42 protein-coding genes and 1 riboswitch (1 of these 43 running past the window's edge) are annotated in these 44,729 nt (G+C 35.8%); of the genes, 19 read left to right on the top strand and 23 right to left on the bottom strand.

From position 1 onward, the window contains the following. Nucleotides 1–289, bottom strand: partial view of an ABC transporter substrate-binding protein gene (locus AEQU1_RS13730; RefSeq protein ID WP_111882073.1) — the beginning only. It extends 1,352 nt beyond the left edge of the window; the window shows 289 of its 1,641 coding nt (coding positions 1–289); it begins with the start codon at nt 287–289; its stop codon lies off the left edge, out of view. Nucleotides 290–350: 61 nt separating this feature from the next. Between AEQU1_RS13730 and mtaB the strand changes: the two genes are divergently transcribed. Continuing rightward, entirely contained in the window at nt 351–1,682 is a 1,332-nt protein-coding gene (mtaB, locus tag AEQU1_RS13735; protein WP_111881994.1) for a tRNA (N(6)-L-threonylcarbamoyladenosine(37)-C(2))-methylthiotransferase MtaB, read from the top strand. 5 nt (nt 1,683–1,687) lie between these two features. On the opposite strand, the gene AEQU1_RS13740 is transcribed toward mtaB, so the two are convergent. Beyond that, nucleotides 1,688–1,987 carry a GNAT family N-acetyltransferase gene (locus tag AEQU1_RS13740; RefSeq protein ID WP_111881996.1) on the bottom strand — a complete coding sequence of 100 codons (300 nt, stop codon included), beginning with the start codon at nt 1,985–1,987 and terminating at the stop codon, nt 1,688–1,690. A 247-nt stretch (nt 1,988–2,234) separates the two neighbouring features. Here AEQU1_RS13740 and AEQU1_RS13745 point away from each other — a divergent pair, with 247 nt between their 5' ends. Next, nucleotides 2,235–2,894, top strand: a complete 660-nt coding sequence (locus tag AEQU1_RS13745; protein WP_111881997.1) for an alpha/beta fold hydrolase — start codon at nt 2,235–2,237, stop codon at nt 2,892–2,894. Nucleotides 2,895–2,953: 59 nt separating this feature from the next. Further along, nucleotides 2,954–3,874 carry a lytic transglycosylase domain-containing protein gene (locus AEQU1_RS13750; RefSeq protein WP_111881999.1) on the top strand — a complete coding sequence of 307 codons (921 nt, stop codon included), beginning with the start codon at nt 2,954–2,956 and terminating at the stop codon, nt 3,872–3,874. Nucleotides 3,875–3,914: 40 nt separating this feature from the next. Here AEQU1_RS13750 and AEQU1_RS13755 read toward each other — a convergent pair whose 3' ends face one another. Both AEQU1_RS13755 and AEQU1_RS13760 read right to left on the bottom strand, forming a co-directional pair. Further along, on the bottom strand, nt 3,915–4,616 hold the full coding sequence (locus AEQU1_RS13755) for a TlpA disulfide reductase family protein (protein WP_111882000.1): 702 nt from the start codon (nt 4,614–4,616) through the stop codon (nt 3,915–3,917). A gap of 117 nt (nt 4,617–4,733) precedes the next feature. After that, nucleotides 4,734–5,300 (bottom strand): DUF2892 domain-containing protein, encoded by a 567-nt coding sequence (locus AEQU1_RS13760; RefSeq protein WP_111882002.1) that lies wholly within the window; start codon nt 5,298–5,300, stop codon nt 4,734–4,736. A gap of 267 nt (nt 5,301–5,567) precedes the next feature. Here AEQU1_RS13760 and rpmH point away from each other — a divergent pair, with 267 nt between their 5' ends. The 3 genes from rpmH to AEQU1_RS13775 all read left to right on the top strand — a co-directional run bounded on the left by rpmH (nt 5,568) and on the right by AEQU1_RS13775 (nt 9,338). Next, nucleotides 5,568–5,729 carry a 50S ribosomal protein L34 gene (gene rpmH / locus AEQU1_RS13765; protein ID WP_111882075.1) on the top strand — a complete coding sequence of 54 codons (162 nt, stop codon included), beginning with the start codon at nt 5,568–5,570 and terminating at the stop codon, nt 5,727–5,729. A 100-nt stretch (nt 5,730–5,829) separates the two neighbouring features. Further along, on the top strand, nt 5,830–8,682 hold the full coding sequence (carB, locus tag AEQU1_RS13770; protein ID WP_111882004.1) for a carbamoyl-phosphate synthase large subunit: 2,853 nt from the start codon (nt 5,830–5,832) through the stop codon (nt 8,680–8,682). Nucleotides 8,683–8,762: 80 nt separating this feature from the next. Next, a complete protein-coding gene (locus AEQU1_RS13775; RefSeq protein WP_111882005.1) occupies nt 8,763–9,338 on the top strand; it encodes a T9SS type A sorting domain-containing protein in 576 nt (191 codons plus the stop codon). A 31-nt stretch (nt 9,339–9,369) separates the two neighbouring features. Here AEQU1_RS13775 and AEQU1_RS13780 read toward each other — a convergent pair whose 3' ends face one another. From AEQU1_RS13780 to AEQU1_RS13800, 5 genes are read right to left on the bottom strand one after another with little or no spacing between them, the layout of a single operon-like run. After that, entirely contained in the window at nt 9,370–9,738 is a 369-nt protein-coding gene (locus tag AEQU1_RS13780) for a 6-phosphogluconate dehydrogenase (RefSeq protein WP_111882007.1), read from the bottom strand. A gap of 2 nt (nt 9,739–9,740) precedes the next feature. Further along, nucleotides 9,741–11,075, bottom strand: a complete 1,335-nt coding sequence (rmuC, locus tag AEQU1_RS13785) for a DNA recombination protein RmuC (protein ID WP_111882009.1) — start codon at nt 11,073–11,075, stop codon at nt 9,741–9,743. 26 nt (nt 11,076–11,101) lie between these two features. After that, nucleotides 11,102–11,896, bottom strand: a complete 795-nt coding sequence (locus AEQU1_RS13790) for an ABC transporter ATP-binding protein (protein WP_111882010.1) — start codon at nt 11,894–11,896, stop codon at nt 11,102–11,104. After that, nucleotides 11,896–12,927, bottom strand: a complete 1,032-nt coding sequence (locus AEQU1_RS13795) for an iron ABC transporter permease (protein WP_111882012.1) — start codon at nt 12,925–12,927, stop codon at nt 11,896–11,898. The genes AEQU1_RS13790 and AEQU1_RS13795 overlap by 1 nt, the downstream gene beginning before the upstream one ends. Continuing rightward, the gene (locus AEQU1_RS13800) at nt 12,927–14,072 is read right to left on the bottom strand and encodes an ABC transporter substrate-binding protein (RefSeq protein WP_111882013.1); all 1,146 of its coding nucleotides are present in this window, start codon (nt 14,070–14,072) and stop codon (nt 12,927–12,929) included. Before AEQU1_RS13800 ends, AEQU1_RS13795 begins: the two co-directional genes overlap by 1 nt. 46 nt (nt 14,073–14,118) lie before the next feature. Beyond that, a riboswitch (cobalamin riboswitch) is annotated at nt 14,119–14,328 on the top strand. A gap of 29 nt (nt 14,329–14,357) precedes the next feature. Here AEQU1_RS13800 and AEQU1_RS13805 point away from each other — a divergent pair. The 4 genes from AEQU1_RS13805 (at nt 14,358) to AEQU1_RS13820 (ending at nt 18,359) form a co-directional block, all read left to right on the top strand. Beyond that, the gene (locus tag AEQU1_RS13805; RefSeq protein WP_111882015.1) at nt 14,358–16,190 is read left to right on the top strand and encodes a TonB-dependent receptor; all 1,833 of its coding nucleotides are present in this window, start codon (nt 14,358–14,360) and stop codon (nt 16,188–16,190) included. A 13-nt stretch (nt 16,191–16,203) separates the two neighbouring features. Further along, a complete protein-coding gene (locus AEQU1_RS13810; protein ID WP_258455303.1) occupies nt 16,204–17,253 on the top strand; it encodes a YncE family protein in 1,050 nt (349 codons plus the stop codon). Nucleotides 17,254–17,412: 159 nt separating this feature from the next. After that, nucleotides 17,413–17,979, top strand: a complete 567-nt coding sequence (locus AEQU1_RS13815) for a PAS domain-containing protein (protein ID WP_111882018.1) — start codon at nt 17,413–17,415, stop codon at nt 17,977–17,979. Further along, nucleotides 17,976–18,359 (top strand): acyl-CoA thioesterase, encoded by a 384-nt coding sequence (locus tag AEQU1_RS13820; RefSeq protein ID WP_111816861.1) that lies wholly within the window; start codon nt 17,976–17,978, stop codon nt 18,357–18,359. Before AEQU1_RS13815 ends, AEQU1_RS13820 begins: the two co-directional genes overlap by 4 nt. A gap of 56 nt (nt 18,360–18,415) precedes the next feature. Here the strand turns inward: AEQU1_RS13820 and AEQU1_RS13825 are convergent, their stop codons facing one another. Then, the gene (locus AEQU1_RS13825) at nt 18,416–19,810 is read right to left on the bottom strand and encodes a S41 family peptidase (RefSeq protein WP_111882020.1); all 1,395 of its coding nucleotides are present in this window, start codon (nt 19,808–19,810) and stop codon (nt 18,416–18,418) included. 343 nt (nt 19,811–20,153) lie between these two features. Here AEQU1_RS13825 and AEQU1_RS13830 point away from each other — a divergent pair, with 343 nt between their 5' ends. The 4 genes from AEQU1_RS13830 (at nt 20,154) to AEQU1_RS13845 (ending at nt 22,283) form a co-directional block, all read left to right on the top strand. Then, nucleotides 20,154–20,660, top strand: a complete 507-nt coding sequence (locus AEQU1_RS13830; protein WP_111816863.1) for an RNA polymerase sigma factor — start codon at nt 20,154–20,156, stop codon at nt 20,658–20,660. Next, nucleotides 20,647–21,084 (top strand): hypothetical protein, encoded by a 438-nt coding sequence (locus tag AEQU1_RS13835; protein ID WP_111882021.1) that lies wholly within the window; start codon nt 20,647–20,649, stop codon nt 21,082–21,084. The genes AEQU1_RS13830 and AEQU1_RS13835 overlap by 14 nt, the downstream gene beginning before the upstream one ends. Nucleotides 21,085–21,201: 117 nt before the next feature. Next, entirely contained in the window at nt 21,202–21,741 is a 540-nt protein-coding gene (locus AEQU1_RS13840) for a DUF4252 domain-containing protein (protein WP_111882023.1), read from the top strand. Nucleotides 21,742–21,743: 2 nt separating this feature from the next. Next, entirely contained in the window at nt 21,744–22,283 is a 540-nt protein-coding gene (locus tag AEQU1_RS13845; RefSeq protein ID WP_111816866.1) for a DUF4252 domain-containing protein, read from the top strand. A gap of 159 nt (nt 22,284–22,442) precedes the next feature. On the opposite strand, the gene purB is transcribed toward AEQU1_RS13845, so the two are convergent. From purB to AEQU1_RS13875, 6 genes are all read right to left on the bottom strand, one after another. Continuing rightward, nucleotides 22,443–23,786: an adenylosuccinate lyase gene (purB, locus tag AEQU1_RS13850; protein WP_111882024.1), complete on the bottom strand. Its 1,344-nt coding sequence runs from the start codon at nt 23,784–23,786 to the stop codon at nt 22,443–22,445. 844 nt (nt 23,787–24,630) lie between these two features. After that, entirely contained in the window at nt 24,631–25,650 is a 1,020-nt protein-coding gene (locus tag AEQU1_RS13855) for an AraC family transcriptional regulator (protein WP_111882026.1), read from the bottom strand. A 741-nt stretch (nt 25,651–26,391) separates the two neighbouring features. Further along, the gene (locus tag AEQU1_RS13860; RefSeq protein ID WP_111882031.1) at nt 26,392–26,790 is read right to left on the bottom strand and encodes a two-component system response regulator; all 399 of its coding nucleotides are present in this window, start codon (nt 26,788–26,790) and stop codon (nt 26,392–26,394) included. 12 nt (nt 26,791–26,802) lie between these two features. Further along, on the bottom strand, nt 26,803–31,755 hold the full coding sequence (locus tag AEQU1_RS13865) for a PAS domain S-box protein (protein WP_111882033.1): 4,953 nt from the start codon (nt 31,753–31,755) through the stop codon (nt 26,803–26,805). 421 nt (nt 31,756–32,176) lie between these two features. Continuing rightward, complete coding sequence (acs, locus tag AEQU1_RS13870; RefSeq protein ID WP_111882034.1) at nt 32,177–34,084, bottom strand: acetate--CoA ligase; 1,908 nt, start codon at nt 34,082–34,084, stop codon at nt 32,177–32,179. A gap of 147 nt (nt 34,085–34,231) precedes the next feature. Continuing rightward, complete coding sequence (locus AEQU1_RS13875; protein ID WP_111882035.1) at nt 34,232–34,990, bottom strand: patatin-like phospholipase family protein; 759 nt, start codon at nt 34,988–34,990, stop codon at nt 34,232–34,234. Nucleotides 34,991–35,234: 244 nt separating this feature from the next. Here AEQU1_RS13875 and AEQU1_RS13880 point away from each other — a divergent pair, with 244 nt between their 5' ends. Next, complete coding sequence (locus AEQU1_RS13880; RefSeq protein ID WP_111882037.1) at nt 35,235–35,621, top strand: hypothetical protein; 387 nt, start codon at nt 35,235–35,237, stop codon at nt 35,619–35,621. Between the two features lie 235 nt (nt 35,622–35,856). Continuing rightward, the gene (locus AEQU1_RS13885) at nt 35,857–36,369 is read left to right on the top strand and encodes a YceI family protein (RefSeq protein WP_220092319.1); all 513 of its coding nucleotides are present in this window, start codon (nt 35,857–35,859) and stop codon (nt 36,367–36,369) included. Between the two features lie 98 nt (nt 36,370–36,467). Here AEQU1_RS13885 and AEQU1_RS13890 read toward each other — a convergent pair whose 3' ends face one another. From AEQU1_RS13890 to AEQU1_RS13905, 4 genes are read right to left on the bottom strand one after another with little or no spacing between them, the layout of a single operon-like run. Continuing rightward, complete coding sequence (locus AEQU1_RS13890; protein ID WP_111882041.1) at nt 36,468–37,094, bottom strand: flavin reductase family protein; 627 nt, start codon at nt 37,092–37,094, stop codon at nt 36,468–36,470. A gap of 20 nt (nt 37,095–37,114) precedes the next feature. After that, the gene (locus AEQU1_RS13895) at nt 37,115–37,399 is read right to left on the bottom strand and encodes a TIGR03643 family protein (RefSeq protein ID WP_111882042.1); all 285 of its coding nucleotides are present in this window, start codon (nt 37,397–37,399) and stop codon (nt 37,115–37,117) included. Next, nucleotides 37,396–37,806: a DUF2452 domain-containing protein gene (locus AEQU1_RS13900; RefSeq protein ID WP_111882044.1), complete on the bottom strand. Its 411-nt coding sequence runs from the start codon at nt 37,804–37,806 to the stop codon at nt 37,396–37,398. The genes AEQU1_RS13895 and AEQU1_RS13900 overlap by 4 nt, the downstream gene beginning before the upstream one ends. Nucleotides 37,807–37,820: 14 nt before the next feature. After that, entirely contained in the window at nt 37,821–37,985 is a 165-nt protein-coding gene (locus AEQU1_RS13905) for a Lacal_2735 family protein (protein WP_111882077.1), read from the bottom strand. Between the two features lie 313 nt (nt 37,986–38,298). Here AEQU1_RS13905 and AEQU1_RS13910 point away from each other — a divergent pair, with 313 nt between their 5' ends. Together AEQU1_RS13910 and AEQU1_RS13915 are read left to right on the top strand one after the other, a co-directional pair. Beyond that, nucleotides 38,299–38,751, top strand: coding sequence for a phage tail protein (locus AEQU1_RS13910; protein WP_111882046.1), 453 nt, complete (start codon nt 38,299–38,301; stop codon nt 38,749–38,751). Between the two features lie 9 nt (nt 38,752–38,760). Beyond that, on the top strand, nt 38,761–39,213 hold the full coding sequence (locus AEQU1_RS13915; protein ID WP_111882048.1) for a phage tail protein: 453 nt from the start codon (nt 38,761–38,763) through the stop codon (nt 39,211–39,213). 169 nt (nt 39,214–39,382) lie between these two features. Here AEQU1_RS13915 and AEQU1_RS13920 read toward each other — a convergent pair whose 3' ends face one another. Further along, the gene (locus tag AEQU1_RS13920; RefSeq protein ID WP_111882049.1) at nt 39,383–39,571 is read right to left on the bottom strand and encodes a hypothetical protein; all 189 of its coding nucleotides are present in this window, start codon (nt 39,569–39,571) and stop codon (nt 39,383–39,385) included. Between the two features lie 209 nt (nt 39,572–39,780). Here AEQU1_RS13920 and AEQU1_RS13925 point away from each other — a divergent pair, with 209 nt between their 5' ends. Beyond that, nucleotides 39,781–40,530: a hypothetical protein gene (locus tag AEQU1_RS13925; protein ID WP_111882051.1), complete on the top strand. Its 750-nt coding sequence runs from the start codon at nt 39,781–39,783 to the stop codon at nt 40,528–40,530. Nucleotides 40,531–40,707: 177 nt separating this feature from the next. Here the strand turns inward: AEQU1_RS13925 and AEQU1_RS13930 are convergent, their stop codons facing one another. Beyond that, nucleotides 40,708–44,406, bottom strand: a complete 3,699-nt coding sequence (locus AEQU1_RS13930) for a hypothetical protein (protein WP_111882052.1) — start codon at nt 44,404–44,406, stop codon at nt 40,708–40,710. After that, nucleotides 44,406–44,729 (bottom strand): hypothetical protein (locus AEQU1_RS13935; RefSeq protein WP_181566785.1); only part of this gene is annotated, 324 nt, incomplete at its 5' end. The genes AEQU1_RS13930 and AEQU1_RS13935, both read right to left, overlap by 1 nt.

The following is a 44,729-nucleotide window of genomic DNA, read 5'->3' on the forward strand; positions in this document are numbered from 1 at the left end:
AAGTGTAGGTATAGGTTGAATCGTTTATGATCCAACTTTTTGCAATATCTGGTATTATATTTAAGGAATCGTCCAACTGAATTAAACCATTATAAAGCTGGTTGTCGGGCCAAATGGCTTGTGGATTTCTTGCAAATGCGGGATCGAGGGTGGGAATGTTTCCGACCTCGTTATAACGGAAAACAAGGTGGTCTTTTTCCGATTCTACATTATTTTCACAAGAGAACAAAATAAGAATGGCGCAACATATTGAAATTCTTTGGATTAGGTTTTTTAAAGGCTCTTGCATGCGTTTTTGGGAACCGAATTTAGTTTGTATTTTTGTGCCCTCGTTTGCCAAAAATACAATAATGAACGCACCAAAAAAAGTCGCTTTCTACACTTTGGGTTGTAAACTCAACTTTAGCGAAACTTCCACAATAGCCAGAAATTTTGAAGGAGAGGGATTTCAGCGTGTTGATTTTTCTGAAAAAGCTGATATTTATGTAATAAACACCTGCAGTGTTACAGAAAATGCGGATAAGCGCTTTAAAACAATTGTAAAACAAGCTCAAAAGGCAAATCCCGAAGCTTTTGTTGCCGCGGTTGGTTGTTATGCCCAATTAAAACCACAAGAATTGGCAGATGTTGACGGTGTGGATTTGGTACTTGGGGCAACTGAGAAATTCAAAATCACAGACTATTTAAACGATCTAACAAAAAATGATTTTGGCGAAGTACATTCCTGTGAAATAGAAGAAGCAGATTTTTACGTAGGTTCCTATTCCATTGGAGATAGAACGCGGGCTTTCCTAAAAGTGCAGGATGGCTGTGATTATAAATGCACGTATTGTACCATTCCCTTGGCACGGGGCATTTCACGAAGTGATACTTTGGAAAATGTTTTGCAGAACGCTTTTGAAATTTCACAACAGGGAATAAAGGAAATCGTTTTAACAGGTGTAAACATTGGCGATTATGGAAAAGGAGAGTTCGGAAATAAAAAACACGAGCACACTTTTCTTGAATTGGTGAAAGCTTTGGATGAAGTTGAAGGTATTGAGAGGCTTCGTATCTCTTCTATAGAGCCAAATCTTCTTAAAAACGAAACTATTGATTTCGTTTCAAAATCGAAAACATTCGTGCCGCATTTTCATATTCCATTGCAAAGTGGAAGCAATCAAATTTTAAAATTGATGCGCCGTCGTTATATGCGCGAACTTTACACAGAAAGGGTAGAGAAAATACGCGAAGTTATGCCGCACGCCTGTATTGGGGTGGATGTTATTGTTGGTTTTCCAGGGGAGACCGAAGAACATTTTTTGGAAACCTATCATTTTTTAAATGAGATGGATATTTCTTATTTGCACGTTTTTACATATTCCGAAAGAGATAACACTCCTGCAGCGGAGATGGAAGGGGTAGTGTCCAAGAAAGTTAGAAACAAACGGAGCAAAATGTTGCGTGGCCTTTCAGCAAAAAAGAGAAGGGCTTTTTATGAAAGCCAGTTGGGTACTGAAAGAACTGTTCTTTTTGAAGGGGAAAACAAAGAAGGATATATTCACGGATTTACTGAAAATTATGTGAAGGTAAAAACTCCGTGGAATCCTGAATTGGTAAATACATTACAGCAAATTACCCTCTCTGAAATTGGCGACGACGGATTGGTTAGATTCGAAATTGCAGCCCCTGTATTACAATAGTATTGCTAAATGTTAATCCCTACGGGAAGTAATTCTTTGTACTTTCTACGGTTTTTTCGCATAAAGCCTGCAATTTCAGGACTAGTGGGTACTAAACTAATGCCTCGTTTTTTTACTTCTTCAAAAACCGCTTTAATAAAAATATCACGAAAACCCTGTTCTTCCAAATCATCCGGCATTTGGTATTTAGTTAGAAATATTTTTCGATCTTGAAGAGCATATTCTATGCACGCCATATTATCACCAATTTCAAGTTCAAACTGTCTTAAAAATTCGTTGTCTGTAATTTCTACATCTTCTATCATTGTGAAGTTGTTTTAAAAATTTGTTAAGCACTTTTACTTTTAGTAATTGAGTGCGTTACTTTAAAATAGTAGTTTTTAATGAAAAACTATTATTTCATATTCAGTATTAAAAAATGTCTGGTTTGGTTTCAAAGTAAATTATCAGTAGGTTTTTCAGTTTTTAAGGAAACTATAGTATAATTTTATCTTTGTACCCGTAAATTTACGAATAATCTTTGGGCTATGCCATTTTCTTCACAAAAGACTTATGAATTCTGAAAAAACACACGTTTATTTTGTTCCCGGAATGGCTGCCGGTAGTGAAATTTTTAGGAACATCAAATTTCCCGAAAACTATAAAATCCATATTTTGGAATGGTTGATTCCAGAGAAAGATGAAAACCTGGAGGCTTACGCTAAAAGAATGGCGATAGAAGTAAAGGAAAAAGATGCAATATTGATTGGAGTTTCCTTTGGGGGCGTTGTTGTTCAAGAAATGAATCATTTTTTAAAATTGAGAAAACTGATAATCATTTCCAGCGTAAAAACACGAAATGAACTGCCGCGGCGCATGAAACTTGCAAGTCTGACCAAAGCTTATAAACTTATTCCCACCAGTTTGGTTTTAAGTGCAGAAGATTTAACCAAGTTTTCCGTTGGTCCAAAATCAAAAAAGAGATTGGCGATGTATCAGGAATATCTTCACGTACGCAACAAACAATATCTAGATTGGGCACTTGAAAAAATGGTGACTTGGAACCAAAAGGAAAAAATTGAAAATATCATTCATATTCACGGCGAAAAAGATATGGTTTTCCCCATAAAATATATTGATGAATGTAAAGTTATTAAAGGGGGAACACATATAATGATTTTGAACAAAGGCAAGGAAATCTCAAAAAAACTGGTAGAAATATTTGAGGAATAATTTTTGCTTTTCTATTGAAAAATAGCATTATTAAGTATCTTTATTAAAAATTAGATTATATGAAGACGATAGGTAAAATAGGCTTGGGAATAGCGGTTTTGACAGTTTGTGCATTAAGCATTCACGCAGTGCAAGATGCTCCAACTGATGAGAATTTTGAAAAGAAATTGGTAAATGATTATAATGTATATGCATTGCCTTTGCCAGAAAAAATGGATTTTGCGGGTGAAGCCGTTCCACTTCAAAATCCAGATATTCGCGAGCGAATGGATAGAGAGTTGTTAGTAAATACCTATTGGCAATCCAATGGACTTTTGCTTTTTAAAAGAGCCAATAAATATTTTCCGCTAATTGAGCCTTTATTGAAAAAATATGGTTTGCCAGACGATTTTAAATATTTGGCGGTAGCTGAAAGCGGTTTGGAATATACCAGCTCTCCTGCAGGAGCCTCTGGCATTTGGCATTTTATGAAGGGTACGGGCTTGGAATACGGCCTTGAAATCAATGATTATGTTGATGAGCGCTACAATCTTGAAAAAGCAACAATGGTTGCGGCAGAATATTTAAAAAGTGCCAAAAACAAATTTGGAAGTTGGACCATGGCAGCCGCATCTTATAATGCAGGAGTAGGGGGAATGAACAAGCAAATAAACAGACAAAAAGAAACCAGTTATTACGATTTACTTTTAAATGATGAAACAAGTCGCTACGTTTTTAGAATAATGGCTTTGAAGGAAATTATGACTCATCCGCAGCAATATGGATTTAATTTTAGAGAAAAGGATCTCTACTCAAGCATCCCTACATTTAAAGTAAAAGTAGATACTCCTGTTGATGATTGGGCTGAGTGGGTAAAACCTTATGGTATTAATTATAAAATCCTCAAACTTCACAATCCTTGGCTTCGCGATACTTTTTTGAAAAATTCTTCTGGGAAAGAATATTTTATAGAAATTCCTGAAAAAGGATACTATAACTAAAACTAAAATATTTATAAAAAAACCCGTAAAATTTTAAATTTTACGGGTTTTGTTTTGATGCAAGATGTTCTTTTTCTTCACCTCCAGAGTTTTTTAGTAACGATATTCCATTTAGGAATGAATTATAGTTCAGCTCAAAAGAAATTTCATATTTTTCGTTGTAGGGATGAAGTACACCGCGCCTTACATCAACAATGCGTTTATTTTCATCAATAAAAAAAGAAGTTGGAAAACCGAGACTGTGTTTCATTATTTCCACAATATGGTCATTGGTGTTTTCCTTTTCATCCACATAAATAATGTTTATTTTGCTGGAGTACTCGCGTGCTGATTTTCGAACATTTTCTTTGGAATCCCAAAAAAGGACAACAAAATCAATGTCTTTATAATACTTTTCAGCAATTTCATTCAAAGCAGGAATTTCACCTACACCCGGTGTACACCAAGAAGCGTAAGTCATTAAAAAAACAGGCTTTTCAAATTTGTAAAGCTCAATTTTTTTTCCTGAAAATTTTCTAACTTTAAAATTGTCGAGATAACTTCCGTTCACCACATTATTTATAAGGGAATCGAATAGAAATTCTGCACGCTCAAAATCTCGATCTGCATATGCATCTTGAGAATTTTTGACGTACTTTTTAATATTTCTACCAATAGCTTCAGAAAAGAAAGAGCTTTGCTCGATCTGTGACTGCGCTGTAATAGTAATAAATAGGAAAAGATAAAGTAGTTTTCTACCCATAAGCATAAGCTTTGGGCAAAGTTAATGTAGTTCTGATTCTTATAATGAGCTATTCGACAAATAGTTATAAAAATCGTTGAAATGCATAATAGGCTAAATGCTTTTCAGGGAATGAGTTTAAAACCTTCTTCCGCCACGGCCACTGCGTCCAAATTGCTGTTTCGGCTGCCCCATTTTTTTCATTTGTTGCTGCATCATTTTTATTTGTTCATCCAGCATACCATGATTATCAAGTTTTTTTGCTTCGGCAAGTAATAAATCAGCCTCTCTTTTACGATTCTTCGTCATTGAAATACCCGCCAAATTCAATTTGGTCATTGCCATATCTGCAGACATATTCAAACCAAGTTTTTCAGCTTTCTTAAAGTATTTTTCTGCCTCAACCATATTGGTTTGAGAAACCATTAAACCATTCAGATAATTGTAATAACCTTCCTGTTTAGGAACTAATGCAGCACTTGGATTGCCAATTTTATCAAGCCATCTTTTGGCTCCAGGAAAATCTTGCTTACGAAGGCGAAGAAAGGCTAGCAATATGATTTCGTTTTTGAAATAGAGAAAAACAAATATCAAAGAAAGCAAAATAAGCATAATACCGTTGCCAATATTTGTTTCTGTGAATTGCCAAACTGCCGCTCCTATTACCAGCGCGGACAAAACTAATTTTATATTTTTATTGAACATGGATCATCTTTAAAATGGCCTGCAAAGGTATAAAAACTAAATCCTTTTTAGTAGATTTTGTATTGTTCTGAAAGAATTATTTTTCTAAAATTGAAACAAACAGAATGAAAGGAGCTATTAAATATTTAAGTATTACTTCATAACGTAAAACTTTGCTTATTTTTTTTCAAAAAAGGTTTGCCTAAGTGAAAACTTGTTGTATTTTTGCACCCGACTTTGAAGAAAGGTCACCAAACAAAGATATTACAGAAGTTAAAGAATAAGAAAATGAGCAAAAGAACATTTCAGCCATCAAAAAGAAAAAGAAGAAACAAACACGGTTTTAGAGAGCGTATGGCTTCTGTAAACGGAAGAAAGGTTTTGGCTGCCCGCAGAGCGAAAGGCAGAAAGAAACTATCTGTATCTACTGAATCCCGTCACAAAAAATAATGTTGATAAATTTTATATAAAAGGTGTTGTTTAACTAAGCAACACCTTTTTTTTATACCCGAACGCGTCGTAATTTTGCAACACCAAAAAAGTAAAAGAAATGCCTAAAAATCTCTCCATTAAATCAGTCTTAATTATTGGCTCTGGGCCTATTGTTATTGGTCAAGCGTGTGAGTTTGATTATGCCGGTTCCCAATCGTTACGCTCATTGCGTGAAGATGGAATTGAAACGGTATTAATTAACAGCAATCCCGCAACAATTATGACCGACCCATCTATGGCCGATCATATTTATCTTTTGCCGCTTACCACAAAATCATTAGTGCAAATTTTAAAGGAGCACCCGCAAATTGATGCAGTTTTGCCAACCATGGGAGGACAGACAGCGCTTAACCTTTGTATTGAAGCCGATGAAAAAGGAATTTGGAAAGATTTTGGCGTAAAATTAATAGGGGTAGATATTGACGCAATAAATATTACCGAAGACCGCGAACAGTTTAGAGGTTTGATGGAAAAGATAGGGGTGGGTATGGCACCACAAGCCACTGCGAATTCCTATCTGCAAGGAAAAGAAATTGCGCAACAATTTGGTTTCCCATTGGTTATTAGGGCTTCCTATACTTTGGGAGGCGCTGGTGCTTCTATAGTTTATAAAGAAGAGGATTTTGACGAACTATTATCATACGGATTGGAAATTTCGCCAATCCATGAAGTGATGATAGATAAGGCAATGATGGGATGGAAGGAATATGAACTTGAACTTCTTCGCGATAAAAATGATAATGTTGTTATTATATGTGCCATAGAAAATATGGACCCGATGGGAATTCATACGGGTGATTCTATAACTGTTGCTCCCGCAATGACACTTAACGACCGAACGTACCAAAAAATGCGTGATATGGCAATCCTTATGATGCGCAGTATTGGTGACTTTGCTGGTGGTTGTAACGTTCAGTTTGCGGTAAGCCCAGATGAAAATGAAGAAATTATTGCCATCGAAATAAATCCTCGAGTATCTCGATCATCAGCTTTGGCTTCAAAGGCAACAGGATATCCTATTGCAAAAATTGCTACAAAATTAGCTATTGGGTATAATTTGGACGAGTTGAAAAACCAAATTACCAAGTCAACTTCGGCACTATTTGAGCCAACTTTAGATTACGTAATCGTAAAAATTCCACGTTGGAATTTTGACAAGTTCGAAGGATCAGACAGAACCTTAGGACTTCAAATGAAATCTGTGGGGGAAGTTATGGGAATTGGCCGTTCGTTTCAGGAAGCGCTTCATAAGGCGACACAATCGCTAGAAATAAAAAGAAATGGAATTGGCGCCGACGGAAAAAGCTATACCAATTACGAACAGATTCTCGATAAACTTAAAAATGCAAGTTGGGACCGTGTTTTCGTAATCTATGATGCAATTCAGATTGGAATTCCTTTAAGTAGAATTCACGAAATCACTAAAATTGATATGTGGTTCCTTCGTCAATACGAAGAACTATATTTATTAGAAAAAGAAATTTCAAAATATACTTTAGATACACTTCCGAGGGAATTGCTTTTAGAGGCTAAACAAAAAGGATACGGCGACAGACAGATTGCACATATGCTGAAATGTTTGGAAAGCCAGATTTATAAAAAACGTGAGGAAATGAATATTCAGCGCGTTTATAAATTGGTTGATACCTGTGCCGCTGAATTCAAAGCGGAAACACCTTATTATTATTCTACTTTTGAAAATGAAATCCAGCTTGAAGGTGAAAAACCCTATTCAGAAAATGATAGCGTTGTAACCGAAAAGAAAAAAATAATCGTACTCGGTTCGGGTCCAAACAGAATAGGGCAGGGCATTGAGTTTGATTACTGCTGTGTGCACGGCGTTTTAGCGGCTGCGGAATGTGGTTACGAAACAATAATGATAAACTGTAACCCTGAGACGGTTTCCACAGATTTTGACGTTGCGGACAAACTTTACTTTGAGCCTGTTTTTTGGGAACATATTTACGACATCATCCGTCACGAAAAACCCGAAGGCGTAATTGTACAGTTAGGTGGACAAACAGCCTTGAAATTGGCAGAAAAACTTGACAGATACGGAATAAAAATTATCGGGACTACCTACAAATCGTTGGATCTAGCCGAAGATCGCGGGAGCTTTTCAAATATTTTAAAAGAAAACAATATTCCCTATCCAGAATTTGGAGTAGCTGAAACAACTGAGGAAGCTCTAGCTTTAGCTGATAAACTAGATTTTCCGTTGTTGATTCGCCCTTCTTATGTTTTGGGTGGACAGGGAATGAAGATTGTAATTAACAAAAAGGAATTGGAAGAACACGTTGTAGATTTGCTTCGAAAAATTCCAAATAACAAGTTATTGCTAGATCACTATCTAGACGGTGCCATTGAGGCTGAAGCAGATGCCATTTGTGATGGTGAAAATGTATATATTATTGGAATAATGGAACACATTGAACCTTGCGGAATCCATTCCGGAGATTCAAATGCAACGTTGCCTCCTTTCAATATTGGTGAGTTTGTGATGCAGCAGATAAAAGACCACACGATTAAAATAGCAAAATCATTAAATACAGTGGGGCTAATAAACGTACAGTTTGCTATAAAGGATGATATCGTATATATTATTGAAGCCAATCCACGGGCTTCGCGTACGGTTCCATTTATAGCAAAAGCTTATGGAGAGCCTTATGTAAACTATGCTACGAAAGTAATGCTGGGCCACAATAAGGTAACTGATTTTGATTTTAATCCGAAGTTAGAAGGTTTTGCAATCAAGCAACCAGTATTTAGTTTCAACAAATTTCCAAACGTTAATAAACAATTGGGACCAGAAATGAAAAGTACGGGTGAAAGCATATTGTTTATTGACAGTTTGAAAGATGATGCTTTTTATGATTTATACGCGAGAAGAAAAATGTATCTAAGCAAATAATTTGACATTTTAATTATTGCTGGATTTTGTGTTAATTTTTTTTCGTAAATTTAAATAACTAACCTACTAACACTTCATTAATGAAAAAAATTACTTTATTCCTTTGTTTTATTGCAATGAACATTCTCTCTGCGCAGAATGTTTTTGAGATTGCATGGGGGCAAGGCATAAATGAATCTGTAGCCAGTCCCACAATTGAAGTGGGCGATACAGTACTTTGGACCTGGATAAATGGGTCGCAAAAAAGTGTTTCAGCACTTCCAAACGGAACTGAAAATTTTGATAGTGGTTCCCTTAAGGGAATCAACAATGAGTTTTCATATACTTTTTCGAAAACTGGAGTTACTGAATATCAAAATGATTCAGATCCATCCATGCGCGGTAAAGTAACTGTTGTTGGCAAACTTTCAACGGAAGATAAGTTTGTGAAAAATCTAAATTTTTATCCCAATCCTGTAAGAAACGATTTGACTATATCTTCACTTTTTAAAATTGACAATTATCAAATCTTTAATGTTTTAGGAACGCTCGTTTCTCAAGGAAAAGGCTCAGGAAATTATACACAAGTGGATATGAGCAGGCTAAACAGCGGTTTGTATTTTGTAAAAGTTACTTCAAACAGTATGCAAACCACTTTAAAAATCGCTAAAAAGTAATTCTTTATATTTCGTATTTGAATGCTCTCTTTTAATTTCTGTTAAAGTGAGGAGAATTTTCTTGTTCCACTTCAGTGATGAAATATTTGGTTTCTCCCCAAATTGCAAAAGATGCAAAACGCTCCACATAAGTAACTTTTACATAGCTACCCTGAAAATCTTTTAGCTTCTCTATTACATCCTTATCTTGGTCTAAAACGGAGAATGAAAAAATCTGTGCACCACTTATACCTTGGCTTATTTCGCCTTCCCAAGTTTTAATGACAACACCGCGATGGCTGAATTTTATGAGTTCCCCAGCACGTGTACCTTCACTATACGGAACGTAATATATAAATGCAAAATAAAGCAGGTAAAGTGCCAAAAGGCTTCCAAGGATAATGAATAGAATTTTTTTCATAGTTAATTTTTTAGAAGCTTCTCATTGTCATTATCGTCTCTTTTAAGTAATTTTTCGTCAATATTTTTACTGGTAATAGCACCTAATTTACGAAGTTTTTCTACTCTTCTTACTAGATTGCCTTTTCCTTCCAATTTTATTAATGCATTGTCAAAAGAGCCTTGAACAGTTCCCAATTGTTTTCTTATTTTATTTAATTCATCTAAAAGCCCAACGAAAGAATCATATAATCTTCCAGCCTCTGTTGCTATTTCGAGTGTATTCTTTTTCTGATTGTCATTTTCCCACAAATTTTCAACCAGACGCAATGCTGCTAAAAGCGTAGATGGTGTTACAATCATTACCTTTCTTTTGAATGCTTCTTGATACAAATTTTTCTGATTAGCGACTGCAATAGCAAAAGCAGGTTCAATGGGAACGAACATAAAAATTGTATCTGGGCTCTCGTTTATGGCGTGATAGTATTTCTTTTCACTTAAAGTAACAATGTGGCGTTTAATAGAGTCAATATGATCTTTTAGATATTTTCTTTTAATATCTTCATTTTCTTCGGAAACGTATCTTTCAAAATCGGTCAAGGAAACTTTACTATCAATTATCATTTTTTTTCCGTCCGGCAAATGAATAATAACGTCTGTTTGCAGTTTACCGCCATCAGGGTTATCGTGACTGTCCTGAATGGTATATTCTCTTCCTTTTTCCAAGCCGGATTCTTCCAAGACTCTGGACAAAATCATTTCTCCCCAATTTCCTTGAATTTTAGAATCTCCTTTTAATGCCTTGGTAAGATTATCGGCTTCTTGGCTTATTTTAATATTCTGCTCGTTCAAAAACTGTAGCTGTTTGCCTAATTCAGCATGTGTTCTAATAAAATCTACATTGTTTTTTCCAACCTTTTCTTCAAACTCCTTGATTTTTTCATTCAAAGGTTTTAATATATTTTCAATATTCTTTTTATTGGAGTCTGTAAATACCTCTGTTTTATCAATCAAAATTTTATTGGCTAGGTTTTCAAATTTATCTTTAAAGTCCTTTTCAAAATTTTGAAATCGTTCTTTTTCCTTTTCAAGTTCGGTATAAAGTGCAGCGTATTCAGCACTTTGCTTTGAAAGTTTCATATTTACCTGTTCTTTTTCTTTTTGCAAAACATCTTTTTCCGATGTTAAAATGACCAACCGTTCAGTAAGTTTTTCTTCCTGTAACAAAGTATTTTGAAGGCGTTCCTCTAATCTACTGGTTTCTGTTTTGTTTTTTAAACGTGCAAACAGATTGCCAATAAAAGCCCCAATCAATAAACAGATAGCAGCAAGTAAAAGGAATAGAAAAGTTTCGTTCATTGCAATAGATTTTAAAGTAAATATAATTATTTCCGAATAGTAAACCTGCCGGTTTTAGAATCAAAGTCGATGGTTTCTTTTGGAAAAAGTGTTTCAAACCTTCCGCTTTCTATCAATTTGCAGGGATCGTCAAAATAGGTTTCATTTTTTGCCATCACCAACATTTTATCTGTAAGTTGAATTGCCAAATCTATTTCGTGGGTTGAAAAAAAGATGGTTTTTCCAGTTTCCTTGGCAAGTTTTTTCAAAAGTTTGAGAATGTAAGCCCGATGATATAAATCTAAATGTGTTGTTGGCTCATCGAGAATAATCAACTGTGTATCCTGCGCCAAAGCACGAGCAATAGCCACTCGCTGCATTTGTCCATCACTAAGCTCAAAGCACTTTCGGTGTTTAAGGGTAGTGGTTTCTGTAGCTTCCAATGCAAAATTAACCGCTTTTTTATCTTCCTCTGAAAGTGATCCAATCCAATTGGTATATGGTTGCCTTCCCAATGAAACCAATTCCAAAACTGAAAGATTTTTAGAGGAAGGCGCTTCTGTCAAAACTACGCTCAAGTGCGTTGCTAGTTGGAAGGATGTATATTCTTTTAAATTCTTTTCATTCAAAAAAACACTTCCTTTCAATGCATTCTGCATTCCCATCAAAGTACGTAAAAGGGTAGACTTTCCAATGCCGTTTGCGCCAACAAGGCTCACTAATTCTCCTTTCGCAATAGAAAAATTGATTCCTTCGGCTATTAAGGAATTACTTTTTTTTCCCGAATAACCAATGCTTAAATCGTGGACTTGTAAAATGATATTTTTTTCTTCCGAAGCCATTAAAAAAAGAGTTTTCGTTTTCGGATTAGTAACCAAATAACAACGGGGGCACCAATTATGGAGGTTATTGCGTTAATTGGCAGTGTGTATTCGCTGAAAGGCAATTGTGCCACGGTATCGCAAATTAGCATCAATAGACTACCGCAAAGTAACACAGCGGGCAAAAGAACCAAATGGTTGGAAGTTTTATAAATTTGTCTAACCAAATGTGGCACAGCCAAGCCTATGAAAGCAATTGGCCCAACAAATGCAGTAATGCTTCCTGCAAGAATGCTGGTGGCAAGAATTATTATAAAAGTGGTCCGTTTTATGTGAAGCCCCATACTTTTTGCATAATTCTCGCCTAAAAGTAATGCATTTAATGATTTAGTACTAAACAGACTTAAAGCCAAACCTATAAAAAAACACACACTTAAAATTAAAACACCTTGCCAAGATTGGTTTCCCAAACTTCCAAAGGACCAAAAAATGTATTGTTGCAATTGTTCCGCATTGCTGAAATAGGAAAGAACTGAAACCACGGCAGTTGTCACGCTACCAAACATCAGCCCGATTATTAAAATTGCCATTGTATCTTTAATTCTGAATGTTACCGCCAAAACTGCCAACAACACCAAAAAGCTGCCCAATGCAGAAGCAATTACTAAACTCCATTGACTCAATAACATTATCCCAAAAAAACCTCCAAAAGCACTTGCTCCCAAAATTAGAATGGCTACGCCTAAACTGGCACCGCTACTCAACCCTAATACAAAAGGACCGGCTAATGGATTTCTAAAAAGTGTTTGCATCAACAATCCTGAAATAGCCAATCCGCCACCGGCAAGTATTGCAGTTATTGCTTTGGGTAATCTATAATCAATTAAAATATATTGCCACGTTTCTTTTGAAGCGCCATTTCCTATAAAAACAGAGATTATTTCTTTTAATGGAATAGAAACCGATCCCATACTCAAATTCACTAAAAAAGCAATGATGAGTACTAAAAAAAGTAGGATGAAATGAACTCTATATTTTTGGGAATGCTGCATTACTGAAGTTTATCAAAAAAGTAAAGTTCGTGACTTTTAAACAAATCTGGGTGTAAAATTGCAATCAGGTCTTTTAAAACCAAATCGGGACGGTTAGGCGCCAATTCAAAATAGAGCACGCCTCCCGTCGCTCCTTTTTTCATACTGTAAGAGTAAACCCTGCCGCCTTTAAAGGCTTTAAACTGGGTGTATGCTTTACTAGCATTCTTTATTTCATCCAAAGCAGTAAATTGTCCCGGTCCAATCCAAACTTCAGCTTCGAATCCTTTTTCTAAAACAGATTCCAAATTTAATGACAAACTGCCCGTACCTTTTGAATCCTTCCAAAGATAATTGCCATTGGCATCTGCTATAAATTGTGCCCCCCAACTGTCACCCTGCGGCATATACCAGACATCCTTATACATCGCTCCACTAATAACGGTAGGGGTTTCTTTTGCTTTGGAAGCTATTTTTTTTGCTGAAAGATATTCGGTTTCAATAGTTCTGAAAATGCTATCTGCTTCTTTTTCTTTGTCGAAAAGAACACCGAAAAATTTGATCCATTCTGCCTTTCCTAAAGGGGAGGTTTCCGTCCAATCTGAATTATAAAGTACAGGAATTCCGGTATTCTCAATTGTTGCAAATGTTGAATTGTTTCCGTCTATTGCAAAGCCAATTACAGCATCTGGAGCTAAGTCGATTAAAATTTCAGTATTTATATCTTCATTTTTACCGAGTTCCGTAATTTTTTCATCTAAAATTCGCTGTCGTGTCTTTTCCGAAGAAATATAATCGAGGCTGGGAAAACCAACCAAGGCTGCACTTTCACCCAGCATTTCTAAAGAAGGTATGTGAGTGGTGGAGGTAACTACGATTCTTTTAAGTGGAACCTCAACAACCGCGTCATAATTTTTGTCATTGGGAAGAACGGTTCCCTTTTCAACCAAAGCATATTTAAATGTTTTTTCAGTTCCAGGCCAAGGGTTTTTGAGTGTAATTGTTTTGTAGCCATCAAAAGCGTTTATTTCGAAGCCTTGTGCATATTGAATGTTAATGGATTCTTTTTCAACATTCGTTGTATCTGTAGATTTTTTATCGTGATCATTGTTTTTGCAAGCGGCAAAAACGAATAGAAAAAAGAAGAGGGAAACAATTTTTTGCATCCTCAAAAATAATGGTTTTGTTTGGGTGAACTAGTTTTTAAACTCTATTTTTGCGATGAATTTTGGTGAGCAGTTTTCATAACAAGAAAATGCTCTTAAAAGGGAATTCGGTTAAAAACCGAAGCTGTTCCCGCAACTGTAAGTCGTCCCGAACTATTATTTGGGCGTGCATACTTCAAAACCACTGTCCGTTTTTTGGATGGGAAGGTCGCACAAAAGACAAGTCAGGAGACCTGCCAAATTCATAACATAAAATTATCAAACTTTCGGGATAAAGGTTGAATTATGAAGCAAAACTGTTTCCATATTATTTTGGCATTTTTCCTGTGCACGTTATCTACGTATGCGCAGTTGGACAGTATTCAGCAATTGCCCGAAGTATTGCTAACAGATTCCAAGTTCGTGCATTTTTCAAAAGGGTTTAAGCTTGAAAAACTAAACGATTCCATAATTGAAAGAAATGCTACTTCGCTAACTGAAACACTTCGTTATAATTCTTCAATATATTTTAAAGAAAATGGCTCTGGAATGGTTTCATCACCTTCCTTTCGGGGCACCAATGCGGCACAGACGGCAGTTATTTGGAACGGAATAAACATCAACTCCGTGTTTACGGGACAAACGGATTTCAATACAATTTCACCTTTAAATTATGACGAAATTTCAATAAGAAGTGGCGGCGGTGGTGTACAATATGGCAGTGGGGCCGTGGGCGGAAGTATTCATTTAAACAATACTTTTACTTTTGAAAAGATTGATACTACCCAAATTACAATTAACCATGGGAGTTTTTCAACCATCGGTGGAAATGCCAGTACAACCCAAGCCTGGGGCGACCACTATTTAAATGTGGGAGTAGATTTTATAAGTTCTGAGAATGATTATAATTATATAGAAAAAAACCAAAAAAACAAGCACGGAGAGTTTTTACGATTTGCGGCAAAAGTAAATGAAGCTCGAAGGTTGAAAAACGGCATAGCCACTTGGAATTCGGAATATACTTACAATGACCGCAACTTTTCTGGGAGTTTGAATACTATTGGGAAAGATAAGTATAAAGATTTATCAACTAGAAACCTTTGGCAATTACATCAAACATTTGGTGCTTTTGATGCAAAGGCAAGCGTTGCCCATCTTTTTGAGCAGTATAGATATTTCCCTGATAGTGAAAAACAACTTTACGATGAAGGTAGAGCGAATACTTTTATAGGCTTTTTTCAATCTGAAGTTTTACTTCAAAAAAAGTTTCGGATAAATGGGAAGGTTGAATATTCCTATATAAACGCCGAGGGCGATAATGTGGGGGAAAATTCCAGAAAGACTTTGGCAACTGTTCTTTTGTTAAATCATAAAGTATCTGACGACTTCAGTTACGGCTTAAATTTCCGAAAGGAATTTTTAAACGATTTTGACAATCCTTTTCTTTTTTCAGCAGATGCGAAGTGGAAGGTTTCAAAAAATTACGCACTTCGTTTAAATGGCTCCAAAAACTATCGGATACCTACTTTCAATGATTTGTATTGGTACGCTGGCGGAAATCATAATTTGCAACCGGAAACATCCTACCAAGTGGAGCTTGGGCAGGAGTTTTGGTTTGGAAAGTTGAAGGCAGATCTTGCGGCATATTTTATTTCTTCAGAAGATTTAATAAAATGGATTCCTGGAAATGGTGGAATTTGGGAACCTGTAAATATTACTAAAACTAGAAATTACGGAGTTGAAGTAACTTTTGATTATTCAATAAAGCTCTTAAACCAGCACACGCTTGGTTTCACTGCAAATTATTCATATACCAATGCGGAAGATTTAGAAAAAGAAAAACAACTTATTTATGTTCCGTTTCATAAAGCTGCCGGAACAATTCAGTATAATTATAAAACTTTAATGGTCTATTTTCAGGGCTTATATAATGGAGAGGCATATACTACAACTGACAATTCCTCTGCTGTGAAGGGGTATAAGGTTTTTAATTTGGGTACTGAATTTACTATTCCTTCAAATCCGCAAATAACTTTTGGCATACGTCTTAAAAACATGTTTAATGTTTATTATGAAAACGTTGCATATAGACCAATGCCTTCCAGAAACATTCAACTATTCTTAAAATTTAATATTTAAATAAATGAAAACGATGAAAAAGCTATTTTCTCTAACTTTTGCAACCTTACTTTTAATATCCTGTAGTAATGACGACGATCCGCAACCGGGACCTAACCCGCCGGAGGCTTATGAAAAAGGCATTTTGATTACCAATGAAGGCCCTTTCAATAATGGAAGCGGCACAATTACATTTGTTTCTGAAGATTTTGCCACAGTAGCCCAAAATATATACAGAACCGTAAACGGCAAAGAATTGGGTAATATAGTACAATCAATGGGCTTTCAGGATGAAAATGCTTACATTGTTGTAAGCAATTCAGCAAAAATAATGATTGCTAATCGGTATTCTTTTGAAAGCGTAGACTCTATAAAAACAGGATTAGTAAATCCGCGTTATTTTATGGGCGATGCTGGAAACAAAGGGTATGTTACTGATTGGGGTGATCCCAACGACAATTCTGACGATTATGTGGCCGTCCTAGATTTGAGAACAAATGCTATTGCAGCTACCATTCCCGTTGCTTTTGGACCGGAAAGAATGGTTTCCTACAACAATAAAATATACGTCGCCCACCAAGGCGGTTATGGACAAAACAATTTAATTTCGGTGATTTCTGGGAATACGGTTGAGAGTACCATAACTGTTAGTGATGTTCCAAACTCTATGGTCGTATCTGGGAATTCATTATTTGTTCTTTGTGGTGGAAACCCTAGTTATACTGGAAATGAAACTGCGGGATCTTTAGTGAAAATTGATCTTTCCAGCGGACAAGTTTCTAATACATATAGTTTTGGCGCCACCGAACACCCGTCGAATTTAACAATGGACGGAACCAACCTTTTCTATTCTTTGGATGGTAAAGTTTATAAACTAAATAGCTCTGCAATTGCATTGCCAGGAACCGATATTATAAGCGGATTCTTTTATGTGCTTCAAGCAAAGGACGGACTACTTTATGCTACCGATGCGGGCGATTATGCAAGTAAAGGTTCATTAAAAATATTTGATCTTTCAACGAATCAGCAAATACAGGATTTCCAAACTGGAATTGTTCCGGGTGGAATTTATTTTAATGAATAGTTTGAATTAGCAAAAGATGCTACGAAAGAATCTATTAATTATTAATGGATTCTTTCAAAGTATCTAAAAGAAGTCAAAACATCATTTCACTAATATATCAACATTAACCTTTCGGAAATAGTTAAATAATAGGTTTATAGAAAAATTAATAAGGTATTTATGGCAAATTATAATTTATGGGATATGGCTGGACTAGACGTTTTCCTACAATCGTTGAGCGAACAGCAACGTGAGAAGTATTTCAATATAATTGAACCCCAGACATATTTGTCTCCATTAAAAAGTTGGGGGCTTTCTGCTGAATTTTTTAAGCCGACGGCACTTTTGGAAACACGGCAAAAAGACAGAGCTTCACTTACGCTATTGGCAAACCAATTTCACTGGAAAGCAAACCTTTCCGAAATACTAACCAAAAGCTACGATGCACTTATTGTTACTGATTTTTCACAAAAGATTGTTTGGGCAAACAATGGTTTTTTTAAAATGACCGGATATTCCGAAAGTTATGCTATTGGGAAAACGCCTTCTTTTCTTCAGGGCAATAAAACTTCAACCCAAGTAAAAGCATCAATAAGAGAAAAACTTCAAAGAGGCGAACCCTTTACCGAAGAAGTGTTAAACTATAAGAAAGATCAAAGAGAGTATTGGTGTAAAATACAGATTTTCCCATTACTTTCAGCGGGGTTAACCACTCATTATTTGGCTTTGGAAACAGAGTTGCTGTGAATATAGAAGATAGAATTACAAATTCCGAAACAAGGATTTTTAAGGCGGTTTTCCCAAATACCACCAACCATTACGACACGCTCTTTGGCGGCGCGGCAATGCAACTTATGGACGAGGTAGCTTTTATAGCCGCAACGCGTTTTAGTCGGCAAAGAATGGTAACCGTTTCTTCAGACCGCATTGATTTCAACAAACCCATTCCCGCAGGGACTATTGTGGAATTGGTGGGGAAAGTTTCGTATTTAGGCAACACTAGTCTAAAAGTAAAAGTAGAAATATACATTGAGGAAATGTATTCTTACAGCCGCGAGAAAGCCGTAACTGGCGAGTTTACTTTTGTGGCGATAGATGAAAATAAAAACCCAATTAAAGTACTATAAAAATTGTTAATCCACGGAATTCCTAGCTCTTCAACTTATTTTATTTTTGAGAAAGACTAATTTCCAATCATTTTTCCATCAATCGGAGAATTCGCCTTACTATCAGAAAATTCTTTCAATTGTTGAAACTCTCTGTTCGCTGGTAAAGGTCTTCCGGCAATTTCAAAAAGTGCAGCAGCTAGAAGCGGTTCGTTTTCATCGCCTAGCTGGCCGAGGTTAAAATAATTTTCATTTAATGGAATTTGAGGCACTAACCCATCTACATAATCAGTATTTCCTGCAACATTGGCGGTTTTGAATACAAGCGGAAGCATTGCGTAATAATGCGCTGGATTGGCATTCTGCCTTCCGAAAGTGGGTGCGGGCGAATCATAAAGCAAAAAGGAAGCTTGGAACTTTCCAGTGGTAGTATCGCCTACCTGTACGGTATTTATGTATGGATTAAGTCCGTTTATAACCAATTCACTGGCAGAAGCTGTTCTTTGGGTAGTTAGAAAATAAACATTGGTCAGGTTAAGGCTGTTGATTGCCGCACCGTTGCTGATTGCGCTATCAAAAAGACCGTCCTGCGCAAATTCTGCTTGGCGATCTTCATTCCAGAACTCTTTGTAAAAAACTTGTCCATTAAACTGTCCCGTAATCATTCCTGCCAGATCTGTAGCAGTTTCCACGGCACCACCACCATTATATCTCAAATCCAAAACCAGATTGGTAATTCCTTCGGCTTTAAATTGTGCAAAAGCATTGTTGAGTTCGGTGTCATAATTTTTTATAAAACTGTTATACATTAAGTAACCCACCTTTTCTCCATTAACGTCCAAGGTTTTCACCTTATAAACAGGATTTTCATTGTACTGGGTTTTATTAAGCAAAGCCGTTTCTCCGGTAGGAATAAAATTTGCACCATCATAAGTGGCTAAACCAATTGTGTAGCTATTCGGAGCCAATAAATCTTCAAAATTTGCTCTAGTTATTTGCTGTCCATCAATGGTCGTGAAAAGATTGCCACGCTCCAAACCATTTGCTTCAGCATCTGTATTGGGCAGTACATAGCGTACATACCCAAAAACATTATTGCTGCCAGGTGAATATGGCACCAAGCCAAACTCCATCCCATTACTCAGGCTTATTCCGCTTAGCGCATCTTCTATCACTCTAAAATCGCTGAAAAGGTTACTGAAACGATCTTGTGGCGACAACAAATAGTCAAACAAGGTCTCAGGAGTCTGATAATTGTTCAAAAAATCGTTTAGCTCGGCATCGTTTGCAAATGCGTTATTCGCAAGCTCGGGAGTGTCTGCTTTGTATAGATAGAAATAATTGAGGCCACGATAAATAAAATTTTGAATATCAAGGGTTGAAGCAGTTTGTAAATTGTCGTCAGCATCCTCAAAACAGGAAACAAAAAGTACTGAAATAGCTAAAAAGGAAATGAAAATATTTCTTTTCATAAGTAAGTTTAATTAAGGTATTCTTTTAGAACAGGTAAATTAGGGATTATATTGCAATGGTAAAAATATGCTTTTTTAGTCGAAATTATTTCGAGACTTTTCATTGTGAAATATTCTGCCACAAATTCACGAATAAATAGTTCAGAAATACATTAATGTCATCGAAATAAATGTTGGCAGATCGTATAAAAACACAATCGTGCAGTCGTGGCAGAAAACCAAGTAATACTGCATCATAGAACATTTGTTTATTGTGGGGAATTCCTTTGAAACAATATCAATGTAACAAAATTTGAATACGTTCGTCATTTAAATAGACGGCGAAATAATCCAACCAACCAAAATGGAAAAAACCGAATTTTTAGCATTAACGATGCCCTTTAAGGATAAGCTTTACCGCTTGGCCAAAAGGATTTTGGTTTCCAAGGACGAAGCTGAGGATGCCGTACAGGAAGTGTTTTTGAAATTGTGGAAGGGAAAAAAAAATATTGAAAACTATAAAAATCCCGAAGCGTTTGCAATTACGATGACCAAGAATTACTGTCTGGACAGATTAAAGTCGAAACAGGCATCAAATTTAAAAATTGTACACAGCAATTATCAAACTTCCGAAAATGTTGAAAAAAATATTGAAGCGAATGACGGGGTTGAAATGGTCTTTAGGATAATGGAAACTTTACCCGAACAACAGCGAATAGTACTTCAATTGCGTGATGTAGAACAATTCGAGTTTTCTGAAATAGCGCAGATGCTAGATAGTAACGAAACCGCAGTGCGAGTGGCTCTTTCCCGAGCACGTAAAACAGTTAGGGAGGCAATGATAAAAAAGTATAATTATGGAATCGGTTAAAATAAAACAATTATTGGAGGCCTATTTTGAAGGCGCAACTAGCATTTCTGAAGAAAAAATGTTGCAAGACTATTTCAACAATGAAAAAGTTGCGGACAATCTGATTCAATACCAGCCCATTTTTGTTGCATTAAAGGCTGCGAAAGAAGAACGGTCAACTATGGTATTTAATCTACCGGAAACTAAACCACAAACCTCAAAAAAATGGTGGTACTCTGTTGCGGCAATCCTAGTAGTGGCTTTTGGAGTGGGCAGCTTCTACTTCTCGCAACCCAGTTATACCCAAGAAGAAAAAGAAGCTCTGGCGACCTTTGAGAAAAGCAAAAGAGCAATGATGCTGCTTTCAGAAAATTTTAATAAAGGTACTGAGCGACTAACGTTTGTTGGGCAGTTTGAAAGAACAAAAGACAAAATCTTTGAATAACTTTTATAAATAGATAGCGCTGCGGTAAAGTTTATACTGAGCATTGTTGATTGGCTCTGCGTCTGAAAATTTTAAAATCAATAAAAAATCGAAATAAACAATAAACAATAATTAACGATGAAAAAAATAGCAATAATAATAGCATTGGCAATAGCGCCGATGGTTTCTTGGGCACAAAACGCTTTTGATTCCTTTGAAAACGAAAAAGATGTAACCTCTGTTGTGGTTACCAAAAATATGTTCAAGCTTTTAAGCAAGATGGATTTGAACTCTTCAGATTCAGAGGCGCAGGCATATCTTAAAATGGTGAACGACTTAGATAACATCAAGATTTTTACCACAGACAATCCTTCAGTATCCAAAAAAATGGAGGCTGCTGTGGCTAAATATATTTCAGGTTCACAAAATTTAGGTGAATTGATGCGTGTAAAGGAAGACGGAAGAAATATAAGATTTTATAGCAAAGACGGGAAGAATGAAAACTTTGTAAGCGAGCTGTTGATGCACATGGACGGAATTGTAGATGGAAAACCCATGACCGTTATTATGAGTATTACCGGAAATATAGACTTGAAACAAATTTCAAAACTTACTGAGGAATTAAAGGTTCCCGGTAGCGAACAGCTTAAGAATATTGACAAAAATAAAAAGCAATAAATATGGTACTTGTAAAATATTTTATGGCTTTAGTTCTTGCGGCAATGGCACTGAGCTCCTGTAGCGATAAATCACTTCAAAAGTATTTGGTAGAAAAACAAGATGATGATAAATTCGTAAAGATGGATATTGCTGCAAGTTTACTCCAAGGAAATAGTAGCAACTTTACCCAAGAAGAAAAGGATATTCTAAGTACGATTAAAAAGGTGAATGTTGTTGCTTACCCAATAATTGAAGGAGATACAGCCGATTTTGAAAAGGAGCGCCAAGAACTGAAAAACATTCTTGATCAGGAACAATACAAAGAACTTACGCGTATAAAAAGTAATGATTGGAACGCTACCTTAAAGTACACTGGTGAAGAAGACGCCATTGATGAGGTAATTGTTTTTGCGAGCGATGACAATCGCGGTTTTGCAGTATTCAGATTACTGGGTGAAAATATGCGCCCAGACCAGATGTTGAAGCTGATGAAATCTGCGGAGCGTGGCGATTTGGACGTCTCCAAACTTGAAGGTTTCGGAGAAATATTTAAGGATTAATTTAGTTGATTAATAGTTGAAAAGGGCTTCTTCCAAATTGTGGTTGAAGCCTTTTTTTAATGCTGTATTTGAAGGGATGCGGATATTGACCACGATACACGAATAAATTTATTTAAAAATATTCGTGAATTCGTGGTTGTATTTTTTTAGAACCGTAGTTTAAATCCCAGTATAGTTTCCAGGCGTGATGTTTCGCATTTCCTGTTTTACACTTTCCGGTATTTCCAAGGTTTCTATAAAGTTGGCAATTGAAGTTTGATTAATACGTTCATTAGTTCGTGTTAATCCCTTCAATGCCTCATAAGGATTTGGATAACCCTCTCTGCGAAGAATAGTTTGGATTGCTTCCGCTACAACGGCCCAATTGTTTTCAAGATCTTCAGCAAATTTTGATTCGTTCAGCACCAATTTATTCAAGCCTTTCAATGTTGAAGAAAAAGCGATAAGTGTATGCCCAATGGGAACCCCAATGTTTCGTAAAACCGTGCTGTCTGTAAGGTCTCTTTGCAATCTACTGATTGGTAGTTTTCCCGAAAAGTGTTCAAAAAGTGCGTTTGCAACGCCCAGATTTCCTTCACTGTTTTCAAAATCTATTGGGTTCACTTTGTGCGGCATGGCGCTGGAGCCTACTTCACCTTTTTTAATTTTTTGTTTGAAATAATCCATCGAAACATAAGTCCAAATGTCTCTGTCTAAATCAATCAAAATAGTATTGATCCTCTTTAAGCAGTCAAAAAGTGCAGCCATATGGTCGTAATGCTCAATCTGCGTAGTAGGGAAGGAGTGGTGTAGCCCTAAAGTATTCTGAACAAAATGTTTTCCGAACGCTCTCCAATCTATATTGGGATAAGCCACTTTATGCGCGTTAAAATTTCCCGTCGCGCCACCAAATTTCGCAGCACTTTTTATATTGTTCATCAAGTCAAACTGCTCCTCAATACGAACCACAAATACGTCAATTTCCTTTCCCAAACGGGTTGGCGAAGCAGGCTGGCCATGTGTTCTGGCTAGCATAGCTATTTGTGCCCAATCTTCGGAAAGTTGCTTTAATTTATTTTTCACCTCCATTAAAAGCGGCACATAGACATTGTTGATGGCATCTTTCAGCGAAAGCGGAATCGCAGTATTATTTATATCCTGTGAAGTTAAACCGAAGTGGATAAACTCTTTGTATTTCTGAAGATTTAAATCTTCAAATTTTTCTTTTATAAAATATTCAACCGCCTTTACATCGTGATTGGTAACCTTTTCGGTCTCTTTGATTTTTACTGCATCCTGCACCGTAAATTCAAGATAAAGATCGCGCAAATCTGAAAAAAGATTTCTATCAAATTCCGCTAGCTGTGGCAGATCCAGCTCTACAAGGGCTATGAAGTATTCAATCTCCACCTGCACACGGTAACGTATAAGTGCTTCCTCGGAAAAATAAGGAATTAGGCTTGAAGTTTTTGATGCGTATCTGCCGTCTATAGGCGAAATGGCTTGTAAAGCGTTGGTGTACATGGTTCAAATTTTAAAAGTGCAAAGATATGAAACGCGATCGAGTTATACGGAAACGGTTTGATTATATAAACGGCAGCTTTTTTACAAGTTATTTTATGAAATTACTAAGGGATGTGACTTTATGATAATGAATAGTTAAATAATTGCACTAATCTTTAAGTTTATGATTTTGTTAAGTGCAAAAGACTTATTTAAAAATTAGTTTTAATACTGAAAAGAAAAATGAATTATTAATTTAAACAAAACATGCTATGAGTACAGAAAATCAAAACCAGCAAAGGAATCCTCAAAATCAACAACAAGATCAGCAACGGAATCCTCAAAACAAACCAAAGAACCAACGCAATCCTGAAGAGGAAGAAGAATAGGCGTTAGAATTAGAAAAATGGGTACCCAGATTTAGGGTACTGCGAAACCCCTTAATCATCACAATGAGAAAGGGGTTTCTTATTGTGGGGATATAAAAAAAAGTGGATTAGCGAATATATTAAATATTGTGCTTAATGAGCTAAGTTTATACCAATATTTGCTAATACACTTTGTTAATTTTCAATGATTTAGCACTAATTAGATAATTAAAACAATAGTGTGTGGATAATAGTGAAAATTTGAAAATTAGCATTGCAGTCGAATACTCGCAGTCTTTTCAACTACTAATTCCTTTTTAAGCTCGAAGCGGAGGCTTTTCTTATTTAAAAGATTATGAGATGCTTATGAAAAGTATTTGGGCTAAAGATTCAATCTTTTGAGTTAATCTTGGATAATTCCTTTTGCTAAATTAGCAACGCAAAGAATTGCTATGAAGAAGAGAACCCCGTCTGAAATATTTTCAGCGGGGTTTTTTTTATTTGTTCTGGTGTTTTTTGCGAAAATGGGATGGTGAGATATCATACTTTTCCTTAAAAATTTTTGAAAAGTAACTCTTACTGCTCAGCCCAATAGCATTTACAATTTCTGAAATGCTCAAATCCGTTTGGATTAAAAGGCTATAGGCTGTATCTAGACGCTTCTTTTGAACGTAGTTGTTCACGGTAGAACCGTACAGTTTTTTAAAACCTTCCTGCAATTTGTTAATGTTGAGGCCCGCCTCCCTAGCCAGATTTTCCACTGTTGGTATTTGCGAAATGTTGTTCTCTATTAAATTGGAGATGTGGTGAATCTGTTTCAGTTCAGATGAACGTAGCAAGGTTCTGCTGCCTTCATCCATTCTATCGTCTTGGTATTGTAGTATTTGATGCGTTAAAATTTGATAAGCCATGCCTTCTAAAAAGAGCTTGCGCATAAAATTTTCAGCAGCAAAGCCGGTCATTTCGTCCAAAATTCCAGAAATGTTTAGGCTGTAGTTTCCATTGTAATAAAAGGACCCGCTGGCCGTAATGTCCTTAAACAGCTGTTCCAGTTCTTCATCAAGGCTATTAATGTCGCACTCCATTTTTGTCTGAAATTTCTCCCGATCAATCTCGAGACTGTTCACTTTTATTGTTTCGCCTGCCTTAAATCTTAATACGTGGCCGTTTTGTTTACTGCTGGCTACAATAGCGTTTTGGTATTGCTTAATTTCGTGCAGGTCGTCCTCGTTTTCAAAACGATGATGAAGGATTCCGCTAACGGTATAGAGGAATTTCAGCGGGTGAACATTGTTTACAACAAAATGTATTTCCAGATCTTCATTAAATAGGCAATCGTATTGTAAGAGTCCCAAGCCACCTTCAAAGTTGATACCGCGGATGCTGCCTTCACCTACTGATGGAGGAAGTTTGAGCAAATATTCGCCACAGTTTTCGGAATAGGGAATGTCGAAAACTTCTGCTATGTCCCTAATCACATCTTTAAGTGGAAGTGAGTTAACTTGAATGGAATTCATGAGGTTGTTGTTTTGCTCGACCAAAATACTACATTGCTTTGAAACACATTACTACAGATACTTTATTTTGTTTAACTGGAATGTAGTTTTTTTGTAGCATATTGCTTTATAGTATTTTAAACGAATCGTTTTAATAAAATAACCGCCTAAAAATATGTTTTTAGGCGGTTTGCTTTATTTCTTAAAGTAAAATCTTACTCATAATATCTTTTGCGCTTTCTCCGCATTTGTCTAAAGATTGAAAGCAACAGGCAAGCGCTCAAAACGTAGAAAGCTGTTTTGGCGGGTTCTATTGGGCCAAATCCCAAGCCTAAAAAACCCAGGACGGCGGCAACTACTGTAAGAAACAGAAAAAGTATAGTCCAGATCATAATAAAGAGTGTATAGGTTTGTAAAATCTTATGAATCAGGTTGTAAAGATATTATATTGTTAAATTTTTAACTAATGAAATCCGAAGATTTTTTAACGCATTTAATTAAAAGCTTTTTGTGCTAATGCTCTTAAAAAATATTATGTAGTGACGCTTTTTACTGAAATACTATTAATAGGCTGTAGAGGTAGTGATGATTCAGAACCAACCGAAGTTCCGATTAACAATGCTTTTACCGCAACATTTGCAGAAGCTTGCATAACAATTTATGACGCTATTATTGCTAAGTTTTTCAACCAAAATTTCCCCATCAAGGCTTGTAAAGAACATATTAATTTTGGAAGGAAAGGAAGTAGTAATTTTTTTTCTGTTATCCAAATATTTTTAGAAGGGTTGCTTTTTTGAGCGGCTTTTCTATAAAATCAATAACTAAGGGATTTTCTTTTGCACGGTTAATGTCCTTTGGTTCAACGGAGGATGAGAGTATGTAAATATCGTACTGCTCTTTTATTGAGGTATCAAAAAGCTCAAACTTTTCGAGGTATTCCCACCCTGAAAGTGTAGGCATATTAATATCGAGAAATAGTATTGTTTTTCCATCGGGAGGATTATAGCAGGGTTCATATTTCATAAATTCCAATCCATCTTCGGGAACAGTAAACGCGTTAATTTGCACTAAGTCAAATGACTTTTTTAAAATCATTTTAGTGAGAGAATTATTTAGTGGGTCATCGTCAACGAGAAGGAACCGTTTTTTTATTTGTGCCATTTTGTTTCAGATTTAAATCTCAAATTCTATTGTAAATTTTGTTCCTTTATTGAGTTCGCTTGCAATAGCTATTTTTCCACCGAGCAACTCTACTTGAGTTTTCACCATAAATAGCCCCATGCCCTTTCCTTCAACATGGGAATGGAAGCGATTATAAAGCCCGAAAATTTTATCTTCTTTGGTTGTCATATCCATACCCAAACCATTATCTATAAATATAAGGATTATTTTTCCGTTTTCTTTTTTACTTTTTATTTCGATGAGTGGCGGTACGTTTGGCATACCGTATTTAATGCTATTGCTAATTAGGTTATAGAAGATGCTATATATATAAATTTTGAGTGAATAAATTTCGGCTACATCTGAAAAGTCGGATATAATGCGTACGCGATGTTTGTCAATAAGATTGGCTATGCTCATCTTGATATCATTCACAAGTTTAGAAAAGATAACGGGTTCCTTTTTTTCGTGAACTTCTTGTTTGCTCTGCAAAATAGTATTGATATCTTTGATAACGGCATCGAGTCCTGTTACAGATGCCGAAAGTCCTTGTAGAGATTCTTTTTGCTCCTGCGGGGTGAGTGTTTCATCCTCTAAAATTTCTGCGAAACCTATAATGTTGGCCGTTGGTGCACGAAGGTTGTGCGATACCATATATGAAAACTGCTCCAGATCGCTATTGCGTTGAACAATATCAGAAATCATTTTTGCGCGTTCATTCTCTGCTTTTTTTTCTTTCGTCAGATCTCTTAATATACCGTGAATGAAAAGAGGATTGCGATGGGAGTCAAACTCAAACTTCCATTTGGATAATGCGTATCCTGATTCACCGTTTTTTCTTATAAAACGAAACTGAAATGATGAATCTGCATATATGGAGAGCGCTTCCTCCATAGTGCTGACCGCCATAGCCCTGTCATCGGGATGTACAAACAACATGAAGGCTTCACGAGAGGGTATTACCTCTTCAGTTACCCCTAAAATTCTATAAAATTCATCAGACCAACTTTGTTTATTAGTTACCATATCTACTTCATAACTACCCACCTGAGCTATGCGTTGTGCAACTTTTAGTTTCGCTTCGCTTCTTATGACTTTGTCTGCTGCTTTTTTACTTTCCGTGATATCCTGGCAAGTACCAGCTGCAACCATAGGCGAACCCTTTTCATCCTTGGTAACGCTCCAATTTTCTTCTACCCATTTTTCGATGCCTTGCAAGGTTATAATGCGGTGTTCTATTGAACTAGAACCGCTCTTGTTTAGTGAATCCTTAAAGGCTTTATCTATCATCTTCCTGTCTTCAGGATGAACAAAACTTTGAATGGGTAAATAGGATGGTTCAAAATTATTAGGATCCGTTCCATAAAGACGGTACATTTCTTCTGACCAGTTTACTTGCCACGTTTGCAAATCTGTTTCCCAATTACCTACTTTGGCAACTGACTGTGCTGTAATGAGACGTGTTCTTTCTATCTCTAATTCGGTAGCAAGTTTACGGTACTTCTGCTCGCTTTCCCTAATTTTTGTTTCAGCATTTTTGCGATCCGTAATGTCTTGGAAACTTCCATGTATCTTTATACATTTCTCGTTTAAAAAATTTCCTTCGCCTATTGTACGTACCCATTTCTCGTTTCCTTTAAAAGTGATTATCTTCAATTCTTCATCCCATGGCGTGCCATTTTCTATACAATCTTGTACTTTTTGACTAATGGTATCTCTATGAATACCTTCCTTAAAATAACTTATGCCCTCACCTAACTGCGGAACATAATCTTTATCAACTTCACGAATTTCCTTTGTAATGTCTGACCAATAAACACTTTCCGTTACCACATCAATTTCCCAGCTGCCAACTACTGCAAGCCTGTTTGATTTTTCTAAAAGGACTTCTAAATGATTTTTTTCGGTAATATCTGAAACCATTCCTAAAGTACCTTTATAATTCCCTGATTTATTAAAAATGGGATTGGCAGATATGTTAGTGAGAACATGTTTTCCATTTTTAGATATAAAACCAAGCTCATAGTTTTCAGCTATTCCTTTTTTTCTTCTTTCTAAAGCCATCAAAAACTTTTCCTTTCCATTCACATCCATAAAAGAAAAAGGTTCTTTACCCAATATTTCTTCTTCAGTGTATTCAAGTATCTCGCATATTCTTTTATTTACAAAAATTATCTTGCCGTTTTCATCGAGTTGCCAAATTCCCTCTTGCGCTGTTTCTACAATGTGGCGATATTGCTTTTCACTTTTTTCTATTACTTTACGGGATATTATTTGTTCAGTAATGTTATTTAGAAAAAAGGAAACGCCTTCAATTTCTCCTTCACCATTTCTGTAAGCCTGATAGACGAAGTTTATATAGAAATTAGTCAATTCACCTTTTCCTTCCGTATCTACCTTAACTAATTTCTCCGTGCCGGTGTACGATTCGCCGGTCTGGTATACCTGATCTAACATGCTAACAAAGCCTTGTTCTTTTACTTCCGGAAGCACTTCTGCCACTGTCTTTCCTATAATATCTTTTTTGCCGATCAATTGTAAATACAGGGGGTTGGCCATTTCGAAAACATGATTGGCACCCTTTAACATACCAATAGCCGATGGTGCTTTTAAAAACATATCGTAAAACTGGTCCCTTTGATTTTCTGTGGCTTTTTCCAGATTCTTTTTCTCGGTTACATCTTTAGCAATGCAAAACATTAATTGGAGCTTTTCATCCCAGTTGACGGACCATAGTATTGGAACCACTTTTCCGTTTTTGTGCACATATCTGTTTTCAAAGAGTGGCATCTGGATTCCCCTAGCTATTTTTTCAGCCGCCTTGGTTGTAATATCTAAATCTTCAGCATACACAAGATTCATAAATTTTGTACCAATAAGCGCTTCAGGTGCGTAACCCCAAACTTGCTGTGATGCAGCGCTGACATTTACAAACTCGCCATCAGCATTTATCGTACAAATAACATCTAATGAGGAATCTAGTATTTTATGAAGTTCAGCAACCGCTTTTTCTAACTCATTTGAAGTAGCATTAAGTTTATTCTCTGCTGTTTTGCGCTCTGTTATATCCTGGCAGGTTCCAACTGCACGAACAGGTTGCCCTTGTGCATCTCGGAAAATTTTCCATCTTTCACATACATGCTTCAACCCGCCATTTGTTGTAATTATCCTGTGCTCAAAAGAAGTTATGGTGTGACTATTTAATGAATTTTCTAATGCAGCGTTTAGATTATTACGTTCATCTTGAGGTATAAAAGAAAGAAAGGCTTCATGGGTAACTTGAAATTTTTGGGGATCGGTTTCAAAAATATGGTGTGTTTCATCTGACCATACTATACTAAAGGTTTGCAGGTCTGTTTCCCAACTTCCAATTTTAGTAACAGCTTGCGCTTCATTTAATCTTGATTCACTCTTTTGTAGTTTTTGTTCGGCTATTTTTCGTTGAGTAATATTTTGGTGTGAGACCACTACCTTAGAATCATCTTCACCAAATTTAGTGACGGAAAGATTAAACCATCGTTGCTCTGTTAAAGAATGACAGGGATATTCCATTTCGAACTTTTCCTCTTCCTTTTTTAAAACAGATTGAATACCGGATAATGATTCTGCTGCATCACTATCTCCATTTTCTATGGATCGTTTACAAACATCAAAGTAATTGCTACCTATAGAAACACGTGAAAGCCTTGTTTCTCCATTTTCCTTTGCAAAATCATCCCAGGCTTTGTTAACGGATATAATATTTCCATCTTCATTAATAACAGCTATCTGCGAACCGAGGGAAGAAAGCACACCTTTATTGAATGTTTCACTTTCTATTAAAAGTTGTTCTGCAAGTTTTCTTTCACTTATATCCCGAACTATCATTGAAGTTCTTTCCTCGCCATTAGCATTTTTATAAACAACAGAAGTAAACTCACCTGGAAATGTCTCCCCATTTTTACGAATTGCTGTAACCTCAGCTTTTACCTTACCTGTACGCTGGCGTTCTTCAAGAGCTGCAGACAGTCGAGGGTCTGTGGTATCTACTAAACCAAATCTACCTGCTTCGCAAATTTCTTTCTCACTCATCCCAAACATAGTACAGGCAGCAGGATTTGCCGCAAGTATTTTTCCATCAGTTACTGTAAGGAGTATGGCATCCAAACTGTTCTCAAAAAGTGAATGATACTTCTCCTCGCTGTTATATAAGATTTGTTCTGCCTGTTTTCTGTCAGTAATATCAGAGACGATCTTCGCTGCTCCAATAATTTTCCCGTTGTTGTCTTTAATCGGGGAGATCGTGAGCGAAACATCTACTCTTGTTCCATTTTTTGTAAGCCCTACGGTTTCAAAATGCTGTACAGATTCTCCTCTTTTTATGCTTTCGATAAATTCCGATTCTTCCTGCAAACAGTCAGGTGGAATAATTATGGAGATGTTTTTGCCAAGGGTTTCTGCTGCTGAATAACCAAAAAGCTTTTCTGCGCCAATGTTCCAACTGCTAATTATTCCATCCAATGTTTTGCTAATAATGCCATCATTAGAAGCATTAACGATAGCAGCAAGATGTGCATGGTCATCAATCATGCGCTCACGTTCTTTTTCACAGCTAAATTTCTCAATTGCATTCAGTACCGCCTGAGGCAAGCGATGCAAGCGGTCTTTGGGGATATAATCATCAGCCCCAGCTTTCATTACTTCCACAGCATATTCATCTGATACAGTTGCTGTAACCAGTATGAAAGGAATTTTTAAATCTTGTAGTTTCAATATCCTTATTGCTTCAAATGAATCAAAGGAAGTAAGGGTATGGTCTGCTAAAATGATGTCTGGAGCAAATTCTTTGAGTGCCTTTACAAAGGCTGTTTTAGTGCCAACAACCAATTTCTCAAATTGAATATTTCCTTTTTTCAATTCGCTTTCTACTAATTCAGCATCAGTAGGCGAATCTTCAAGGTGGAGTATTTTTAATTTAGTGTTCAATTTGTCGGGGATGTTGTTTGCTTTTTTAAACTGGAGGTTGATTCTTCAACAGCCAATAAAAACCAAGGTCTATAACGGTTTTCTAAATTCATCAAATTCAAGCGGCTTTAATATATAGTTGTTTGCACCAAGCGAATAGGCGCGTTCCTTACCATATATAGATATAGATAAACCATCTGTATAGAGCTTTTCTTTTTCATCAATCAGCAAATGTAAGAAAACAATCCTTTTTCCTACAAGTTAAATTTTGTCCCCAACCAATCTTTCAAAATCTTGAGCTTGAATCTGTTAAAAACAGCATTCCGACAAATAAGATTCCTCCTAATTTCATTTTCTTGAATATTGCATAACTATTATAATTATACAGAAAGTTCCTATATAAAACTCAAACAGTATGCTGACACCAAAAAAATAATTTTCTTTAAATAGCGCTATCTATAATCTCCTGCACCACCTCTGGATTTAGCAGTGTAGAGATATCGCCCATATTATTGGTGTCTTTCTCAGCAATCTTTCTAAGAATACGGCGCATAATTTTTCCGCTTCGGGTTTTGGGCAGGCCCGTGGTAAACTGGATTTTGTCCAATTTTGCAATTGGACCAATATGCTCTGTGATTATTTGGTTTATCTCTTTTCGCAGGTTTTCGTGCAGACGGGTTTCTCCAATTTCCTTCAATATCACAAAACCGTAAAGCGCATTCCCTTTCACATCGTGCGGGAAGCCCACAATGGCACTTTCCGCCACTGCAGGGTGTTCGTTTATGGCATCTTCAATAGGTGCGGTGCCCAAATTGTGTCCAGAAACAATAATTACATCATCTACACGGCCTGTAATTCGGTAAAAACCTGTGCTGTCTCGCAATGCTCCATCCCCCGTAAAATATTTATTATCATAAGCCGAAAAGTAGGTGTCACGATAGCGTTCGTGGTTTCCCCAAATAGTACGTGCCATAGCAGGCCATGGAAATTTAATACACAATCGGCCACTCACTAAGTTTCCTTTTAGTTCTTCACCATCCTCGCCCATCAATGCAGGTTGTATTCCTGGCAACGGCAAAGTTGCATAAGTGGGAATGGTTGGTGTGGAGTAGGGTATTGGCGAAATCATAATACCACCCGTTTCAGTCTGCCACCAAGTATCTACAATAGGACAGTTTCTTTTCCCAATATTGTCATTGTACCAGTGCCAAGCCTCTTCATTTATAGGTTCGCCTACACTTCCTAAAATTTTGAGGGAAGAAAGATCGTAATTCTCCGAAAAATCTAAACGTTCCTTCGCCAAAGCACGAATGGCAGTGGGTGCTGTGTAAAATTGATTTACTTTGTGCTTTTCAATTACTTGCCAAAAACGTCCAAAATCTGGGTATGAGGGAACCCCCTCAAACATAACAGTTGTTGCGCCATTTGCCAACGGACCGTACACTATATAGCTATGGCCAGTAATCCATCCAATATCTGCTGTACACCAAAAAACATCGTTTTCGCGGTACTGGAAAACGTTTTTAAAAGTATAGGCCGTATAAACCATATAGCCAGCAGTGGTATGAACCATGCCCTTAGGCTTTCCAGTAGAGCCAGAAGTGTATAGAATAAACAAAGGATCTTCAGCATCTACAATTACAGGATCGCAGTCATGATAAGCTTCGTCCAATAATGGTTGTAACCATTTGTCTCGGTTTGGCTTCATTGGTATTTCAGTGTGGATGCGTTTGGCGACCAAAACAGTTTTTACACTGGGGCACGATTCTAGGGCTTCGTCAACTATACCTTTTAAATCTATAGTTTTACTGCCACGGTAGGAACCATCACTTGTAATGACCATTTTGCAATCTGAATCATTTATGCGTGTGGAAAGCGCAGTGGAAGAGAATCCGGCAAAAACTACTGAATGTATAGCGCCAATTCTTGCACAAGCCAGTAATGAAACTGCCAGTTCAGGAATCATTGGTAAATAGATACATACTCTATCTCCTTTTATTACACCATGATTTTTCAACACATTGGCAAACCTACAAACGCGTTCGTGAAGTTGTTTGTAACTTATATTTTCTGCCTCTTCGGAAGGGTCATTAGGTTCAAAAATTATAGCAGTTTTGTCGCCACGTGTGTAAAGATGTCTGTCTATGCAGTTTTCAGTAATGTTTAGCTTTGCACCTTTATACCAAGAAACTTCGGGTTTTGAGAGGTCATAATCCAGCACTTTGTCCCAGCGTTTGCGCCACATAAAATTTTCTTCTGCAATTTCTTCCCAAAAATTTTCTGGATCGCGTACTGATTTTCTATAAACTTGAAAATATTCTTCTAAATTTTTAATGTGGTAATTGCTCATTTTTTAAAGGATTTTGGGAGTACTCTTGAAAAGATATCTTTTCTTTCAGAAATATATTTAAATATCACGATTCTTTAAACTAAAACAGGAATTTTTATGAGGTGTTTTTAAATCAAGTATTTAAAATACGTTTCTGATTATTTAAAATCAACTAATTTTAAAATTTTCCAATAGTTTTTTAGTTGTTAAATATCCTAACTGATAAATAGCGTCTATATTTTTCATATCAAAAATTCCATAATTAATAAGTTCTTCTGGATAAATAATTAGATCGCATGAAGAAAACTTATTTAATGATTCTCCAGCTACTTTAATCTTATAAGCTCTTTCCACAACAGTATAAGAATGCTTTAGATCCTGTATGCTCATTTTTTCTAATGGATTTACATAAACACCAATTATTTTATCACATTTAGCTACTAATGGTTCAACGGGAAAATTGTTAAGTGTACCTCCATCAACATAATAGGAACCATTAATTTGCGTAGGTGTAAAAAGGCCGGGAAAAGAAGCAGATGCAATTATAGGTTTGATTAATTGCCCCTTACTGAAAATTTTTAGGGTACCTTTTATTATGTCTGTAGCTGTAATGTAGAGTGATTTCTTTAGGACTGCAAAATCATCGTCGGGAAAATATGCTTTAAGATCACCATAAAAATTTTCACTATCAATGAATCCAGGTTTATTGAATGCGTATCTATTGGGACGAAATATAGGAATGGTTTTAAAAAAGTTCAATATTTCCATATATGGCACATCATTAGCGTATAATGCTCCCACAATAGCCCCTGAACTGGTGCCAGAAATATGGGTGGCAAAGATACCTTTTTCTTCTAATGCTCTTATAGCACCAATGTGGGCTGCTCCTCTTGCTCCTCCCCCTGAAAGTACCAATCCGATTTTCATATATTATATGCTATTTAGACAGTAAATATATTAAAGGGTAAAGTTTGAAGCTATGACATAAATCATTTTAGCTTCAATATTCTGTAATTGCAAATTTTGTTATTATTTTTTCTAATATATATAGTTATCGAATTTTAACTGATTGGAAATTAACGTATAAATAATAAATAGATATGACCTACGTCATTTTATGAGAGTAATATTTATAATAGTTTTGATTTACAATAACTAATACCTTAATATCATGGCAAAACAACTTATTTTCAACTCAGATTTACATTTTGAACACAAACAATGGAGAAGTGAACTTGACTTTTGGGAAGACGAATTAAAATCTTTTAATAATCGCTTAGAAGAATTAGTGAATCGCTGGACAGACAAAGATGTGCTAGCACAACTAGAACATTTCCAAAATTCATTTATTCGCCATGGAGAGGTTATAGATAAATTGCAACACGATATCAATGTCCATGAAACAAATATGAGCTCTCTTGATGCAAAAGGCGAAAATTCGCTTGATAGGGATCATGTTAAAACTCATCTTGAGTTTAGAAATAGAATGGAAACTCAAAGACAGATCTATGCAAATCTTAAGAAAGACTTCTTTCAATTTCTTTCTAAGTATATGTAATTTTTAAAAATAGGAAGCCATAGTTTTTCTAAAAAAGGGTTTTCTATACTAAGAAATCAATTAAGGATGAAAAATTAAAAACTGTTTCTAAAAAGTAATTAAAATCTCTAGGGTAACTATAAATATGAAAAATTCTATCTACCTACTACTATTTTTTACGATCCTCTCGTGTAATAATTCTGAGAAAAAATCTTTGAATACTAATACAAATATAGAATCTACTGAAACAGAATCTATGTATTCAATAGATACTTCTGGAACTATTATAAATTGGACAGCTTATAAATTTACTGAGAAAGTGGGCGTGAAGGGAAAGTTTGACAATTTTATACTAGCTCCTAAAACGAAAACTGGTTCTGTAGAAAATATTTTGCTTGAATCCAAAGTGTCGATAAATACAATGTCGGTAAACTCTGGTAACGATATAAGAGATCCAAAATTAAAAGAATCCTTTTTCAAAATATTCCATACAGATACTATTAGAGGCGAAATTTTAAAAGCTGATCAAAATAAAGGATTATTAGCATTAGAGATGAACAATATAACTAATGAAATTCCTTTTAGCTATACGCTTAAAACCGATACCATTTTTATTGACGCAATTATTAATCTGACGGATTGGAAGGGCGAAGAAGCAATTAACTCTCTTAATAAGGTTTGTTATGATCTTCATAAAGGTGCTGATGGAATATCTAAACTTTGGCCGGATGTAAGTGTGAATATCAAACTCCCTGTTAATAAACCATGATACTACCAATTCGCATTTTATAGATAGAAAATTATTCTATTGACTTTTAAAAAACTGATTTATTTTTTTTTTAAATATCGAGATAACAATTCATAGAACTAAAAGTCAGGCACATCTTTAATCCGAACATAGGGATAACGATCCAATTTAGTGAGCGAGTAGTAACTATTTAATCCAGAAATGCCTATTGCGTTTGATGCTTCTAAATCTATATCATCATCCGTAAAGGCTGTTTTTGGTATAATCAAATCTTCTATTTCGCCTATAATCATAACAGTTCCGTTGATTGGGATCTCTATTTTTTCCCGAAACCGAAGTCCCATCTTAAAGTTGCTTTCTTTTACAAATGGTGCTTTAAAGTCTTTAATATATTCTTCCGTAAGCCCACATCTTTTAAATTCAGAAATGGCTATATCAAATTTGCCAGAGGTGTAATGTGCCTTTTTCACAAATTCGGGATGAATGTGATTTATAGTGTAAACTTCATTCTCTATTATATTGCTATAAGTGTGGCCCACATCTTCAGTTCGTGGACGCGAAATAAAACCTAAAAGTGGTGGATTGCTACCTAAATGCACCACACTGCTGAAAATAGCTACGTTGGTTCTACCGCTACCATCAATGCTTCCAATTAGATTTGCAGGTTTTATACCCGTAACCGAGTTGATGATTTTCAATCGGGTAATTCGGTCTAAATTTTCGATGTCGTTTTTGCAGTAATGCATTTTTTGTAGGATAGTATAAATTATCTTTTACTAATTTTATTTCCTGAGATTGCTTTCTGCCGCGAGCATTTAAAACGGTTAATTTCAGAACTTCTTTTTTTGAGATGTTTTTGACTTACACCACTGTTCACCCGTTTTCGCCACAGTTTAAAACTACTTTCCTTTAGGTTGCCCCGCATTATTTTAATTACCTCTTTCTCGGGAAATCCAAATTGAAATTCAATAGCTTCAAATGGCGTGCGATCTTCCCAGGCCATTTCTATAATTCGGTCCAATTGTCTTTCGGTTAAATGTTTATCAATCATGCCTCATTTACTTTTTCCCAAGTTTGATCCACATTTAGATAGAAGCTGCCACTATGTTTAAAATTGCACTGCTCGGGAGCAATAAGAGAAAGAAAACGAGTACCTTTTTCCCTCTGATAAAGATGGTATATTTCGCCAATTACGGGCTCAAAACTAAATTCTGAATTGAAAATGAGGGTGTTGTACTCAAATTCACTAATCATTTTTTCATATTCAGCCTTAAGCTCTAAATATTTGGCATTTATTTTATGGTTAATTTTATTGATGCTTCTGTTTTTCCAAGTAGTGGTGTCCGTAGTTGTGATTACGGGAGCTCCCACAGATGTTGCATAGGGCTTTAGTGCAGCGTCATAGCGCTGGGTTTCGGTGTTGAAAACTACGTTATCTGGTTTTTTTTTGTCAATCATTATCTGTTTTGGCTTCAGTTCAACTTTTCAAGTTGTTTCATAACCTCTTCAGCTTCAAAAGCTTTTTGATCACTCAGTTTTCTATTTATGGTAGAAAGTTTAAAGGATTCTTTCTGTAGTTTTTGATATTTTTCCTGCAATTTTTCTTTTTCTGATTTATTTTTAAAAATTCCAAACATAACTTTTTTATAGAATTGATTAACCAATTTCTCTGTGGGTGAAGATACAAAATGTTTAACTTAAAGAGAAGTTGTTTAAACAAAATTTTCTAATAAAAGAATCTATTCTTTATGGTGACTTCTAAATCTTAATTATAGGCCCTAAATATGTAATGCTATAAAGATTAGTTATTTATAGTTTATTTCTGAATTTATAATTACTTTTCGATAGTGTTGAAAATATGCTACATAGTTTGCAATTGTGGTTTACTGAATATTTTCCGAACAACTTTTTTATAAATATTTAAAACTTATTTTAATTAACAATTAGCTTATGGCAGGAGAAACACAAGATCAAAATTGGCCATTACCTAAGTTTTATTTTGTGGTAGACTGGGGCGATACAAAAAATATTCCTTTTCAGGAAGTAAGTGGGCTAGATGTAGAAGCACAAATTATAGAATACAGGCATGGAAATAGTCCTGTTTTTTCAGAAATTAGTATGCCGGGTATTGTAAAGAAAAGTAATGTAAAATTACGTAAAGGGATCTTTGTAAAGGATAACGCTTTTTGGGATTGGTTTATGAAAATCAAAACGAATACCATCGAACGTCAGCATGTAATAATTAAGCTATTGGACGAAGGCGGAAACCCTACTATGACATGGACACTAAGTAATGCCTGGCCAGTAGAAATAACGTCGACAGACCTGAATGCTGAAGGGAGCGAAGTGGCTATTGAAAGTATAGAGATTGCCCACGAAGGCTTAACTATTGCAAACAGTTAAAAAATACCGATGTCAGATTTTTTCCAAGAAGGGTTTATGCCGCCCACAGCGTTTTACTTCAGTGTTAATTTTAGAGGAAGCCCAGAGATGGACAGCAGTTTTCAAGAAGTGTCCGGTCTTAAAATAGATTTAGGCACAAAACAGAGAACAGCAGGTGGAGATAACAGCTTTGTTCAGGAATTACCTAACATACCCACATATTCAAATCTTATTTTAAAACGGTCTTTAATTCAGAATTCCAATCTCGACATGTGGTGTAAAAATGCTATAGAAAATTTTGAATTTGATCCAAAGGATGTTCGGTTATCCTTATTAGGAGCAGATGGAGGTGTTCTTGCTTCTTGGAATATTGTAAAAGCATATCCAGTATCTTGGGAGCTTTCTTTATTAAATAGTACATCAAACGAATTGGCTATTGCAGCCCTTGAACTTAAGTACCGTCTTTTTAGAAAAGAATCATAATTTTTTAAATAACAAAGCCCCGTTATCATTACGATAACGGGGCTTTTAGCGGAGAAAGAGGTAAGCGAACCTATCTCTTAATGCCTTTATTTATTAGTATTTCAGTCCTGTATCATTCTGAGGTAACCGAATAGGTCACCTTTAAAACCTTGTTGTAAAGATAAGGAATTTACTTGATTAATCCCTTTACTTTGCTGATTTCTAAACCCATAAAAGTGCAAAATTCATCAATTGTAACTAACTGATGAGCTTCTTTGTTTAGGTTTTCTTTAATCTTCTTGATTATCATCCTACCATAACGCTCGCTTTTTCCAGTTACTAATTGCACGTCTTTAGGATATACACAGATGCGGTTCATTTACTTTAAATTTAATATTAATACACTAACTATACTTTATCTATACCGTTGCTATAGAGCTCTTATTTACAATATACAACTTTTATTACGTTGAAAAAACTATCTATTTCGGAAGTTTTGGCAAATTATAAACACTTCGGAAGTGATTTAATTGGTTGATTATCAGTAGCCCGTATATTTGTTATTCATCATTAAAAATTGTAATTGTTATGGCAAAGTTAAAAGGTATTATTAAGTTAGAAGGAACATTGGACAATCTAACTTTTTACAAGGCACAAGAAGGCTATTTAGTAAAAACTAAAGGAGGTGTTTCTAAAGAGCGTATTAAAAATGATCCTGCATTTGAGCGTACTCGCGAAAATGGAAGTGAATTTGGAAGTTCTGCATCCTCTGGGAAGTTGTTAAGGACTTCGGTTAGAAATTTAATGATTAGAGCGAAGGACAATCGTGTTTCAAGTAGAGTTACGCAAGTTATGACTCAAATTAAAAACTTCGATACAACCTCTATAAGAGGGAAAAGAAATGTGGCTATGGGATTGGCTACTCCTGAAGGCATCGCTACTTTAAAAGGCTTTGATTTCAACAAAAGAGCCATTCTGAGTGCTGTTCTGTTTGCTCCTTATAGTGTTAATACTACATCGGGTGAGATTGCAATTCCGAATTTGACTCCATCTAATGATATTTCATATCCAGGTGGCGCTACCCACGTTAGTTTTTCTTCTGCATTCTTAAACTTGGATTTTGAAACAACTGAGAGTGCAATTGAATACAGCCCGGTAATTAATCTTCCAATTGATACTACAAGTGCGTCACAAACTTTAGTTCCTGCTGGAGTTCCATCAGGTACTGGAAATGACATTTTCGTTCTTTTGATTGAGTTTTTTCAAGAAATCAATGGTGTTCAATATGTTTTAAAAAACGGTGCTTATAATGTTTTAAATATCGTTGAATTGGTATAAGTTTCATTCTGACCTTTGAAGCTGAAAGAGTCCTATGGTTATTCATCATAGGGCTTTTTCTTTTGCATATAATTAAAGAGCTATAGTTGTTTTGGTTATTCGTATTTTTAATAGGTCGCTTTAAAAAATAAAAATCCTACCGCTATGGAAAATCCTTTTGAAATATTGAATCAACGATTAGAACGCATAATAAGCGCCATTTATAAAATGTCCAATAAATTGAGTAGGAGGATAGTATTTTGTTCCTAACGCTTTGTTCAGTACATTAGAGCAATCCACGGTTTTGATTTCTTCGGAACAAAATAATGTGGATGGTGTAATACCATAAATTTCTGGGATACTCCATCCTGGCTCACCGGCTTCCATATAAGTAAATGGGGTAGTGGCCAAAAGCCTAATGGTATCATATTGTTTTTCTTTTATTTGCCAATACCCAATACGTAGGTGTGATACGTTTGGCCGCTCACTAGCGGGAACCACAGCTTCAAAGGGGTGGTAATCAACCCAATTGCTTCCGTTCCAAGCTTTCACTTCGATATCTTCAATGGAATATTTATGCTTTACCTGTCTTACTTCCCTACCACCGCGAATAACCTTTTGAGGTGGAATTAAATCCACATGTTTTTCAGGAGGAAATGTGTATCCCCCGATTTTATCTGAAACTGAACTCGGAACAAGACCTTTTTCAACCTTAAATTCAATATAGGTGTCTAACGGAATTATTTTATCTATTTGATTTGCGTTTGGGATGTTTTCGGAATAATGTAAATCAAAGGATTCATTTGTAAGCATATGAATACCTTTTACCAATTCATCTGTCCTGTCAATACCATTGGTTCCCTTGGGAAGAGGGGGGATTGCGGTTCTATCGACAGATTTTTCTTTTTCCCATTTCAATTTTACAGTGAAGCTCTTACAAACTTTTGCAAAAAGTATTTTTACGCACACCCGTAGATTAAGTTCGGCGTATATAAGAAAAGGTTTTGGAGCTTCTGCAGAGAAGATTGCGTCCAATGACAAACTTACGGCAACTATCCAAATATCAATATCAATAATACCTCCTGCAGCGATGTAACCTCCAATCTGTGGTCTTTCAAAACTAATATATCCTCCAACTTCCACATAAGCAGCAAGATGTACTTTCGCTGGGCCAAATTGTTTCTTGAGTTCAAAATCTACCCTTGCACCAGCCTCAATCCCCTGTGCTGAAAGCATAAGATAAGATTGAGCGGTTATAATGGTCAATACCCTTGCAGTTATAGGAACCTCCCTAGTTCCGAAATTTACATACCAAGCAGAGGGATAATCAAAGAAAAATCCGGATTGTACTTCGGCATAAAGATCAATCAACAATCCACTTTTCGGAATTTGGAAATCCGCGCCCATTCCTGATTCAATGGAGTTGTCCCCCCAGGCGATAAACGCGAAAAATGGTGGCTCTCCAGAATCATCCAAACCTAATCGGGCACTTAAAATACTCGCCCTGCCCTCTACCATAAATAGAGTTGGCAGCGAAAGTAAAATCATTACCCTTAATGAAATTAGGGTACCACTATCAAAACTAGTCCCAAGTACTGCACCCGCGCCAATAGAGAATGGGAAATCATAATCCTCTGTTCTTTCTGGACCACTGAATTTGGAAACATGGATTCCCTTTGGCGGATATGTGTAATATTCGTACCATGTATCTTCACCCGAAACAAGTCCTATTGCCTCTTTTTCCGCAACATACCTAAAGCCAAGGAGACCCCTAAATCCATATATTCCCAAAGGACCGATTGGAATAGGTGCCGGAAGATCTATAAAGGCATCAATAACAAAGGCCGGATACCTAGGTTGCATCTTCATCGCTGCACCACCAGCTATTTTAGCTTTTGGTAATTTAAGCGATATTTCACCTATATATTCAGGTGTTTCTCCGGGATCAGGCAATGAAAGCATACCATGGATTATTGCTACGGCACTTTCTGGACTAGCACTTCCTGGAATTATTAAATCGACTTCAATGGTTTGAATGTGTAGAAAACTATCGCTATCTGTATACTTGGGCTCATCATTTTCATCTAATTCATCATTATCAACTGTATAATAATATTTTATTCCTTCACCCCTGGCATCAATACCCAAAGGATCAAGGCTCATCGCACCATCGAAACCCCAATAATTATATTTGCGCATATCTCCGTCAAACTCAAGTTGTGTAGAACCGAAGTGAATGCCTGTTACGGCTATTTCGACAGGACCCAAATCCAGAGAAATATTAGTTGGAATGAAAGAATTACCTCCAACTATTTCAATACTTCCATTATCATATATTCTAAGTTGTGGAATCTCGATCTTCTGCCCATTTAGGATTTTATCCATCGTGGCATTATTTTCAAAAGAAATCTGGCACGAGGTTCCTAAATAAAAATGATCATCTTCTCTACCCATTTCAACGGTTAAAATATTAATTGTCAAAAAGTCGAATAATGTAACTACCAATCCATTATTTAGGGATGCAGTTAGATTAAAATCACCTTCTTCATTTATATGGCCGAGCAAATCTATTTTAGCTTCACCACCATCCTTTTTGAATTTTGGAATTGTTAGACTACCCGCAATATTCGATTCAGTTATTACATTTTGATGAAAATTCAAGTTGAAATAACTGAATCCAATTTTCCAACTGCCAATATCTACGTTTAACTCAGATTGACCATTATTGGGCAATCCGCCAACCGTTTCCAAAGCTATAATGCCAGAGATACCACCAGTACCGATCAGTAAATTTCTTCCTGCAATTTGCAGGGTTGTATTGTCAACATTGTCAAACCATTTTTTAGGCAATGTAATTGATACTAATTCGGCAAAAATTCCTTGGAAAGAATTCGGACGACCATCAGCATCAGCTTCGGGGATGTTCTTATCCGTTCTAAAATCAAATTTAAGAGTATCTATATCTATAAGTAAACCTGTATCTCCTATTTGGGAAGGGGTTAAATCAAAACTATCTGGGTTTAAGAACTCTAATCCTTTTTCAGAATGATAGGTCAAGCTTCCCACTGCATAGGTAAGCCTTGATTTAACCGTGTCATCTTCTATAACATTGCCCTCAGTATCAACAGGTTTTAACCATGTTCTTGGAAATGCTAAAGCAACTTCAATTACATCAACAGAAGCTGAAAATTTTGGAATAAATAGATTAACAATTGTATCAAGATTAAAATCTCCTACCCATCTATTAAAAAGAATATTTAGGTCGTCAAAACCTTCTGGCAAGCTGTTTTGGTTTATATAGTTGTTCAAAATGTAGATTATACTATCTAGATTTCTATTGTTTAATTGTTCAATTAAATCTATAACGTCAGTATAATAATCTCCGGATGTAGGATATGTTAGTGGTGGGTAACTATCATAAGCAGGATTTTGATTAAATTGATTTACAAATTCCTGAATAGGATATTCATAACCATTCAAAAATATTTCAACAGACTCAAAAAACAGCTCTTCTTTGGTTATGTTAAACATATCCAATAAAAGAAGAAAATAGTCTTCTACAGAACTCAAGTTCTCCAGTTTTACTTTTCGAATGTATTTTAATATTGGAAGGTTATAATAAATTGAAATTGGAATTTCTGTTGTACCTGAAGCAGTTCCTGGATTTAATAATAATTGAAAACCATCTTCACCTCCAAAAAGATTGAGGCCAACTTGCGCATTTATAAGTAGAACGAGATGATGATAAGCAGTGTCGCCATAAACACTTTTTTCAACATAATATGTTTTGTAAAATAGCTTGTTTGTAACAGCTTCAAAAGCAGTTATTAACGGCTCAGGTAATGTCTCTGGTCGTATAAGGGTATTAAGTGCTGGATAAAACTGTGGTGCTGGCATTAGTTGTCTTTTTTAATTAATCTGTATTCATTTTTAACAGTTACAATTTTAAAGTCATTTAAAAAACCTGAAATATTTCCCCCTACATCTCCGGTAATAAATGAGTTCTTTCCCTTTTTTAATGTTTTAAAGTTTCCATCTATATTTTGATCATAAACCGTAACAGGGTTTAATTCCCACTTAATAGTATCTAAATGAAAAACACTATTTTTATATTCATCTAATTCGACTTGAGGAAAAACACCAATAAAATATTCTTGATTTTGATATTTTATTAAATTGGAATAATTATAAATCGGATCTTTATCAAATACTTTTAATAT

The organism is Aequorivita sp. CIP111184 (assembly GCF_900489465.1).
GTDB lineage: Bacteria > Bacteroidota > Bacteroidia > Flavobacteriales > Flavobacteriaceae > Aequorivita.

Excerpts from the sequence above, each read along its gene's own strand:
- mtaB (WP_111881994.1), top strand. The coding sequence starts at position 351 with ATGAACGCACCAAAAAAAGTCGCTTTCTACACTTTGGGTTGTAAACTC.
- AEQU1_RS13740 (WP_111881996.1), bottom strand. The coding sequence starts at position 1,987 with ATGATAGAAGATGTAGAAATTACAGACAACGAATTTTTAAGACAGTTT.
- AEQU1_RS13745 (WP_111881997.1), top strand. The coding sequence starts at position 2,235 with ATGAATTCTGAAAAAACACACGTTTATTTTGTTCCCGGAATGGCTGCC.
- AEQU1_RS13750 (WP_111881999.1), top strand. The coding sequence starts at position 2,954 with ATGAAGACGATAGGTAAAATAGGCTTGGGAATAGCGGTTTTGACAGTT.
- AEQU1_RS13755 (WP_111882000.1), bottom strand. The coding sequence starts at position 4,616 with ATGGGTAGAAAACTACTTTATCTTTTCCTATTTATTACTATTACAGCG.
- AEQU1_RS13760 (WP_111882002.1), bottom strand. The coding sequence starts at position 5,300 with ATGTTCAATAAAAATATAAAATTAGTTTTGTCCGCGCTGGTAATAGGA.
- rpmH (WP_111882075.1), top strand. The coding sequence starts at position 5,568 with ATGAGCAAAAGAACATTTCAGCCATCAAAAAGAAAAAGAAGAAACAAA.
- carB (WP_111882004.1), top strand. The coding sequence starts at position 5,830 with ATGCCTAAAAATCTCTCCATTAAATCAGTCTTAATTATTGGCTCTGGG.
- AEQU1_RS13775 (WP_111882005.1), top strand. The coding sequence starts at position 8,763 with ATGAAAAAAATTACTTTATTCCTTTGTTTTATTGCAATGAACATTCTC.
- AEQU1_RS13780 (WP_111882007.1), bottom strand. The coding sequence starts at position 9,738 with ATGAAAAAAATTCTATTCATTATCCTTGGAAGCCTTTTGGCACTTTAC.
- rmuC (WP_111882009.1), bottom strand. The coding sequence starts at position 11,075 with ATGAACGAAACTTTTCTATTCCTTTTACTTGCTGCTATCTGTTTATTG.
- AEQU1_RS13790 (WP_111882010.1), bottom strand. The coding sequence starts at position 11,896 with ATGGCTTCGGAAGAAAAAAATATCATTTTACAAGTCCACGATTTAAGC.
- AEQU1_RS13795 (WP_111882012.1), bottom strand. The coding sequence starts at position 12,927 with ATGCAGCATTCCCAAAAATATAGAGTTCATTTCATCCTACTTTTTTTA.
- AEQU1_RS13800 (WP_111882013.1), bottom strand. The coding sequence starts at position 14,072 with ATGCAAAAAATTGTTTCCCTCTTCTTTTTTCTATTCGTTTTTGCCGCT.
- AEQU1_RS13805 (WP_111882015.1), top strand. The coding sequence starts at position 14,358 with ATGAAGCAAAACTGTTTCCATATTATTTTGGCATTTTTCCTGTGCACG.
- AEQU1_RS13810 (WP_258455303.1), top strand. The coding sequence starts at position 16,204 with ATGAAAAAGCTATTTTCTCTAACTTTTGCAACCTTACTTTTAATATCC.
- AEQU1_RS13815 (WP_111882018.1), top strand. The coding sequence starts at position 17,413 with ATGGCAAATTATAATTTATGGGATATGGCTGGACTAGACGTTTTCCTA.
- AEQU1_RS13825 (WP_111882020.1), bottom strand. The coding sequence starts at position 19,810 with ATGAAAAGAAATATTTTCATTTCCTTTTTAGCTATTTCAGTACTTTTT.
- AEQU1_RS13830 (WP_111816863.1), top strand. The coding sequence starts at position 20,154 with ATGGAAAAAACCGAATTTTTAGCATTAACGATGCCCTTTAAGGATAAG.
- AEQU1_RS13835 (WP_111882021.1), top strand. The coding sequence starts at position 20,647 with ATGGAATCGGTTAAAATAAAACAATTATTGGAGGCCTATTTTGAAGGC.
- AEQU1_RS13840 (WP_111882023.1), top strand. The coding sequence starts at position 21,202 with ATGAAAAAAATAGCAATAATAATAGCATTGGCAATAGCGCCGATGGTT.
- AEQU1_RS13845 (WP_111816866.1), top strand. The coding sequence starts at position 21,744 with ATGGTACTTGTAAAATATTTTATGGCTTTAGTTCTTGCGGCAATGGCA.
- purB (WP_111882024.1), bottom strand. The coding sequence starts at position 23,786 with ATGTACACCAACGCTTTACAAGCCATTTCGCCTATAGACGGCAGATAC.
- AEQU1_RS13855 (WP_111882026.1), bottom strand. The coding sequence starts at position 25,650 with ATGAATTCCATTCAAGTTAACTCACTTCCACTTAAAGATGTGATTAGG.
- AEQU1_RS13860 (WP_111882031.1), bottom strand. The coding sequence starts at position 26,790 with ATGGCACAAATAAAAAAACGGTTCCTTCTCGTTGACGATGACCCACTA.
- acs (WP_111882034.1), bottom strand. The coding sequence starts at position 34,084 with ATGAGCAATTACCACATTAAAAATTTAGAAGAATATTTTCAAGTTTAT.
- AEQU1_RS13875 (WP_111882035.1), bottom strand. The coding sequence starts at position 34,990 with ATGAAAATCGGATTGGTACTTTCAGGGGGAGGAGCAAGAGGAGCAGCC.
- AEQU1_RS13880 (WP_111882037.1), top strand. The coding sequence starts at position 35,235 with ATGGCAAAACAACTTATTTTCAACTCAGATTTACATTTTGAACACAAA.
- AEQU1_RS13885 (WP_220092319.1), top strand. The coding sequence starts at position 35,857 with ATGTATTCAATAGATACTTCTGGAACTATTATAAATTGGACAGCTTAT.
- AEQU1_RS13890 (WP_111882041.1), bottom strand. The coding sequence starts at position 37,094 with ATGCATTACTGCAAAAACGACATCGAAAATTTAGACCGAATTACCCGA.
- AEQU1_RS13895 (WP_111882042.1), bottom strand. The coding sequence starts at position 37,399 with ATGATTGATAAACATTTAACCGAAAGACAATTGGACCGAATTATAGAA.
- AEQU1_RS13900 (WP_111882044.1), bottom strand. The coding sequence starts at position 37,806 with ATGATTGACAAAAAAAAACCAGATAACGTAGTTTTCAACACCGAAACC.
- AEQU1_RS13905 (WP_111882077.1), bottom strand. The coding sequence starts at position 37,985 with ATGTTTGGAATTTTTAAAAATAAATCAGAAAAAGAAAAATTGCAGGAA.
- AEQU1_RS13910 (WP_111882046.1), top strand. The coding sequence starts at position 38,299 with ATGGCAGGAGAAACACAAGATCAAAATTGGCCATTACCTAAGTTTTAT.
- AEQU1_RS13915 (WP_111882048.1), top strand. The coding sequence starts at position 38,761 with ATGTCAGATTTTTTCCAAGAAGGGTTTATGCCGCCCACAGCGTTTTAC.
- AEQU1_RS13920 (WP_111882049.1), bottom strand. The coding sequence starts at position 39,571 with ATGAACCGCATCTGTGTATATCCTAAAGACGTGCAATTAGTAACTGGA.
- AEQU1_RS13925 (WP_111882051.1), top strand. The coding sequence starts at position 39,781 with ATGGCAAAGTTAAAAGGTATTATTAAGTTAGAAGGAACATTGGACAAT.
- AEQU1_RS13930 (WP_111882052.1), bottom strand. The coding sequence starts at position 44,406 with ATGCCAGCACCACAGTTTTATCCAGCACTTAATACCCTTATACGACCA.